We start from the raw sequence: 55,875 nt of genomic DNA on the forward strand, positions 1-55,875 counted from the left end.
GAGCGGTTGTTGCAAGACCTTGTCGTATAGGAAAACCAGCGAATTGAGTGCCAGATTCTGGGTGGCGGCAGCCACCTGACGCTCAACTGCCAACCAAGTGAGAAAAGCATTGACCTCGGTAGGGCACTGCTAAAAACGTAGGCGAGGCAGTCAGCACAAGGCAAAAATAGGCGAAAAAGCGGAGTTTACGTGCTGTAAATGAGCATTTTGAGCCTGTTTTTAACGCAGTGATGGCAACGCAGGTAGTTTTTAGAGGTGTCCTACAGCGCCAAGCTCCATTGGATGGCGCAGCTTATGGAAACGGATGAAATAGCGAATCCAGTACCAGTAGGTTTTTTCGGCGCGGATGCTGTAATGATGCTAGCGCATCACCGCCCTGAACTGCTCCTGCAGGCGAGGTTTGCTGGAGGTTTCCATGGCCGACTCCTTGGCTGTGTTTTTGTACAGTGGTAATGGTAGAGCAAAAAGAGGAAGTCAAGCGAATACATCCAGACATCAGGAGCTGGCTGGTAATGCCATGATTTTAAAAAGAATTTCCCAGGGTAACCATGCTAATGGTGCGGAGTTAGATGGAAGGTTCTAATATCGCGTTAGTACCGCCTTCCGTCTAATCACTGTTATATGCCAGCAAAGGATCGCACATGAATAAACAAATTCTAAACGTTGCCTTCGAAGATGATATCGATACTGACGCGATCCTAAGCATGAAGGAGGCTTTGGCAGCCTTTGGCGAAGAAGTATCGTTTCACGAGCTTCCGAAACGTGGGCCCCAGGCGTCAATTTTGCTTCTTACCATGAGCTCTATAGTCTTGGTTTTTGGAGTTTCCTTCGCTAAAAAAATTGGAGAGAAATCTGCAGAAGCCACCTGGCAGCTCGTCGAGAAAGGCTTGTCAAAGCTCTATAAAAAATACTTTGGCGAAACTCCAGGGCATGTGATTTATTACGTTTCCGGCAGCGAAAAGAAACTCCCTAATACAAAGTACTCCCTTACGCTCTCTCTCCTCTGCACTGGTAGCAAAGGAGAAAACATAAAATTCATTTACGAAACAAAATTGTCGCAAGCCCAATTCAATAAGGCAACAAGAGCTTACCTTCGTGCAATGCCTGAATTCACATCCAGCAGCACGGGTGTAATACAGAATCTAATCGAAAAAAACCCAACCCGAGTCAGCCCCTTCCTTATTGCATGGGATGCAGTTTCAGAAGAGCTTATTTTCGTAAACGTTATGCCTGCTGCAGCTGACATATAACAACTGGTTCAAACCGTTCGCTTCGCTCACTGGGACGGGCTAAAGCCCGCCCCTTAACCAAACTTTATAAGTATGAAGTAAGTGAATAATAAGTTCATGATGAAGTGCCTTTTAGTTATAGTCACCCTAATACTATCCGGATGCGGCTCTAGTCCAATTAAATACAAAACAACAGAGATGGAAATAAATTCCGCAATTAATTTGGCAGAAGAAATAACTTGGTCACAACATGAAAATTGGAGGCCGGATGGATTTGTAGTAAACGAAAAATACATTTCATGGGGGTTCGGCGTTATATCAAGAAGTAGCTCTTGGGCCACAAATGTAGGAAATACAGGTTTAGCTGTGGGCGGTGGTACTTCAATTCACCGAAATGCAGGAAGTAGAATGTACTATCGCTACATTGATAGAGTGCAACTTTACTCATGGAAAAGAAAATTCAGGCAGTGGTATGCAGTGGCTATCATTGACAAAAGTGGTGCCCAAAAATTTATTCTACGTACAAGAAGCCTTGAGGATGCAGAGCTATTTACAAGCGCCATGACGTCAATCGTCGATTTCTACAAAGTTAAAAATTAGGCGTCAACTTATAACCATTACAGCATTCAAACCGTTCGCTTCGCTCACTGGGACGGGCTAAAGCCCAGCCCTTAACCAATACGCTATCGAGCCTCTAAATGATCCCTCTGCCATCATCTTGGGCCAGTGCCTGGTCAGACCTTGGCCTACAGCCTCCGTCAGGTCTGTTCGAGCTGCTCGTTCGTGCCTATGAGGAGCCGCAGCGGCACTATCACTCGCTGCAGCATCTGCGCGAATGCCTGATGCATTTCGAGCAGGCGCGGCATCTGGCGCAGCAGCCGGGGGAGGTGGCCATCGCGCTCTGGTTCCATGACGCCATCTACGATGTGCGCGGCAAGGATAACGAGCGCCTGAGCGCAGATTGGGCCATCCGGGTGCTTGCGAGCTGTCACGCCAGCCAGGTGACGTTGGCGCGGGTCAAGCAACTGATCATGGTCACCCGGCATGATGCGACGCCGAGCGAGCCGGATGAGCAGTTGTTGGTGGATATCGACCTGGCCATTCTCGGCGCCACGCCGGAGCGTTTCGCCGAATACGACGCTCAGGTGCGCGCCGAGTACGCCTGGGTGCCGGGCTTCGCCTACCGCATGAAGCGGCGCAGCGTTCTTCAGTCATTTCTGGCGCGCCCAACCATCTACAGTACGGATCATTTCAGGGCGCGCCATGAGGCGCAGGCGCGGAACAATCTGGCCGGCGTGGTTTGAACGCGACTCAATAGCGGGGCCCACATCGCATTCTGCGCAACAAGCGTTCTATGCTGTGAATGGTGGCGTTTCGACAGGGGAGCGAAAGTGCCGTTGTTCAATGCCTTGCTGCGTGCGCTTGACCCTTTGCATGGAGTGCCAGAGGCGACTCGGCAGGCGTTCGCCTGCTGGTACCTGCAGGCGAAGATTCCGCAGATCCGCTACGTGGCGTTCCTTACCACCGGGCTGTATCTGATCTATGCCGCCATCGAGCAGAACGTCGAGACCGATCAGTCCGTCGCGCGGCTGATCTGTCATGCGTTGTTGGTGCCAGCGGCGTTGCTGAGCATCGGCTTGCTGAGTTTCCAACCCAAGCGACAGCCCTTGATGTTGGGGTTACTGACAGCCGCTCCAATTTTCTCGGTACTGGCCAACCTCTACTTCAACTTCGGTTCGCCGCGCTTTGCTTTCTACGCACCGGAGATTTACCTCAACCTGATGTGGACCTTCGCCATCTCCGGTCTCACGCTGAAGCGCGCGATGCTCACGTCGTTGGTTTCGCTGGCGGCGATCCTGCTGGTCACGCTGGAGCACTCGCTGACGCCCGGCATGCAGCGCCTGCACCTGATCTGGATTCTGGCGTCGTTCTCCTTCGGTCTGCTCAGTGCTTTTCTGCTGGAGAAGGCGCACAAACGTATGTTCCTGCATCAGGACAGTCTGGCCCTGAGCGCCAGCATCGACAGCCTGACCGGCCTGTGGAATCGCGCGCGCACTCTGCATTTTCTGATCGAGGAGGTGGCACGGGCCAATCGCTACGGCACGCCGTTCTCGGTGGTACTAATCGACATCGACCACTTCAAGAGCGTCAACGACACCCATGGCCATGCCGTGGGCGACAGCGTGCTGCGGCAGTTTGCCGGGTTGTTGCGCGACGGCGTGCGAGTCATGGACAAGGTCGGCCGGCTCGGCGGCGAGGAGTTTCTGATCATCCTGCCGGAGAACGATGCGGCGCACGCCGAGCGCGCCATGCAGGCTCTGCAGAAGCGCATCAACGGTTTCGCCTTCGACCGTGTGCAACGCAAGAGCGCCAGTTTCGGCATTGCCGAGTATCGCCCAGGCGAGAGCCTGGACAGCCTGATGGAGCGTGCGGACCAGGCGATGTACCTCGCCAAGGCCAATGGCCGCGACCGTATCGAGATACTGTGAACTCGAGCCTGAACCGCGCATCAGCGGTCGGGGTCGAAATCGCTACACCCTTCCAGTGGAGAGCGTCATGCAAAGAGCGGCACATTTTCTTCTCGCGGCTGCGGCCATTCCCCTGTTGTTGGCCGGCTGCGCGACATCTTCCAGCGAGCAGGATGCCAAGGTGACCGAGCAGTGGTTGGGGCGCTGGACCGGGCCAGAGGGTACTTACCTGGATATCAGCGGCACGCCGGCTGACTACCGCCTGACCATCGCCAACCTCGACGGCCCGCGACGGTTTGTCGGCCGTGCGCAGGGCGCGAAGATCGTCTTCGTGCGCGATGGCGTGGTGGAGAGCGTCAGCGCCACCGACGGCGAAGCCACCGGCATGAAATGGCTGCTGGACAAGCAGAACTGCCTGACTGTGCGCAGCGGTGAGGGTTATTGCCGCGACTGAATCGCTACCGGGATATGCCAGAATGACGGCCTTCAACGGCTTATGACCTGTGCATGAAAATCCTCAGCCTGCGCCTCAAGAACCTCAACTCCCTCAAGGGTGAATGGAAGATCGACTTCGCTGCCGAGCCTTTCGCCGGTAGCGGTCTGTTCGCCATCACCGGGCCAACCGGGGCGGGCAAGACCACTTTGCTCGACGCCATCTGCCTGGCGCTGTACCACCGCACACCGCGTATGAGCACGCTGTCGGCCAGCGGTAATGAGCTGATGACGCGGCACACCGCCGATTGCCTGGCCGAAGTCGAGTTCGAGGTTAAAGGGCAGGGCTACCGCGCCTTCTGGAGCCAGCGCCGCGCGCGGGACAAGGTCGACGGTGCGCTGCAGGCGCCCAAGGTGGAGCTGGCGCGTATCGCCGATGGCGAAATTCTCACCGACAAGATTCGCGAGAAGGAAAGCCTGACCGCTGAACTGACCGGCCTGGATTTCGAGCGTTTCACCAAGTCCATGTTGCTCGCTCAGGGCGGCTTCGCGGCGTTTCTCGAGGCCAATGCGAACCAGCGAGCCGAGCTGCTGGAGGAGCTGACCGGCACCGAGGTCTATGGGCAGATATCCCAGCAGGTTTACGAACGCACCAAGGCCGCCGAACAGGCACTGGGCCTGCTGAAAAGCCGCGCCCAGGGCATGGAGCTGCTGGATGAGGCGCAGCGTGCCGAATTGCAGGCCGAAGCCGAGCGCCTGGCGCAGGAACAGGCCCCGTTGCAGGCTGAGCAACAAACGCTGCTGGCTGGGCAGCGCTGGCGTGAGGCGCTACAGCGAGCCGAGCAACAAGCCGGCGAGGCAGCGCAAGGGCTGGAGCAGGCCCAGCAACGTCAGGCTGCTGCGGCCGATGACTTACAGCGTCTGGCCGCCAGCGAGCCGGCAGCGCGTTTACAACCGCTGCACCAGGCCTGGCAGCAAGCGCAGCACGACAGTCAGCAGGCCGAGCACGGTCTGTTCGCACTGCGTGAGCAGATGCAAATGTGTGCCGAGCGTGAACGTCAGGCGCTGTGGCAGGCCAGCCATCATGCGGGGCACTGGCGTGAGCAGCGGCACGTCGCGTTGACGCAAGCGCAGCACCAGCACGCCGAGGTGCAAGCCTGGCTGAACGAGCGCAGTTCGCATGCGCGCCTGGGCGAGTTGCTCAGTGGTTGGGACGAGCGCTTCACGCAACGGGCCAAGGCTGAGCAGGCGCTGCAGACAGCGCAAACGCGCCAGAGCGAATCCGCGGTACAACTGACGACGTTGCAGCGCCAGCGTGACGAGCAGGGTGTGCGTCTGACCACGCTACAACTGCAGGTGCAGCAGGCGCGTGACGCCGAGGGGCAGCAGCAGGGCGCCTTGCAGGCTCTGCTGGGGGATGCCGGTGAGGCAGGCTTGCGCCAGGACTGGCAGCGCCTGCAAGCGCGCAGTCGGGTGTTCGACCGCCTGCAGCAATTGGCGCAGAGCCGCGAGGCCTTGGCCGTACAACTGGCCGAGCTGCCACCGCGCCTGGCTGAGCTGCAGCGCCGACAGGCGCACAAGAACACCGAGATCAACGCCCTGCGCGAGCGTTACAAGGCACTCAAGCAGCAGGTCGCCGACAAGGAAAAATTGCTGGAGCAGGAAAAACGCATTCAGGATCTGGAGGCCTATCGCGCCCGCCTGCAACCGGGCGACGCTTGCCCGCTGTGCGGCTCGCACGAGCATCCGGCGATCAGTCAGTACCAGGCGCTGAACGTCTCGGCCACTGAGCAGGCGCTGGTGCAGTGCCGCAGTGAGTTGGCTGAGCTGGAGAGCCAGGGCGCCAACCTGCGTGATGAGCTGACCCGTCTCGCCGCGCAGATCGAGCAGGTGCAGCAACAACAGGCTCAGGCCGAGGCGCAATTGCTGCCGTTGGATCAGCAGTGGCAGCAGCAACTGAGCGAACATGACATCCGCCTGCAGGACGTCGCTGAGCTGACAGGTGTGCAGCAGCAGCACGAGCAGGAATTGGCTGCGCTCCAGGCGCGCCTGGAAGCGGCGCAAGCACAGCAAACCGAGCTGCAGCGCCTGCGCGAGTTGCGCGAAAGCGCTGAGCGCGAGCAGGCCGAGGCAAAGCGGCAGCAGGCAGTACTCAGTCGTGATCTGGACAACACCCAGGCGCGCCTGGCCGAGCAACTGGCGCATCTGAACGCGCTGCAGACTGAATTAGCGCAACAGGCCCAAGAACTGCTTGCCAGCCTGCAGGGCTTCGCCAGCGAGCTGCCGGCCGACGGCTCAGGCTGGTTGATGCAGCAGAAAGCCGCCTGGCACGCCTGGCAACAGACGCAGGCGCGTGAGCAGCAGTTGCTCGAACTCACGCGCGAGGCGCAACGACAACTGGACGAAGCTCAGACGCAGGCCGAGCACTGGCAGCAGCGTTGGCAGGACGCAGGTGCGCCGGGTCTGGCGACCCCGGAACCGCCAGCCGATCCGCAGCAGGCCCTGCGTGAATCCGCCGAGCGGTTGGCCGCGACCCTGCGTGAACGTGATGGCCTCGCTGGCAGCCAGCAAGCCCAGGAAGCCTTGCTGGCGCGTGAGCAGCAACGTCTGCAAAGCTGTCAGCAGGCTTGGCAACAGGCGCTGCTGAGCAGCCCCTTCGCCGATCAGGCGGCGTTCGAAGCGGCGCTGTTGAGTGAGGATGAACGCCAGCGTTTGGTGCAACTCAAGGTGGATCTCGAGCGTGCGCACACCCAGGCCGCGACCCTGCTGGCGGCGGCTCAGGCCGAGGTGCAGCGCCTCTCGGCAGAAGCGCAAACCGCCTTGAGCCCGGAGCAGTTGGCCGAGCAGCTCCAGACATTGCAGAAACGCTTGCGCGCCCTGAGCGAGCGTCAAGGTGAGCTGCGCGCGCAGTTGCAGGCCGACGAGGCGCGGCGCAGCAGCCAGCAGGCACTGTTCGCCGAAATCAGTGCGCAGGAGAGTGAGCAGGGCCTGTGGCAACAGCTCAACGGCCTGATCGGCTCGGCCGACGGTGCCAAGTTCCGCAAGTTTGCCCAGGGCCTGACCCTCGATCACCTGATCCACCTGGCCAACCGCCAACTGACGCGCTTGCATGGACGCTATCAATTGGCGCGCAAGGGCAGCGGCGAACTCGAGCTGGAGGTGCGCGACACCTGGCAGGCCGATGTGGCGCGCGATTGCCGCACGCTGTCCGGCGGCGAGAGTTTCCTGGTCAGCCTGGCGCTGGCGTTGGCGCTGTCCGATCTGGTCAGCCACAAGACCAGTATCGACTCGTTGTTCCTCGATGAAGGTTTCGGCACGCTCGATGGGGAAACCCTGGAGGTGGCGCTCGATGCCTTGGACAACCTCAACGCCAGCGGCAAGACCATCGGCGTGATCAGTCACGTCGAGGCGATGAAGGAGCGTATTCCCGTGCAGTTGCGGGTGCACAAGGGCGTCGGTCTCGGTTACAGCCGGCTCGATGCGCGTTTTGCGGTGAAGGAAGGAGCGTAGTGATGCTGATGCGAGCGAAGGATTCCACCCTGCTGGTGATCGATCTGCAGGAGCGGCTGCTGCCAGCCATTGACGGTGGCGCGGCAGTGGTCGAGCAAGCCACCTGGCTGGTGCAAGTGGCGCAGCGCCTGCGCGTTCCGGTGATCGCCACCGAGCAGTATCCGAAGGGGCTGGGTTATACCGAGCCGGGCCTGCATGAGTTGCTGCCGGGCGATGGGTTGCGGGAGAAGATTCATTTTTCGGCAACCGCCGGGGCCGGGCTGTTCGACTTGCCCGGTGGCGAGCGCAGGCAGTTCGTCGTCTGCGGCACGGAAACCCATGTCTGCGTGCTGCAGACGGTAATGGGCCTGCTGGCGGCCGGGCGTGAAGTGTTCGTGGTCGACGAGGCGGTGGGATCGCGCCGGCCACGCGACAAGGCCTTGGGGCTGGCGCGCATGGAACGTGCCGGCGCGGTGATCGTCTCGCGTGAGATGGTCGCCTTCGAGTGGCTGGAACAGGCTGGCACCGAGCTGTTTCGCGAGGTCAGCAAGGGCTTTATTCGCTGATCATTGACTGCTCATTTTTTGGTCCCCGCCTTCGCGGGGATGACGACTGTCTGGAGTTCTCGTCATTCCCGCGCAGGCGGGAATCCAGACACCGAGTTTTTCGGTTATGGCGCGGCATCTTCCGGCACGGGTTGGTAGTGGCCAGCCTGCAGGTCGTCGAAGTACTTCTGGTAACGGCCGTCGTCGCGGAATTGTTGCAGGCGAGCGTTGAAACGTTCGCGTAGCGCTTCGCTCTGCGCCAGGCGCTTGGGCAGCATCAGGTAACTGAGGTTGACCAGCAGCGGCTTGGGATGGTGGGTGATGCGCTCGGCATCGGCGCTGGAGAACTCGTTACGCAGCGCGGCGTAGCCGACGTTGAGCTCCTGCGGGTAGAGCACCACGCGCTCTTTGAGCAGCTTCTCGAAGTTCTGCCGGTCGCTGGACACTCGTTCGATGCGCACATTGCCTTCGGCGAGAAAGGCATCGAACGCCGGCCCGTAGCTGTATTCCAGGCCGCCGCCGAGGGTCATGCCGCTGAGGTCGTCGAAGCGCTGCCAGTCGAACGGCTGGGTTTTCAGGTGGAAGAACACGAACTGTTCGTTGAGCAGTGGGGCGCTGAAGAGAAAGTCGGCCTCACGCTCGGTCTTGTGCATCCATACCGCGGTGGCGTCGAACCGGCCTGCGGCGGCTTCGGCGTAAGCGCGGGGCCAGGGCAGGAACGTGAATTCGACACGGTAGCCTTCCTCGGCCAGCAGGTCGCGCAGCAGATGGGCCACTGGCCCCTGGTGTTCGAGTCTGGCTGACAGATAGGGAGGCCATTCGCCGGCGCTGATCCGCAGCAAAGGTGCCTCTGCAGCCCCAAGCGGGCTGCAGCAGAACAGGCTAAACAGCACAATCAACAGGCCGTGACGCATCTGTAGTCCTCGACGGCTCGGGCAACAGGATGATGGCACTTTAAAGGTTTTGTCCTGTTGATCCTAGTCATGCCGCTGGCTGCCAGGCAGTGCAATGATCGAAGTCTGGCGTCTGACCTGGTGAGCGCAAACGTGCACCAAATTGCTGCAGACGACTCAGGGCGAATATGCCTATGCTTGGAGCAGGACAAGAAGTCGGTGACAAACCGCGGATCGAACGCCTGCTCTCAGGCGTTCCGGTGATGGAGTCTGGTTTTTGCACAAAGCGCTGCATTACTGCCTGCTCTGGCTATTGGCCGGCACCTGCTACGGTGCCCAGCCAACCTTGACGTTCTGTCATGAGGATCAGAACGCCTACCCTTGGGTGATGACCGATGGCACAGGCCTCAACCTGGAGCTGCTCAATCTGGTGCAGCAGGCGCTGGCATTGCAGGTGGTGTATGTAGCAGTGCCGTGGAAGCGCTGTCTGTCGGGCATGCAGCAGGGCCTCTATGACGGTGCTTTCGCTGCCAGCGTCAAATCCGAGCGGCTGCAGATGGGCCATTACCCCACCAATGCCGATGGCCGCCCGGATGCCGCCAGGCGTTTGCACACCTCGCGTTATACCCTGTACCGCCGTATCGGCAGCGCGGTGTCCTGGGACGGCCAGCGTTTCAGCCAGGTGAATGGCCGGGTCGGCTCGCTCAGTGGCTTCTCCATTCGCGATCTGCTGCTGGCGCACGGGCTGGAGGTGGATGAATCGAGTCGCGATCCACTGGCGCTGTTGCAGATGCTGGTGCACGGTCGGGTCGAGGCCGTTGCCTTGCAGACCATGCGTGGCGATTTCGTCTTGCAGGCCAATCCGCAGTTGGCTCAGCGGGTGGAGAAACTACCGCAACTGCTCGAGGAAAAGCCCTATTACCTGATGCTGTCCAACGCGCTGCTGGCGCGTGACCCCGAGTTGGCCGAACGAATCTGGGCCGAGGTGCAGCGTCAGCGCGAGTCGCCGGCCTATCTGGGGCGGGTGGCGACTTACATGTCGCGGCCCTGAAACGCGCAAAAAACCATGCCGTAGCTATTCCCGCGCGGCACTGGCATGGCTAGAGTCCGCTGCTTCCAACCTGCATCCATTTGGGTGAATCGCGCATGACCTTCGCTGCCTGGCTGACCCTCGGCCTTTTCGTTCTCACCTACCTGGGCATGGCCGCTGGCGGCGTTCGCGGCCTGCGTATCGACCGCAGCTGGATCGCCTGCTGCGCGGCAGTGCTGTTGCTGGTCAGCGGTGCGCTGAGCATGGAGGATGCGGCCCATCATCTCGACCCCGGCGCGTTGTTGCTGCTGTTGGCGTTGATGCTGATCTCGGCGCAGTTCGATTTTTCCGGGGTGTATGCCTGGCTCAACCTCTACCTGACCGAGCATGCCGAGCGCCCGGCTGTGCTGCTGATGGGCGTGGTGCTGCTGGGTGGCTTGCTCTCGGCGGTGCTGGTCAACGACATCGTCGCTTTCGCCCTGACTCCGCTGCTGTGTCGCAGCCTGCATCTGCGCGGGCTGGAGCCGCGGCCGTTTCTGCTGGCGCTGGCGTTATCGTGCAATGCCGGCTCGGCAGCGAGCCTGATCGGCAACCCGCAGAACATTCTCATTGGCCAGGCCGGTGGTCTGGATTTCTGGGGGTATGTGGCCGTGGCTGGGCCACCGGCAGTGATCGCGATGGCCATCGTTTATGCGGTGATCTGGCTACAGTGGCGTCATCGCTGGGGTGAGGCCAGGCCGCTGACCGCGGACGATACGCCGGTCGAGCATATCTACGGCGCGCACAGCTATCTCAAGCCGCTGCTGGCCAGCCTGGCGCTGCTGGCGCTGTTCGCCACGGCGCTGCCGCGCGAGCTATCGGCGCTGTTGATGGCGGTGTTGGTGATGGTGTCGCGGCGGGTGGACAGCCGCGACTACGTGAACAAGGTGGACTGGAACCTGCTGTTGCTGTTCGTGGGCTTGTTCCTGGTCAGCGGCGCCGCGCTGCAGTTGCCGCAAATGACGCAGGGAGCCACCTGGCTGGCCGAGCACGGGTTGTTGCCGCAGGGCGTGATTTCGCTGGCGACCTCGTCGCTGCTGGCGAGCAACCTGATCGGCAACGTGCCCTTCGTGGTGTTGCTGCTGGGGCTGATGCCGGAACTGTCGCATTCGGTGCTGATCGGCCTGGCGCTGATGTCGACCCTGGCCGGCAACCTGCTATTGATCGGCAGCGTGGTCAACCTGATCGTCGCTGAAGGGGCGAAGCGTCAGGGCGTCAGGCTTGGTTTCGTCGATTATGCGCGCAGCGGCGTACCGGTGACGCTGCTGAGCATGACGGTGGCCGGGTTGTGGCTGGTGTTGGGTGGCTGGTTGCCCTGGTAACGGCGTGTAGCGGCGTAGGGCGGACTCAGGAGCCTAAGCGAACAGTCCGCCATAGTGGCCGGTCAGAGGATTGTGGTGTGTACTGCTTCGCACCCTATTTAGCTACGGATAGCGCCTAGGGTGCGTCGTGCGCACCAGCAGGTCTCAGCGCCAGCGACTCTTGCTCCAAGCGCTGCGCTCTTCGGCATTCTTGAACGTCCAGGCCACCAGGCGGCTCTGCTTCTGCCCCTGCGACATTCCGAGAATACGCACCTCAAGCGCGCCTGACTTGGCCAGCCAGCCCTGTAGCAATTCCACATGGCTGCCTTTGGAGACCAGGCTGCTGAACCACAATACCTGCTCAGCCACTTGCGCGCTTTCGTTGGCCATGCGCTTGAGAAAGGCGGCTTCGCCACCGGGGCACCATAGCTCGGCCGCCTGGCCGCCGAAGTTGAGCACCGGTAGCTTGCGTTTCGGGTCGAGCTTGCCCAGGTTGCGCCACTTGCGCGTGCTGCCACGGGTGGCTTCATCGGCGCTGGCGTGGAAGGGCGGGTTGCACAGGGTCAGGTCGACTGCCTCGTTCGATTGCAGCAGACCGAGAAATACGTGCTCGGTATTGGCCTGCTGGCGCAATTCGATGCCACCCGCCAACTGCGGATTGGCCCTGATGATGGCGCGCGCAGAGGCCAGCGCCGCGTCTGCGATATCGGCCCCGAGAAACTGCCAGCCGTACTCGCAATGACCGATCAGTGGGTAGATGCAGTTTGCGCCGACGCCGATATCCAGGGCTTGCACCTTTGCGCCGCGGGGAATCTGCCCGTCGTTGTCAGTCGCCAGCAGGTCGGCCAGGTTGTGCAGGTAGTCGGCGCGACCGGGAATCGGCGGGCACAGGTAGCCATCGGGAATGTCCCAGTGGCGGATGCCGTAGTACTGCGTCAGCAGCGCGCGGTTGAACACCTTGACCGCTGCCGGGTTGGCGAAGTCGATGCTTGCATTGCCGTAAGGATTGTTGATGACGAAGTCGCCCAGCTCGGGGCTGGCCTTGATCAGCGCGGGGAAGTCGTAACGCCCCTGGTGGCGGTTGCGCGGGTGCAGCTCACCCTTGGCCGGCGCGGTTTTCACAGCGGCGGGAGTGGGCTTGCGGGGACGTTTCGGCGGCTGGGGCATGAACAGGCTTCGGCGATTCGGGGGCGGGATTTTCCCATAGTCGGGCAGGGCTTTGTAGGAGCGAGCTCTGCTCGCGAATTCGTTGGCCTTCAGCGAACCTGGCCAGCGGCAAAAAGCTTCGCGAGCAGAGCTCGCTCCTACGCTTGGTTATCCCCCGCATTACAGCGGAAAGATCAGCGGCACCAGCAGCACGCTGACGATCATCACCAGCAGGGTGAAGGGCACGCCGATGCGCACGAAGTCGCCGAAGCGGTATTGGCCAGGGCCGAGCACCAGAGTGTTCACCGGCGAGGAGATCGGCGTCATGAACGCGGCCGAGGCAGCCAGTGCGACGGTCATGGCGAAAGGGAGCGGCGAGGCGCCCAGCGCCTGCGCGGTGGCGATGGCCACCGGCGCCATCAGCACCGCCGTGGCGGTGTTGGAGATGAACAGGCCAATCACTGCGGTCAGGACGAACAGGCTGGCCAGGATCAGATGTGGCCCGGCATCACCCAGACCGCCGACCAGGCCCTGTACCGCCAGTTCGACGCCTCCGGTCTGCTGCAGCGCCTGGGCGAAAGGCAGCATGCCGACGATGAGGATCAGCGTCGGCCAGTGGATGGCGCGGTAGGCGCTGTCCAGGTCGATGCAGCGAAACGCGCCCATCAGCAGGCAGGCGATCAGTGCGGCCTGCACGTTGGGCAGCAGGCCGCTGACCATCAGCAGCACCATCACCGCCAGGCTGAGCAATGCATAGGGCGCCTTGCGTGCGGCAGGTGCCACCTCGGCCACTTCCGCCGGCAGGCTGAGCACCAGGAAATCGCGGCTCAGCCCCTGCAGGCGGTGTATATCACGCCAGGCGCCGGCTACCAGCAGGGTGTCTGAAGCCTTGAGTTTCTCGTCCACCAGCACGCCTTCCAGCGCTTGTCCCTGACGACGCAGGCCAACCACGTTGAGCTTGTGCCGCGAACGAAAGCCCAGTTCCTGAATGCTCTTGCCCGGCAGTTGCGACTCCGGCGGCAGCGCCACTTCGGCCAGGCCCAGTTCATGGGCGTGCAGGCTGAAATACGAATGCGGCAGCGGCATGGGTTCCAGGCCCAGCGCCTGGTAGCTGCCGAGCAGGCCGATGGTGGGGCTGGCGATATCCACCAGCAGTACGTCGCCCGGTTCCAGCAGGGTATTGCCACTGGCCATCAGCAGCAGGGTGCGCAGGCGCTGGCGGCGTTCGATGGCGATGACGTTGATGCCATGATCACGGCGCAACTGCAGCTCGTTGAGCACCTGATTGGCCAGGGGCGAGTCGGCGCGCACCTGCAGGCGCCGCTCGCGCTCGCTGAGGCGATAGCGCTCGGCCAGGTCGGCCAGGGTCAGACGTGGTGGCTCGGCATTGCCACCTGCTTCGCTGCGTACCAGCCAGCGTCGGGCGATCAGCATGTAACCGATGCCGAGCACCAGCACTGCCAGGCCGATGGGCGTGAGATCGAAAAAGCCAAAACCATCCAGCCCAGCACGGCGCAGTTCGGCATGCACCACCAGGTTCGGCGGTGTAGCGACCAGCGTCAGCAGGCCGCTGATCAGCCCGGCAAACGCCAGTGGCATCATCAGTCGTGCCGGGGCTATGCGCAGGCGCGCGGCGACACCGAGCACCACGGGGATGAAGATTGCCACCACGCCGGTGGAACTCATCACCGAACCCAGGCCGGCCACGGCCAGCATCAGCAGGATCAGCAGACGCGTTTCGCTGCTGCCCGCTTTGGCCACCAGCCAGTCACCCAGGCGGTAGGCGATGCCGGTGCGCACCAGACCGTCGCCGATGATGAACAGCGCGGCGATGAGGATGACGTTGGCGTCGCTGAAACCGGCCAGTGTCTGTTGCAGGTTGAGTACGCCAGTCAGCGGTAGGGCGACCAGTACCAGCAGGGCGACCACGTCCATGCGTGGCTTACCGATGACGAAAAGAGTGACGGCGCCGGCCAGCAGGCCTAGCACCCAGAACAGATCCGGATTCATCGTAATTCCCAGGAGATATGGGACGAATTATCTCAGGGATAACCGAGCGTGGTTTTGATCTGCTGCAGGTTAGCGGCGATCCAACGCTTGTCGATCGGCCCCCAGTCGCGAATCTGGTAGTGACCGGCGTTGTTGCGTTCGCCCTCGTTCTGCTCGAACTGGCAGTCGATATCCAGCTCGGCGAGGGCGGTGAGGGTGTCCTGTGCGGTGCGCCGGGGCATGCCGGTGGCGTCCATCAGTGCCGGCACGCTGACAGCCTGGCCGCTGTCGATCAGCCAGGCCACGTAGAGGCGGCGGTAGAAGCTGGTGCGGGTCTTGCTCGTCTGCATGGCAACTTCCTTCTCTGAGCCGAGGGCCGCCGCGTGTCAGGCGGCGAACATCAGCATATAGGTGACGGCACCGGCCAGGTAGCCGATGAAGGCCAGGCCGCTGATCTTCTTCAGGTACCAGATGAAGTTGATCTTCTCCATGCCCATGGCCGCCACGCCAGCAGCCGAGCCGATGATCAGGCAACTGCCGCCGGTACCGGCGCAGTAGGCGAGCATTTCCCAGAAGTTGCCGTTGACCACGAAGTTGCGCAGCCATGGCAGCTCGCTTGCTGCGGCGGCCGCCAGGTTTTCAGGGCTGACAAGTGGATACATCTTCATGGCGCCGGCAACCATCGGCACGTTGTCCACCACGGCCGAGAGCATGCCGATGGAGATGGCGATGCTGTAGATATTGCCCAGGCTGTCCTTGAGCAGGGTCGCCACCTGGATCAGGTGGCCGGCGCTGGACAGCGCGGAAACCGCTAGCAGGATGCCGAGGAAGAACAGCACGCTGGTGATGTCGATACGGCGCAATACGCCCACTACCGACAGCGGGTCCTTCTCTTCGCTGTTCTTGCTGCGGTGGATGATCTCGGTAGTGATCCACAGCAGGCTGAGGCCGAAGAGGATGCCCATGTATGGCGGCAGATGGGTGATGGTCTTGAACACCGGCACGAAGATCAACGCACCGAGGCCTAGGCAGAAGACCAGGTTACGCTCGAAGGGCGTGGTCGGGTCGCGACGGCTCTCGGCGCTTTCCTTGATGCGCGGTTCAGCCACTTCACCCTTGAGGCGGAAGCTCATGATCAGCAGCGGCACCAGCAGGCAGATCAGGCTGGGCAGAAACAGCTTGGTGATGATGCCGGTGGCGGTGACCTGATTGCCAATCCACAGCATGGTGGTGGTCACGTCACCAATTGGCGACCAGGCGCCGCCGGCGTTGGCGGCGATGACCACGATGCCGGCGTAGAACCAGCGCTCGTGGCGGTCGGCGATCAGCTTGCGCAGCAGCGAGATCATCACGATGGTGGTGGCCAGGTTGTCCAGTGCAGCGGACAGGAAGAAGGTGATCAACCCCACCAGCCACAGCAGGTGCACGCGCTTGTGGGTGCGGATGCGATCGGTGATGACCTTGAAGCCCTCGTGGGCGTCGATCAGTTCGACGATGGTCATGGCGCCCATGAGGAAGAACAGGATCTCGGAGATCTCGCCGAGGTGGTGGCGCAGTTCTTCGACCACATGATGGGTGTTGGTGCTGGAGCCGGCGGTGCCGGTGCCAAGCAGTGGCAGGATGCTGTCGGCGCCAAGAACCAGCAGGGTCCAGGCGATCACGGCGGTGAGCAGGGCGGAGGCTGCCTTGTCGATCTTTAACGGGTGCTCGAGGGCGATGCACAGGTAGCCGAGGACGAAGACGAGTGCCATCAACGCATACATGTTCGGAGTTCCGCTCTGATTTTTATTAGTGGGGACGTGCCGGAGGGCTGCTGCCAGGCGGGTGAAGATGCCTGAAACAATTGGAAAAAGGGAAGGTTTTTATAGCGAAAGGAGCAAAGAGATGAGCGTTTTGCTGCTTAATGAGGCGTTCGGGCCGCTGCGCTGACCGGCCCGAACGGCTGTGAAATCAAACGGCAGTCTGCGGTTTGGGCGGCAGCAGGTAGGCGAGGGCGATGGCCAGCACCGGCATGATCAGGTTGAAGAAGCAGTACGGCAGGTAGCTCAACGTCGCCACGCCTAGCGTCGCGGCCATGTAGGCGCCGCAGGTATTCCAGGGCACCAGTACCGAGGTCAGGGTGCCGCCGTCTTCCAGAGCGCGTGACAGGTTGGTTGGCGCCAGGCCGCGTTTTTCGTATTCAGCGCGATACATGCGCCCTGGCAGCACCAGGGCGATGTACTGATCGGCGGTGATGACGTTGGTGCCGATGGTGGTGGTGATGGTGCTGGCGACCAGGCCGCTGTCGCTGCGCACCAGGCGCAGGGCACTCTGCAACAGGCGCTGCAGCAGACCGAGGCGCTCCAGCACGCCGCCGAAGCACATGGCGCAGATGATCAGCCACACAGTGGTGAGCATGCTGGCCATGCCGCCCTTGGACAGCAGGCCATCGAGCTCGGCGTTGCCGCTGGCCGATTCATAACCGGCAAACAGCGCAGTCCATACCGTTTTCAGCGGCGCCAGGGCGCCCGCTTGTGGGTCAGCCAGGCGCGCCATCACCTCCGGCTGGAACACCACTGCGAATACCGCACCGAGCAGGGCGGCGAGAAACACCGCCGGGAATGCGGCCCACTGGCGCACCGCGAGCAGCAGCAGGAAGGCCACCGGCAGCAGCAGGTGCCAGCCGAGATTGAACTGTGCCTCCAGCGCGCTCAGCACCTCGGCGATACGGCTGGTGTCATGTTCGGCGCTGGCCTGCTGGCCAAGGGTGAAGAAGATCGCCAGGGCGATCAGCAACGCCGGCACCGTGGTGCGCAACATGTTGCGGATATGCGCGAACAGGTCGGCGCCGGCTGCCGCTGGCGCCAGGTTGGTGGTGTCCGATAGTGGCGACAGCTTGTCGCCGAAGTAGGCGCCGGAAATGATCGCGCCGGCGGTGATCGCCGGGTCCAGCCCCAGGCCTGCTGCCACGCCCATCAGACCGATGCCGAGGGTGCCGGCCACCGTCCACGAGCTGCCGATGGACAGCGCGGTGAGCGCGCAGATCAGGCAACTGGTGAGGTAGAAGTACTCGGCGCTGATCAGCTTCAGGCCCAGCCAGATCATGGTCGGCACCGTGCCGGCGAGAATCCAGGTGCCGATCAGCGCGCCGACCGCCAGAAGAATCAGGTTGGCTTTCATCGCCATATGGATGCCAGCGAGTATGCCTTCTTCGATCTCGGCCCAGCGCAGACCATTCTTCAGGCCGACCAGGCCGGCGACGAAGGCGGCGCTCATCAGCGCGATCTGGTTCGGGCCGCTGGAGGAGGCGTCACCGAACAGGTAAACGGAGAGGCTGAGCAGCACGACGAGTACGCCAATGGGCAGCAAGGCATCGAGCAGGGAAGGGGAGCGAACAGTCATGGGTGTTCCGGGAAATCAAACTAACCGTGGGAGGGGCTTCAGCCGCGACTTTGCCGTTAAAGCTCGCAGCTGAAGCCCCTCCCACAAAAAACAAACCCGCGCCGGTTGGGGCGCGGGTCTGTGGGTGTCGCGCGGTGATCAGAGTGCGGCGATCTTGCCGCGCTGCTCGACCATCTTGGCCAGGGCTTGTTCAGCCTCGGCCAGTTTGGCGCGTTCCTTCTCCAGCACTTCTGCCGGCGCCTTGGCGACGAAGCCCTGGTTGCTCAGCTTGCCGCCGACGCGCTGCACTTCGCCTTCCAGACGACCGATTTCCTTGTCCAGGCGCGCCAGTTCGGCGTCCTTGTCGATCAGCCCGGCCATCGGTACCAGCACTTCCATCTCGCCGACCAGAGTGGTGGCGGACATCGGCGCTTCTTCACCGGCAGCCAGCACGCGCACTGACTCGAGCTTGGCCAATTTGCTCAGCAGCGGCTCGAAGTCGGCCAGGCGGCGCAGGTCTTCGGCACTGGCGTTGGCAACGATGATATCGATGCGCTTGGCCATGGAGATTTTCATCTCACCACGGATCTGGCGCACGCCAAGCATCAGTTGCTTGACCCACTCAATGTCGCCTTCGGCGGCGGCGTCGATGCGGCTCTCGTTGGCCACCGGCCAGGGTTGCAGCATCAGGGTATCGCCCTGCACGCCGGCCTGGGCCTTGATGCGCTGCCAGATTTCTTCAGTGATGAACGGCATGAACGGGTGGGCCAGGCGCAGGATCACTTCCAGTACGCGTACCAGGGTGCGGCGGGTGCCGCGCTGGCGCTCGATGGGCGCGTTCTCGTCCCACAGTACCGGCTTGACCAGCTCCAGGTACCAGGCGCAGTACTCGTCCCAGATGAACTCGTACAGGGTTTGCGCCGCCAGGTCGAAGCGGAAGGCGTCGAGGTGGCGGGTCACGTCTGCCTCGGTGCGCTGCAGCGCGGAGATGATCCAGCGATCGACCGGCGACAGTTCGACTGCCTCGCCACCTACGCCAGTGTCCTTGTCATCGGTGTTCTCGATGACGAAGTTGGCGGCGTTCCACAGCTTGTTGCAGAAGTTGCGGTAACCCTCGACGCGGCCCATGTCGAACTTGATGTCGCGGCCGGTGGAGGCCAGCGCCAGGTTGGTGAAGCGCAGCGCGTCGGTGCCGTAGGCGGCGATGCCGTCGGGGAATTCGGCGCGGGTCTGCTTGGCGATCTTCTCGGCCAGCTTGGGCTGCATCATGCCGCTGGTGCGCTTGGCCACCAGGGCTTCGAGGTCGATGCCGTCGACGATGTCCAGCGGGTCGAGCACGTTGCCCTTGGACTTGGACATCTTCTGGCCCTGGCCGTCGCGTACCAGGCCGTGCACATAGACGGTCTTGAACGGAATCTGCCCGGTCAGGTGGGTCGACAGCATGATCATCCGGGCGACCCAGAAGAAGATGATGTCGAAGCCGGTGACCAGCACGTCGGTAGGGTGGAAGGTCTTGAGGAAGTCGGTCTGCTGCGGCCAGCCGAGGGTGGAGAAAGTCCACAGACCGGAGCTGAACCAGGTGTCGAGCACGTCTTCGTCCTGGCGCAGGGCGATGTCACCGAGGTTGTGCTTGGCGCGTACTTCCGCCTCGTCACGGCCGACGTAGACGTTGCCGGCATCGTCGTACCAGGCCGGAATGCGGTGGCCCCACCACAGCTGACGGCTGATGCACCAGTCCTGAATGTCACGCATCCAGCTGAAGTACATGTTCTCGTACTGCTTGGGCACGAACTGGATTTCGCCACTCTCGACCACGGCGATGGCTTTCTCGGCCAGCGGCTTGGTGGAGACGTACCACTGGTCGGTCAGCCACGGCTCGATGACGGTGCCGGAGCGGTCGCCCTTCGGCACTTTCAGGGCGTGGTCTTCGATCTTTTCCAGCAGGCCGGCGGCGTCGAAGGCGGCGACGATCTGCTTGCGCGCTTCGAAGCGATCCAGACCGGCGAACTGCGCCGGAATGTTCGCTTCGATCTGCTCGTTGACGCTACCGTCGAGGTTGAACACCTGGGCCTGAGCCAGCACGGCGGCGTTCTTGTCGAAGATGTTGATCAGCGGCAGGTTGTGGCGCTTGCCCACTTCGTAGTCGTTGAAGTCATGCGCCGGGGTGATCTTCACGCAGCCGGTGCCGAACTCGGGGTCGCAGTAGTCGTCGGCGATGATCGGGATGCGGCGGCCCAGCAGCGGCAGTTCGACGAAGCTGCCGATCAGCGCCTTGTAGCGCTCGTCTTCCGGGTGCACGGCCACGGCGCTGTCGCCGAGCATGGTTTCCGGGCGGGTGGTGGCGACGATCAGGTAATCATTGCCTTCAGCTGTTTTCTTGCCGTCGGCCAGCGGGTAGCGCAGGTTCCACAGCGAGCCTTTCTCGTCGTGGTTTTCCACTTCGAGGTCGGAGATGGCGGTGTGGAACTTGGTGTCCCAGTTGACCAGGCGCTTGCCGCGATAGATCAGGCCGTCTTCATGCAGGCGTACGAAGGCTTCTTTCACGGCTTCGGACAGGCCGTCGTCCATGGTGAAGCGCTCGCGCGACCAGTCCACCGAGCTGCCCAGGCGGCGAATCTGACGGGTGATGGTGCCACCGGACTGTTCCTTCCATTCCCAGACCTTCTCCAGGAATTTCTCGCGGCCCAAGTCGTGGCGGCCAATACCGTCGGCGGCCAGCTGACGCTCGACCACCATCTGCGTGGCGATGCCCGCGTGATCAGTGCCCGGCTGCCACAGGGTGTTGCGGCCCTGCATGCGGCGGAAGCGGATCAGCGCATCCATGATCGAGTTGTTGAAGCCGTGGCCCATGTGCAGGCTGCCGGTGACGTTTGGCGGCGGGATCATGATGGTGTACGGCTCGCCCGAGCCTTGCGGGGCGAAGTAGCCCTTGGCTTCCCAGTTCTGGTACAGGGCGGTTTCAATGGCGTGCGGCTGGTAGGTCTTGTCCATGCGCGGCGGGACCCTTTGACGGCTGATCGGAAAAGCCGACAAGTATACCGCTTCTGAGCGCCAAGCCATAAGCCTTGAGCTGTAGGGCGGGTGCAACCCGCCATCCGTGGTGTGGCGGGTTGCACCCGCCCTACGGGAAATGGCAGACCGCGTCCAGTTTTTGTAGGAGCCCCCGCCCCGGGGCGAAGCTTTTGCTCTTTGCTGTCAAGCATTCGTCCCGAGGCGAGGCTCCTGCGAGGCAGGGGATTACTTGCGTGGCGGTAGCAGGCGTGGCAGGCGGGCTTCGAGGCGGCGCTTGAGTTCGGCCTCGATCTGCGGCACGAAATCGTCGATCACGTCCTGCAGGATCAACTGGGCGGCGGCGCGCAACTCGCCATTCAAATGCTGCAGATCGCGGGCGCTGTCATGCAGGCGCGGTTCGATGCGCTCGCGCAGCGGGCTTGGCGCTGGCGCAGGCTGCGGGGCTGGTGTCGGTTTGGGCGTCGGCGTTGCATGAAAAGGCGGCGGCGGGCCAGGCGGCGCGCTGACGATATCGGACAGTACCGGAATGCTGTCCGGGTCCAGCGAGTCGATCAGCAGCGGTGGTTCACTGCCGTTATCGCCCAGCAGCTCGCGAATCGACTCCAGGTCGTGCAGCAGTTGAGCAGGTTTTTGCGGAGGCTTGGGGGTGTCCATGATCATCGGTGCAGCGAGAAAAAGGGCTGGAGTGACTTGTGTTGTGAGCGTGCACGGACACTAAAGTTCGACGCGTTGCGGATCATACCCGCGCTGGCGATAGGTACGGAAATTCTCGCGACAGGCGTTGAGCAGTTCAGGCTGCTGATTGACGATCTCGATGATGCGAGAAAAGCGCTCGACATGCGGCGACAAGCTGCTGCCGAGGTTGATCAGCACGCCCTGCTCGGCACTGGGCACTTCGTCGATGCCCAGCACCACGGGCGACAGCGGAGCATCGCGATGCAGATCATGAGGCACGAAACGTTCGGCTTTGAACGTCCACAGCAGTTCGTCGAGTTCACCGCACTGCGCCTCGTCGCTGCCGCGAACGAATACCGGCAGGCCGGCGCTCCAGGCCTTGAGCGCCAGTTGGCAGGCCGCGCGCAGGCGTCCTGTGGCATCGCTGGAGGAGAGGACGTAGAACTCGATTCTGGGCATCAGGAAATTTTCGACATTGAAGAGCGGCCGTAGGAGCGAGCTCTGCTCGCGAATCTTGGAAATACAAAAGCTTCGCGAGCAGAGCTCGCTCCTACGATATCCATCGTAGCCCGGACTGTGTCCGGGCTACAGGCGCATCAGACCTTGGCGCGATCCAGCAGGTACTGGGTCAGCATCGGCACCGGACGGCCAGTGCCGCCTTTGTCCTTACCGCCGCTGATCCAGGCGGTGCCGGCGATATCCAGGTGCGCCCAATGGAAGTTCTTGGCAAAGCGCGACAGGAAGCAGCCGGCGGTAATGGTGCCCGCCTTCGGCCCACCGATGTTGGCGATGTCGGCGAAGGGGCTATCAAGCTGCTCCTGGTACTCGTCGTACAGCGGCAGTTGCCAGGCGCGGTCGTCAGCGCTTTCGCCCGCCTTGAGGATCTGCCTGATCAGCGCGTCGTTGTTGCCCATCAGGCCGGAGACGTTGCTGCCCAGGGCGACGATGCAGGCACCGGTGAGGGTGGCAATGTCGATCACCGCCTGCGGCTTGAAGCGCTCGGCGTAAGTCAGGGTATCGCACAGCACCAGACGGCCTTCGGCGTCGGTATTGAGGATCTCCACGGTCTGCCCGCTCATGGTGGTGACGATGTCGCCGGGGCGGGTGGCGCGGCCGCTGGGCATGTTCTCGGCGCAGGCCAGCAGGCACACCAGGTTGATCGGCAGTTGCAGCTCCAGCACGACCTTGAGGGTGCCGAACACGCTGGCGGCGCCGCACATGTCGTACTTCATCTCGTCCATGCCGGCTGCCGGCTTGATGCTGATGCCGCCGGTGTCGAAGGTGATGCCCTTGCCGACCAGGGCGAAGGGTTTTTCATCCTTCTTGCCGCCTTGGTAGTGCATGACGATCATCCGCGGCGGCTGCTCGCTGCCCTGGGCTACGGCGAGGAAGGCGCCGGCGCCGAGCTCTTTGAGTTTCTTCTCGTCGAGGATTTCGACCTTGAGGTTCTTGTGCGCCTTGCCCAGCGCCTTGGCTTCTTCAGCCAGGTAGCTGGGGTGGCAGAGGTTCGGTGGCAGGTTGCCCAGATCCTTGGTGAAAGCGACGCCGCTGGCGATGGCGCGGGCATGCTGCAGGCCGCGTTCGGCTTCGGTCAGTTCGGCCTTGTCGACAACCAGAGTGATTTTCTTCAGGGCACGTGGGTCAGCTTTCTGGCTCTTGAACTGCTCGAACAGGTAGGTGCCATCAGCCAGGGTTTCGATGATCAGACGAGTCTTGCCGTAGGTGTCGCGGCCCTTGACCTTGAGTTCACCGAGGGCGAGCAGGGCATCGCTGCCGCCCAGGCCCTTGAGTACGCCATGCACGCTGGCAACCAATTTACGCAGTTGACGGTCGGATAGATCACCCTTGCCGCAGCCCACCAGCAGTACGCGCTCGGCTTTCAACCCCGGCAGGCTGTGCAGCAGCAGGGTCTGGCCGGGCTTGCCGGCGATGTCACCGCGCTTGAGCACAGCGCTGAGCGCGCCATTGCTGGCCAGGTCGACCGCCTTGGCGGTGTCGCCGAGCTTGCGGCCTTCACCGATGGCGACGACCAGGGTGGCGGTTTTCAGGGTTTCTGCACGGGTGCTTTTGACGAGGAATTCCATAGTGAGCTGTCCCCAAGACAAAGAGTCGGGTTTGACGGATAATGGCCGCCATTTTTCGAGGGTCCACCCTGCGGTGGGCCGGCAAGTAGGTGCGGCTAGTGTGAGCGCTCGCGCCTGAGCCTGACAACCCTGGAGCGTCCGGTTTGATCGTCTTCCGTTATCTGTCCCGTGAAGTGCTGGTGACCCTCAGTGCGGTGAGTGCCGTGCTGCTGGTGATCATCATGAGCGGTCGTTTCATCAAATATCTGGGCCAGGCCGCACAGGGTGTACTCGATCCTGGTGTGCTGTTTCTGATCATGGGGTACCGGATTCCCGGCTTCCTGCAACTGATCCTGCCGCTCGGCCTGTTCCTCGGTTTCCTGTTGGCCTACGGGCGCCTGTACCTGGACAGCGAGATGACCGTGTTGTCGGCCACTGGCGTTAGTCAGCAGCGACTCACCGTCTACAGCATGGCGCCGGCGCTGATCGTCGCGCTGTTGGTGGGCTGGCTAAGCATGGGCCTGGCGCCGCAAGGTGTGGCCAGCGTAGCGCGCATCCTCAACGAGCAGGATGCCCTGACCGAACTCGATACTCTGGTGCCGGGGCGCTTCCAGTCGTTGCGCGATGGATCGCGGGTGACCTACTCGCAGGAGCTGTCGCCTGATCGCAGCGAGCTGCGCGGCGTGTTCATGTCGGAGAAACGCTTCTCCACCGATGGCACCTCGGAGCGTGGCATTACCGTGCTGGTAGCCGAAAGTGGTCGTCAGGAAATTCAGGAAGATGGCAGCCGCTATCTGATTCTGGAAAACGGCTATCGCTATGACGGCGAGCCGGGCGAGGCCGATTATCGGGCCATCCAGTACGACACCTATGGTGTGTTGCTGCCCAAGCCGGAGGTCGCCATCGAAGCCAGTGAGCGTGAGGCGACGCCGACCCGTGAGCTGTTCGGCAGCGACGACCCGCGCATGCAGGCCGAGCTGCAATGGCGCCTGTCACTGCCGTTGCTGGTGTTCATCGTCACCCTGCTGGCCGTGCCGCTGTCGAAGGTCAATCCGCGTCAGGGGCGCTTCCTCAAACTGTTGCCGGCTATCTTCCTCTATATGGCTTACCTTGGCCTGCTGATCGCCGCTCGTGGTGCGCTGGACAAGGGCCGTTTGCCGGCGGCGCTGGGGTTGTGGTGGGTGCATGGCATCTTCTTCGCCATCGGCATGCTGTTGTTGTATTGGGAGCGTCTGAGTCTGTGGTGGGCCAGTCGTCGTGCGCCGGTGTCGGAGGTGGCTCATGGCTAAGTTGGATCGCTACATTGGCACCCAGGTGTTCTTCGCCATTCTGGCGGTGCTGGGCATCATTCTCGGCCTGGCACTGCTGTTCGCTTTCATCGACGAGTTGGGCGACCTGAACAAGGGCGATTACGGTCTTGGTCAGGCGCTCTGGTACGTCTTGCTGACCGCGCCGCGTCGCGCCTACGAGATGCTGCCGATGGCGGCGCTGATCGGTTGCCTGATCGGTCTCGGCACGCTCGCCAGCAACAGCGAGCTGACCATCATGCGTGCGGCCGGTGTTTCCATCGGGCGCATCGTTTGGGCGGTAATGAAGCCCATGCTGGTGCTGATGCTGGCCGGCATTCTGATCGGTGAATACGTTGCGCCGCTGACCGAAAACCAGGCGCAGGCGGATCGCGCCCTGGCTCAGGGGGGCGGTGCGGCGCAGAGCTCCAAGCGCGGTATGTGGCACCGTCAGGGGCAGGAATACGTGCACATCAACGCCGTGCAGCCCAGTGGCGTCCTGCTCGGGGTGACGCGTTATCGCTTCGATGACGAGCGTCGTCTGCTTTCCTCCAGTTTCGCCCGTCGCGCCGAATACCGTGATAACCACTGGATGCTGCGCAACGTGCAGACCACGCTGCTGCATGAGGACCGTTCCGAGGTGATCAACCAGCCGGAAGATCGCTGGGAGATCGAGCTCAATCCGGAGCTGCTCGGTACCGTGGTGATGGAGCCTGAGGCGCTGTCGGTCACCGGGCTGTGGCAGTACATCCATTACCTGGGTGAGCAGGGTCTGAACAACGCACGCTACTGGCTGGCATTTTGGACCAAGGTGCTGCAGCCACTGGTAACCGGCGCGCTGGTCTTGATGGCGATTTCCTTCATCTTCGGCCCGCTGCGCTCGGTGACCCTGGGGCAACGCGTATTCACCGGTGTGCTGGTGGGCTTCATCTTCCGTATCGCCCAGGACCTGCTGGGCCCATCGAGCCTGGTATTCGGTTTCTCGCCGCTGCTGGCGGTGTTGGTGCCGGCCGGTATCTGTGCGCTGGCCGGGGTTTGGCTGTTGCGCCGAGCTGGATGAGTCGTTTGCACGCATGAAAAAGCCGGTTCATTGAACCGGCTTTTTTGCATCTGCTCTGGGCTATTTTTTGTGAATGTTCTTCGGCAACTGCACCATGCGGCTGTCGGAGTAGATGTCGTGCCAGGTGCGGCCCTGCTTGTCCCACAGTAGCCAGAGGAATCCCAGGCCAGCGAACAGCCACGAGCCGATGGCGACCACGAAACGCAGCAGTGCCTGCCACAGGTCGATGGCGCTGCCATCGGCATTCTGGATGCGTAGCCCCCAGGCCTGCATGCCCAGTGTCTGGCCATTGTGCGTCCAGAACTTGGCGAAGAAGGCGAACAGCGACAGCAGCACCAGGCTGGCGAGAATCGGATCATGATCCAGGGCGCCGGCCTCGGCCATGGCCATCAGTGCATCGCCGCCGTGAATCAGGCGCAGGATGCCCTGTTGATAGATCAGGGTGACCACCATGATCAGTGCCACGCAGAGCAGGAAGTCGTAGAAGAGGGCCGCCAGGCGACGAATCAGCCCGGCAGTGGGGAAGTCTCCCTGCGGACGTAATTGGTGTTTCGGCATGATGGGCTCGCTGAGACGAAAGTGCGCGCCATTCTAACAGCCTGCTAACCGCGACTTTGCGATCGATATAAAGATGTGCTTGGGCTATCTGTAACCTGGCGCTGCGAAAGGTGGGTTAAAGAAATGACAGGCAAAAAAAACCCCTGACGGAAATCAGGGGTTCTTCAAAGCAGCGGCGATTAGCCCAGGACTTGAACCTGGTCAGCCTGCATGCCTTTTTGACCTTGCACAGCTACGAAGCTGACTTTCTGGCCTTCTTTCAGGCTCTTGAAGCCGTTACCTTCGATCGCGCGGAAGTGCACGAACAGATCCGGACCGCTTTCGGGAGTGATAAAACCAAAACCTTTCTCGTCGTTAAACCACTTGACGGTACCGTTCTGACGATTCGACATGTCTTTTTCCTTGAAACTAGAGTTGATGACAGCCTCCGAGTATAGAGGGCTGAGACTGGTTGCAAGGAGTTATAGAAGTCGAGCGGGATGTAGCGGATCTAGATGATCTGCTGCACCAGAGTCACGATTCACAGCGACCCATGCAAACAGTTGGCTCACTCTACGCTAACTTTTGCGCAATTGCCAACCCCCGCCAGCAAGGTCGCCGGCCAGGTTTTGCGGGGCTTGCCGGGGTGTCGGAAAAGTTTTTCGGCAACATGCTTGCAACAATTGCCCAAGTTGTTCGTGCAGATACGAAAAAGCCCGCAAGACAATGTCTTGCGGGCTTCGAATCGTGGTGCCCCGGGGGAGACTCGAACTCCCACTCCTTTCGAAAACGGATTTTGAATCCGCCGCGTCTACCGATTCCGCCACCGGGGCACAATGGCGGCGCAGTATAGGGATGCGCCTGGCGTCGGTCAATCGGCGTTAGTGCAGTGGTTGGTTGATCTACTAACGGCCGATGGCGCAGCTAGTGGCATCCGGCTTTGATTGCGTCGTTGCTGCTAGAATCGTCAGCTGTCATCAAGGGCGCTGGGTGTGGCGTATATAAAGGTGTCGGGGCAGTCCAATGTTGGGAGGGGGAGTGATCAACGTCTTGCGCGGTGCACTTGTTGCCGGTCTGCTATTTGCCTCTGTTGCGCAGGCCGGAACGCTGACCTATGTCGTGAACGATGAAAGCTGGATGCCGTACTGGATTGTCGAGGATCAGCAGGTCAGCGGCATCTTCCATGAGTTAATGCTCGCGCTGGATGAGCGTTTGCCTGAACAACTGCAAGCCAGTCATCCGCAGCCGTCTTTGCGTACGCAGAAGCTGTTCCGTGAGGGGTATCTGCAGATCGAGTGCTGTGTGAGCAAGAGTTGGCGCAGCGACGCTGATCAGGCCGAAGTCTCACTGTGGACAGTGCCGGTTCTGCAGGCCGAGGAAATGCTGATCTTCGCGCCTGGCAGGCGCTTTGCCTATGAGCGTCTGCAGGACCTGCAGGGGCGTTAGATTGCCACGGTGCGTGGTTATGGTTACGTCGGTAGCGAGTATTTCCAGCGCAACGATGGGGCCGATGTGCGGGCGCTGATCTATCTGGTGGCGCAGGGGCGCAGTGAAGCCGGGATTCTGGATCGCCTGGAGTGGCGTTATCTTCAGCATGAAGACGCGCAACTGCAGGCGTCACGCTGGCAGGTCGAGAAGGGGCCGACGGTCAATCGCTCTCAGCTGCGCTTGCGTTTGCATCGGGATTTTGCGGGCCGGCTCGATGCATTCAATGCTGCCATCCTGTCCTTGCAGGCCGATGGCACGCTGGCTCGTATCGTCGCCAGGTATGCGCCGCAGGCTCACGTGGCCGGCCAAGTGGAAATCCGGTAAGCTCTGCCACCCTGCAAAATTACCCCTCCGAATCATGCGTGTTGCCGATTTCCACTTCGACCTTCCCGAGTCGCTGATCGCTCGTCATCCCCTGGCCGAGCGTCGTGCCAGCCGTCTACTGCAGCTCGATGGCCCTAGCGGCACGCTGCGCCACGGCCAGTTCACCGATGTGCTGGAGCAGCTTCTTCCGGGTGATCTCATGGTGTTCAACAACACCCGAGTGATTCCTGCGCGCCTGTTCGGTCAGAAGGCCTCTGGCGGCAAGCTCGAAGTGCTAGTGGAGCGCGTGCTGGATCAGTACCGCGTGCTGGCCCACGTGCGTTCGAGCAAATCGCCCAAGCCCGGTTCGCAGATTCTCATCGACGGTGGTGGTGAGGCCGAGATGGTCGCGCGTCACGACGCGCTTTTCGAGCTGCGTTTTGCCGAGCCGGTGCTGCCGCTGCTGGAGCGCGTCGGCCATATGCCGCTGCCTCCTTATATAGATCGGCCGGATGACGAGGCGGATCGCGAGCGCTATCAGACCGTCTATGCGCAGAAGGCGGGGGCCGTGGCTGCGCCGACTGCGGGTCTGCACTTCGATGACGAACTGCTGGCGGCTATCCGCGCCAAGGGTGTGGAAACCGCGTTCGTGACGCTTCACGTTGGCGCCGGTACCTTCCAGCCGGTTCGGGTTGAGCGGATTGAAGATCACCACATGCACAGTGAGTGGTTGGAGGTCGGCCAGGATGTGGTCGACGCCGTGGCAGCCTGTCGCGCCCGCGGCGGTCGCGTGGTCGCGGTGGGCACTACCAGCGTGCGCTCGCTGGAAACTGCCGCGCGAGACGGTGAGTTGAAGCCCTTCAGTGGCGATACCGACATCTTTATCTATCCAGGCCGTCCATTCCATGTGGTCGATGCCCTGGTAACCAATTTCCACCTGCCCGAGTCGACTCTGCTGATGCTGGTGTCGGCCTTTGCCGGTTATCCCGAGACCATGGCCGCTTACCGCGAGGCCGTGGCGCAGGGCTATCGCTTCTTCAGTTACGGTGATGCCATGTTCATCACCCGCAATCCCGCCGCGCGCGGGCCCGAGGTTTGAGTATGTCGCGCACCTGTCGCATGTCCTTCGAGTTGCTGGCCACAGACGGCAAGGCCCGTCGTGGTCGCCTGACCTTCCCGCGTGGCGTGGTGGAAACTCCGGCCTTCATGCCGGTGGGCACCTACGGCACGGTCAAGGGCATGCTGCCGCGTGACGTCGAGGATATCGGCGCGCAGATCATTCTCGGTAATACCTTCCACCTGTGGTTGCGCCCGGGGATGGAGGTGATCAAGAAACATGGTGATCTGCACGACTTCATGCAGTGGCAGGGGCCGATCCTGACCGACTCCGGTGGTTTCCAGGTGTTCAGCCTGGGCGCGATGCGCAAGATCAAGGAAGAGGGTGTGTACTTCGCTTCGCCGGTCGATGGCGCCAAGGTGTTCATGGGGCCGGAAGAGTCGATGCAGGTGCAGCGCGACCTGGGCTCGGACATCGTGATGATCTTCGATGAATGCACGCCGTACCCGGCCGAGTTCGACGTGGCCAAGCGTTCCATGGAACTGTCGCTGCGTTGGGCCAAGCGCTCCAAGACCGCACATGGCGAAAGTACCGCTGCGCTGTTCGGCATTGTCCAGGGTGGCATGCACGAAGAACTGCGCATGCGCTCGCTCGAAGGGCTATGCGAGATCGGCTTCGACGGCCTGGCCATCGGCGGGCTGTCGGTCGGTGAGCCGAAGGAAGAGATGATCCGCGTGCTGGACTTCCTGCCGCCGCACATGCCAGCCGACAAGCCGCGCTACCTGATGGGCGTGGGCAAGCCGGAAGACCTGGTCGAGGGCGTGCGTCGTGGTGTGGACATGTTCGACTGCGTAATGCCCACCCGTAATGCGCGTAACGGCCATCTGTTCGTTGATACCGGCGTGGTGAAAATTCGCAACGCCGTGCACAAGCACGATGATTCGCCGCTGGATCCGACCTGCGACTGTTACACCTGCAAACATTTCTCGCGCGCTTATCTGCACCATCTGGACAAGTGCGGCGAAATGCTCGGTAGCATGCTCAATACCATCCATAACTTGCGGCATTATCAGCGGGTTATGGCTGGTTTGCGCGAGGCTATCCAACAGGGTACATTGGCCGCCTTCGTCGAAACCTTCTATGCCAAGCGTGGCCTGCCTGTGCCGCCGCTTGACTGATTCCTGAACGATTCAAGATCCTTTCCATTAGGAGTGTTACATGAGTTTTTTCATCCCCGCCGCTTACGCTGGCACCGCCGCTGCTGGCCCTGCCGGCAGCGGTTTCGAGTGGGTTTTCCTGATTGGCTTTCTGGTCATCTTCTATCTGATGATCTGGCGTCCGCAGGCCAAGCGCGCCAAGGAGCACAAGAACCTGCTCGGCGGCCTGCAGAAGGGCGACGAAGTGGTCACCAGCGGTGGTATCGCTGGCAAGGTATCCAAGGTTGCCGACGATTTCGTGGTTATCGAAGTGTCTGACACTGTCGAGCTGAAATTCCAGAAGCAGGCCATCGCTGCCACTCTGCCCAAGGGCACGCTGAAAGCCATCTGATTCGGTTCTTAGTTTCCATTCGACGGGGCGCTTTAGGGCACTTCTAAAAACGTAGGCGAGGCAGCCAGCGCAAGGCAAAAACAGGCGAAAAAGCGGAATTTACGTGTTGTAAATGAGCATTTTGAGCCTGTTTTTAACGCAGCGATGGCAACGCAGGTAGTTTTTAGAGGTGCACTTTAGCGCCCTGCGTCATAAAGCGGGCGGCTCGTTCATGCTCAATAAATACCCTCTGTGGAAATACCTGCTGATTTTGTCCGTTCTGGCAATCGGCCTGGTGTACTCCATTCCCAACCTTTATCCAGATGATCCTGCTGTGCAGATCAGTGGCGCCAGTTCGGCGCTGAGCATCGAGCAGACCGATGTCGACCGTGCCAGCAAAGCGCTGCAGGACGCCGGTATTGCCGTCAAGGCTGCCAGCATCGACGAGCGTGGCCGTGGCGGTCTGATTCGTCTGACCAAGCAGGATGACCAGTTGCCGGCCAAGGACATCGTCCGCCGCGCGCTGGGTGATGATTACGTCGTGGCGCTGAACCTGGCGCAAACCACCCCCGACTGGCTGCGTAGCCTGGGTGCGAGCCCGATGAAGCTCGGCCTGGACCTGTCCGGCGGTGTGCACTTCCTGCTGGAAGTCGACATGGACAAGGCGCTGGATGTGCGCCGCAAGGTCTATGAAGGAGAGATCAAGAGCCTGTTGCGCAAGGAGCGTATTCGCTACCGCAGCATGCCGGAGAGCAATAGCCGGATTCAACTCGGCTTCGCCGACAGCGATACGCTGGACCAGGCGCAGCGCCTGATTCGCAAGGATTACAGCGATTTCGAACTGACCACTGTCGAGCGTGGTGGCCAGCAGATTCTGCAGTTGGGGCTGACTCAAGCGAAAATCGCCGAGATTCGTGAATATTCCATTCGCCAGAACCTCACCACTGTACGTAACCGCGTCAATGAGCTGGGCGTAGCCGAGCCGCTGGTGCAGCGTCAGGGCGCCAACCGCATCGTGGTCGAGCTGCCGGGTGTGCAGGACACCGCAGAAGCCAAGCGTATTCTCGGCAAGACCGCCAACCTCGAGTTCCGCCTGCAGGCAGATGTCGATGCGCCGCGCGGCGCGACCGAGTCCTTCGGCTTCCGCGAGGAAGGTCGTCCGCCGGTGCAGCTCGAGCGTGAACTGATCATCACCGGTGATCAGGTCACCGACGCCCAGGCCAGTTTCGACGAGAATGGCCGTCCGCAGGTGAACATTCGCCTCGACGGTCATGGCGGCGATCTGATGAACCGCGCCACGCGTAACAACGTCGGTCGTAGCATGGCGGTGATCTTCATCGAGCAGAGGCCGGTCACTCGCTACGTGCGTCAGAACGTCGACGGCGTCGAGCAGGAAGTGGCTATCTCCTCGTTCGTCGAAGAGAAGAAGATCATCAGCCTGGCGACTATCCAGTCGGCGCTGGGCAGCCAGTTCCGCATCACCGGCCTGAACGGTCAGGGCGAGTCTTCCGAGCTTGCGCTGCTGCTGCGTGCTGGTGGTCTGGCAGCGCCGATGTACTTCGCTGAAGAGCGCACCATTGGCCCGAGCCTGGGTGCCGAAAACATTGCCAAGGGTATCGCCTCCACCGAGTGGGCGATGATCTTCGTGGCTATCTTCATCATCGCCATCTATCGCTTCTTCGGTGTGCTGGCGACCGTTGCCCTGGCGTTCAACCTGGTGCTGCTGGTCGGTCTGATGTCGGCCATTGGTGCGACCCTGACCCTGCCCGGTATCGCCGGTATCGTCTTGACTCTGGGTATGGCGGTTGACGCCAACGTGCTGATTTTCTCGCGGATACGCGAGGAATTGGCCAATGGACTACCGGTGCAGCGTGCTCTGCACGAGGGCTTCGATCGTGCCTATTCGGCGATTCTCGACAGTAACCTGACCACCTTGCTGGTGGGCGGCATCCTGTTCGCGATGGGGACCGGTCCGGTGAAAGGCTTCGCGGTGACACTGTCGCTGGGCATCATTACGTCGATGTTCACCGCCATCATGTTCACTCGTGGCCTGGTCAACCTGATCTTCGGTGGCCGTAACTTCAAGAAGCTGTGGATCTGAGGTGCAGCCATGATCAAGTCAACCATTCGTTTCATGGCGATCCGCAACATCGCCTTCTCCATTACGGTCGTGCTGACGCTGATCGGTCTCGGCGCGCTGTTTGCCAAGGGGCTGAATTTCGGCCTGGATTTCACCGGCGGTACGTTGATCGAACTGCAGTATGAGCAGCCGGCCAATCTCGATCTGATCAAGACCGAGTTGGGCCAGGCTGGCTATGCCGATGCCGTGGTGCAGAGCTTCGGTGCCAGTACCGATGTGCTGGTGCGTCTGGCTGGCGATTCTCCTGACTTGGGTAATGAGGTCGCAGCTGCGCTGCGCAAGGTCGATGAGGCGGCACGCTTCGAGGTCAAGCGCGTCGAGTTCGTCGGCCCGCAGGTGGGCGAGGAGCTGCGCGACCAGGGCGGCATTGCCATGCTCCTGGCACTGGGCGGGATCATGCTCTACCTGGCTTTCCGCTTTCAGTGGAAGTTTGGTGTCGGTGCGATCGCGTCGCTGGTGCACGACGTGGTGATCACCCTGGGTGTGCTGGCGTTCTTCCAGATTCCATTCGACTTGACGGTGCTGGCGGCGGTACTGGCGATGATCGGTTACTCGCTCAACGACACCATCATCATCTACGACCGAATTCGTGAGAACTTCCGTGTACTGCGCAAGACCTCGTTGATCGAGAACATCGACGTTTCGATCACCCAGACCCTTTTGCGTACGATCGCGACTTCGTTGTCTACTGCGCTGGCCTTGTTGGCGCTGCTGTTCTTCGGCGGTGACGTATTGGCGGCCTTTGCTCTGACCCTGCTGGTCGGTGTAGTGGTAGGCACCTACTCGTCGGTCTACATCGGCGCCACGGTGCTGGTGTGGCTGAAGCTCAGCGTGGAGGATTTGATTCCTCCTGTGGCCGAGGCTGAGGCTGACGACGGTCGTCCATGATGTTGTGATGGGCTTCATGAAAGTCAGCGAAAGCCGCGACAAGTCGAACTTGTCGCGGCTTTTTGCTGTCCTAGGCAGGGAGAAGGGCGCGAGTCGCCGAGCCTAGGAGACACAAAAAATGAATAAATCACTGTTGGTAGGTGCCGTACTGGGTGCTGTGGGTGTGACCGCTGGTGGTGCTGTTGCCACGTACAGTCTGGTTGATCGTGGTCCGGACTACGCCGAGGTGCTGGCCGTAACCCCGATCAATGAAACCGTGAAAACGCCGCGCGAAGTGTGCAAGGACGTGGCGGTTACCCGTCAGCGTCCGGTACAGGATCAGCACCAGATTGCCGGTACTGCCATCGGCGCCATCGCGGGTGGTCTGCTGGGTAACCAGATCGGCGGCGGCACTGGCAAGAAGATCGCTACAGTAGCCGGTGCAGTTGGCGGCGGTTATGCCGGCAACAAGGTTCAGGAGGGCATGCAGCAGCGTGACACCTACACCACCACTGAAACCCGCTGCAACACTGTGACCGATACCAGCGAGAAACTGGTGGGCTACGACGTGAAGTACCAGCTGGGTGAAAAGGTCGGCAACGTGCGCATGGATCGTGATCCGGGCAGCCGTATCCCGGTCAACAAACAGGGTGAGCTGGTACTGGTGCAGCAGGCCCAGTAAGAATCTGGAGCAATAAAAAACGCCCCTCGGGGCGTTTTTTATTGCTCGACGGAAGCTCAGCGCTTCATCGAGGGCGCCAGGTGTGGCTGGATCGCAGTCAGTACGGCCTTGAAGCATTTGGTGTTGCCGGCAACGATCTGGCCTTTCTCGAGGAATTCATGACCACCGGTGAAATCGCTGACCAGGCCGCCTGCTTCCTGAATCAGCAGGGCGCCAGCTGCCATGTCCCACTCGGACAGGCCGAACTCCCAGAAGGCGTCGTAGCGGCCGGCTGCGACATAAGCCAGATCCAGGCTGGCGGCACCGGCACGGCGTAAGCCGGCGGTCTGGCCGACCAGGCTACGGAACATGCCCAGGTAGTTCTCGAGGTTATCCAGCTGCTCGTTGCGGAACGGGAAGCCAGTGCCCAGCAGTGCGCCGTCCAGGCTCTTGCGGTTGCTCACGCGCAGGCGGCGGCCATTGAGGGCGGCGCCACGGCCACGGCTGGCGGTGAATTCTTCCTGGCGCACCGGGTCGAGGACGATGGCGTGCTCGAGGCGGCCGCGGTATTTGCAGGCGATGCTGATGGCGAAGTGCGGAACACCGCGGATGAAGTTGGTGGTGCCGTCCAGCGGATCGATGATCCACTGATAGTCGGCGCCATCGCCGCTACCCTCAAGCACGCCACCTTCTTCGCCCAGGAAACTGTGGGTCGGGTAGGCCTTGCGAATGGCTTGGACGATCATCAGCTCGGCGGCCTTGTCGACCTCGGTGACGTAATCCTTGGCATCCTTCTCGTCTACCGAGATGACATCCAGGCGCTCGATGGAGCGAAAGATCATTTCACCGGCGCTGCGAGCGGCGCGCAGGGCGATATTCAGCATGGGCTGCATGGGAGGTTCACCTGGGGCGTTAAAGAAAGCCGGCCATGTTAGCAGAAAACCGTTGCCGATGAAGCGCCGTCTGTACCCCGCATGGCAATCACACAAGGGCTTGGGTAAGATCGTTGCCCTAATCGTTTCTGAGAGTGTCTGCGTTGCTGGACAATATTCGCGTCGTTTTGGTGGGCACCAGTCATCCGGGCAATATCGGCGGTGCTGCGCGGGCGATGAAAAACATGGGCTTGTCGCGTCTGGTGCTGGTCGCGCCGGAGGATTTTCCCAGTGCTGACGCCGTGGCGCGCGCGTCCGGTGCGACCGATGTGCTGGATGCTGCGCAGGTCGTTGGTAGTCTTGAAGAGGCGCTGGTCGGTTGCACTCTGGTGATTGGTACCAGTGCACGTGATCGGCGTATTCCCTGGCCGCTGCTGGATCCGCGCGAGTGCGGCGTGGCCAGTTGTGAGCAGGCCGCTGCTGGTAGCGAAGTGGCGTTGGTCTTCGGTCGTGAATACGCCGGTTTGACCAACGAGGAACTGCAGCGATGTCAATACCACGTGCATATCCCGTCCAACCCTGAGTTCAGTTCGCTGAACCTGGCGGCGGCGGTGCAGGTGCTGGCCTATGAGGTGCGCATGGCCTGGTTGGCGGCTTCGAGTCTGCCGACCAAGGCGGAGAAGCTTGAGGCGACCACGATGCGCAATTCGCAGGCGGCGACGGCAGATGAGCTGGAGTCCTTCTACGGACATTTGCGTCGAGTTCTGGTGATGATCGGTTTTCTCGATCCACAGAGGCCGCGGCACCTGATGACTCGCTTGCGTCGGCTATATGGGCGCAGTGCGGTGAGCAAGTTGGAGATGAATATCCTGCGCGGCATCCTTACCGAGACAGAGAAGGCCGTGCGTGGAGAGCCTCATAAACAGGGGAAGTCTGATGTTTGAACGCATTCGAGAGGATATACAGAGCGTTTTTCACCGTGACCCGGCGGCGCGCAATGCCTTCGAGGTGGTGACCTGCTATCCGGGACTGCATGCGGTATGGCTGCATCGTGTGGCGCATGCATTGTGGCGTTCGGGCTGGAAGTGGCTGGCGCGCGTGGTGTCCAACTTCGGGCGCTGGATGACCGGTATCGAAATTCACCCGGGGGCGAAGATCGGGCGACGCTTCTTCATCGACCATGGCATGGGCATTGTCATCGGCGAGACTGCCGAGATCGGTAATGACGTCACGCTCTATCAGGGCGTGACTCTGGGTGGCACCAGTTGGAACAAGGGCAAGCGCCATCCCACTCTGGAGGATGGTGTTGTGGTTGGCGCTGGCGCCAAGGTGCTGGGGCCGTTCACGGTCGGTGCCGGGGCCAAGATCGGTTCCAATGCGGTGGTGACCAAGGCTGTGCCGGCGGGGGCGACTGCGGTCGGCATTCCCGGCAAGATCATCGTCAAGTCCGATGACGAGCAGGAAGCCAAGCGTCAGGCCATGGCCGAGAAGATCGGTTTCGATGCTTATGGTGTCGGTCAGGACATGCCCGACCCGGTAGCGCGCGCCATCGGCCAGTTGCTCGATCATCTGCATGCTGTCGACGGGCGGCTCGAGGATGTCAACAAGGCGCTGGACTCGATGGATTGCGACTACCGCGCCAAGGCGCTGCCTGCACTGCGTGACGAAGACTTCGCCGAGGTGTGCAAGGGGCAGGGCGACAAGCCTGCTGCCTGATGCGCGCAGGGGCGGCATTTGCTATGATGCCGCCTCTTTTTGCGGTCAATCCTGAGTAAATCAATCGGTCTTATAGTTGACTTAAATACTCGGGAATCGCATACTTCGTCGCAATTCAGTGATTCCGTGGTAGAGCCATGCGACTGACCACCAAAGGCCGTTACGCCGTTACCGCCATGCTAGATCTGGCGTTGCACGCACAGCACGGTCCCGTTTCCCTGGCCGATATATCCGAGCGGCAGGGCATCTCCCTGTCTTATCTCGAGCAACTGTTCGCCAAGCTGCGCCGTGGCAGTCTGGTTTCCAGTGTTCGCGGGCCGGGTGGCGGCTATCAGCTTTCGCGTGACATGCGCGGCATTCAGGTGGCTCAGGTGATCGATGCGGTCAACGAGTCGGTAGATGCCACGCGTTGCCAGGGGCAAGGTGATTGCCACTCTGGTGACACCTGTCTGACCCATCACCTGTGGTGCGATCTCAGTCAGCAGATTCATGAGTTCCTCAGTGGCATCAGCCTGGCTGATCTGGTTGCGCGCCATGAGGTTCAAGAGGTCGCGTTGCGCCAGGACCAGCGCCGCTGCAATGGCAGGACGCCGCGCCTGGATAAGATTGAAGCGTCTGCCATCGACTGAGCAGGGCGTTTGCCTGATAGGAGAAACCCAATGAAATTGCCCATTTATCTCGATTATTCCGCCACCACGCCGGTAGATCCGCGTGTTGCGCAGAAGATGAGTGAATGCCTGCTGGTCGACGGTAACTTTGGCAACCCGGCTTCGCGCTCCCACGTGTTCGGCTGGAAGGCCGAAGAGGCGGTGGAAAATTCCCGTCGCCAGGTCGCCGAACTGGTCAATGCTGATCCGCGTGAGATCGTCTGGACCAGCGGTGCTACCGAGTCCGACAACCTGGCGATCAAGGGCGTAGCGCATTTCTATGCCAGCAAGGGCAAGCACATCATTACCTCGAAGATCGAGCACAAGGCGGTACTGGATACCACTCGCCAGCTCGAGCGTGAAGGTTTCGAAGTGACCTATCTGGAGCCGGGCGAAGACGGCCTGATTACACCAGCTATGGTCGAGGCGGTGCTGCGCGATGACACCACCCTGGTGTCGCTCATGCACGTCAACAACGAAATTGGCACCATCAACGACATCGCTGCCATCGGCGAGCTGACCCGATCGCGCGGTGTGCTGCTGCACGTCGATGCCGCGCAGTCCACCGGCAAGGTCGAAATCGATCTGGAAAAGATGAAGGTCGATCTGATGTCCTTCTCCGCGCACAAGACCTACGGCCCCAAGGGCGTCGGTGCCCTTTACGTGCGCCGCAAGCCGCGTGTGCGTCTGGAAGCGCAGACTCACGGCGGCGGTCACGAGCGCGGTATGCGCTCGGGCACCCTGGCCACTCACCAGTGCGTAGGTATGGGTGAAGCATTCCGTATCGCCAAGGAAGAGATGGCGGCAGAGAACCAGCGTATCGCGGCTCTGCGTGATCGTTTCTACCGCCAGTTGGAAGATATGGAAGAGCTGTACGTAAATGGCAGTCTGACTGCTCGCGTGCCGCACAACCTTAACCTGAGTTTCAACTACGTCGAGGGTGAGTCGCTGATCATGGCGCTCAAGGATCTCGCTGTATCGTCCGGTTCGGCTTGCACCTCGGCTTCCCTGGAGCCGTCCTACGTGCTGCGCGCCCTGGGCCGCAATGATGAACTGGCACACAGCTCGATCCGCTTCACCTTCGGTCGTTTCACCACCGAAGAAGAGGTCGACTACGCCGCTGCCAAGGTCCGTGAGGCCGTGGACAAGCTGCGCGAGCTGTCGCCCCTGTGGGATATGTTCAAAGAAGGTGTCGACATTTCTTCCGTGGAATGGGCAGCACACTAAAAGCTGCCGAGGCGAATCGCTTGGTTTCAAGCGGTTCGCCGGAGAGCGGCACCTGATGAGAGAGGAAGTACAACATGGCTTACAGTGACAAGGTCATCGACCACTACGAAAATCCGCGTAACGTCGGCAAGCTTAACGCCGAAGATCCTGACGTTGGTACCGGCATGGTCGGTGCGCCGGCCTGTGGCGACGTGATGCGCCTGCAGATCAAGGTCAGCGAAAGTGGCGTTATCGAAGACGCCAAGTTCAAGACCTACGGCTGCGGCTCGGCTATCGCCTCCAGCTCCCTCGCGACCGAGTGGATGAAGGGCAAGACCCTCGATGAGGCCGAAAGCATCAAGAACACCCAGCTCGCCGAAGAACTGGCCCTGCCGCCCGTGAAAATCCACTGCTCTGTACTCGCTGAAGATGCCATCAAGGCTGCTGTGCGCGACTACAAGCAGAAGAAAGGCTTGCTCTGATACGAGGTTTGTAATGGCCATCACCATGTCTGAAGCAGCTGCCCGCCACGTGCAACGCTCTCTTGAAGGGCGCGGCAAGGGCGAGGGCATTCGCCTCGGGGTGCGCACTACCGGTTGCTCCGGCCTGGCCTACGTGCTCGAGTTCGTCGATGAGCTGGCGGCAGAGGATCAGGTATTCGAGAGCCATGGCGTCAAGGTGATCATCGATCCCAAGAGCCTGGTCTATCTCGATGGCACCGAGTTGGACTTCGTCAAGGAAGGCCTCAACGAGGGCTTCAAGTTCATCAACCCTAACGTGCGCGGCGAATGCGGTTGCGGCGAAAGCTTCAACGTTTGAGGCGCTCGCGTGGGTAATCCTTGTCATTTCGCCCTATTCGACCTGCAGCCGAGCTTTCGTCTGGATCTGGATCAACTGGCTGCTCGCTACCGCGAGCTGGCGCGCCAGGTTCATCCGGATCGTTTCGCCGATGCCGGTGAGCGTGAGCAGCGCCTGGCGCTTGAGCGCTCGGCCTGCCTCAACGAGGCGTATCAGGTTCTGAAAACGCCGTCTCAGCGTGCCCGCTACCTGCTGGCCATGCGTGGCCCCGAGTTGCCGCTGGAAGTGACGGTGCAGGATCCGGATTTTCTCCTGCAGCAGATGCAGCTGCGCGAAGAGCTGGAAGAGCTGCAGGACGACGCCGACCTGGCTGGTGTCGCGGTCTTCAAGCGTCGTCTGAAGACCGCTCAGGAGGCGCTCAATGAGTGCTTCGCGGCATGCTGGGACGACGATGCTCGTCGCGAAGAGGCTGAGCGTCTGATGCGCCGCATGCAGTTCCTCGACAAGCTCTCCCATGAAGTGCGCCAACTAGAAGAGCGCCTCGACGATTAACCTGTGGGTTGCCTCGGCAGCCTGCCTGATGATTTCAAGAAGACCATGGCCTTATTGCAGATCGCCGAGCCAGGACAGAGCCCGCAACCGCACCAGCGTCGGCTGGCAGTGGGCATTGACCTTGGCACCACCAATTCACTGGTCGCTGCTGTGCGCAGTGGTCTGGCCGAGCCTCTGGCCGATGCTGCCGGCGAGGTCATCCTGCCTTCGGCGGTGCGTTATCACGCCACCAGCATCGAGGTCGGCGAGTCGGCCAAACTGGCGGCCGCCAGCGATCCGCTCAATACCGTGCTGTCGGTCAAGCGCCTGATGGGGCGGGGTATCGCCGACGTGCATCAGCTCGGCGAACAAATGCCTTATCGCTTCGCTGCAGGCGAGTCGCACATGCCCTTCATCGAGACGGTGCAGGGGGCGAAAAGCCCGGTCGAAGTCTCGGCGGAAATTCTCAAGACCCTGCGCTTGCGCGCTGAACAGACCTTGGGCGGTGAGTTGGTCGGTGCGGTGATTACCGTTCCGGCTTATTTCGATGACGCTCAGCGTCAGGCCACCAAGGATGCTGCGCGTCTGGCTGGCCTGACCGTTCTGCGTCTGCTCAATGAGCCTACTGCCGCTGCAGTCGCCTATGGTCTGGATCAGAAAGCCGAGGGCGTGGTTGCTATTTATGACCTCGGCGGTGGCACTTTCGACATTTCCATCCTGCGCCTGACCGGAGGTGTATTCGAGGTGCTGGCTACCGGCGGCGACAGTGCGCTGGGCGGTGACGACTTCGATCATGCCGTAGCCGACTGGATCATCCAGCAGGCCGGTATTTCCAGTGATCTCGATCCGTCGACCCAGCGTAGCCTGCTGCAGACTGCCTGTGCGGCCAAAGAGGGACTGACGGACGCTGATAGCGTCGAGCTGAGCCATGGTGAGTGGCGAGGTTCGTTGTCGCGCACGCAGTTCGAGGCGCTGATCGAGCCGATGCTGGCGCGCAGTCTCAAGGCTTGTCGTCGTGCTGTGCGTGATTCCGGCGTCGAGCTGGAAGAGGTGGGTGCAGTCGTCATGGTCGGTGGCTCCACCCGTGTCCCGGGTGTGCGTGAGGCCGTCGGCGAGCTGTTCGGTCGGGCGCCGCTGACCAATATCGATCCGGATCAGGTGGTGGCTATTGGTGCTGCGATCCAGGCCGACGCCCTGGCGGGCAATCAGCGTGATGACGGCGAGGAGTTGCTCCTGCTGGACGTGATCCCCCTGTCGCTCGGCCTGGAAACCATGGGCGGGCTGATGGAGAAGGTGATCCCGCGTAATACCACCATCCCGGTGGCGCGTGCGCAGGAGTTCACCACCTACAAGGATGGCCAGACGGCCATGATGATTCACGTGCTGCAGGGTGAGCGCGAACTGATCGCTGATTGCCGCTCCCTGGCACGTTTCGAGTTGCGCGGTATTCCGCCGATGGTGGCGGGGGCTGCGAAGATCCGCGTGACCTTCCAGGTCGATGCCGACGGCCTGCTTAGTGTCGCAGCGCGTGAGCTGAGCTCTGGGATTGAGGCGAGTATTCAGGTCAAGCCGTCTTATGGCCTGACCGATGGCGAAATTGCACGCATGCTGCAGGACTCCTTCCAGAATGCTGGAGGCGACAAGGCTGCCCGCGTGCTGCGTGAGCAGCTGGTCGATGGTCAGCGCCTGGTCGAGGCCGTCGAGGCGGCGCTGCAGGCCGATGGCGAGCGTTTGCTGGATGCCGAGGAGCGCGAGGTCATCGAGCTGCAGGTGCAGGAATTACGCGATTTGCTGGCGGGCAATGATGGCCTGGCGATCGAGCGGCAGACCAAGCGGCTGTCGCAGGTCACTGATGCTTTCGCGGCTCGCCGCCTGGATTCGACGGTAAAAGCCGCGCTGGCAGGGCGCAATCTGAATGAGATCGAGGAATAATTGATGCCGCAGGTAATTTTTCTGCCTCACGAGCGATTCTGCCCGGATGGTCTGGTGGTAGAGGCTGAGCCTGGTGTTTCCATCCTCGAGCTGGCGCACGAGCACCATATCGAGATGGAAAGCGCTTGTGGCGGTGTGTGTGCCTGCACCACCTGTCACTGCATCGTGCGCGAAGGTTTCGATTCGCTGAACGAGGCGGATGAGTTGGAAGAGGATTATCTGGACAAGGCTTGGGGGCTCGAGGCTCAGTCGCGCCTGGCCTGTCAGGCTATCGTTGGTGAGGAAGATATCACCGTCGAGATTCCCAAATATTCGCTTAACCACGCAGCCGAAGCGCCGCACTGACAGGCAGCTCCCTCATCCGGCGCTTCGCGCCACCTTCTCCCAAAGGGAGAAGGGCCCAGATAAAGTTGTCGCTACGCGACTTTCACGTTAAGCAGGAAGCATGATCATGAGTCTGAAATGGGCCGATGTACTGGACATTGCCATCGAGCTGAGCGAGCAGAAGCCGGATGTCGATCCGCGCTACGTGAACTTCGTCGATCTGCACCGTTGGGTCGTGTCCTTGCCGCAGTTTTCCGATGACCCGCAACGCGGGGGGGAGAAAGTGCTGGAGGCAATACAGGCCGCCTGGATCGAAGAGCTCGATTGAAACAGGCGCTTACGGCGCCCGCCCTACGCTTTTAACTGGAACCCGCGTATAATTCGCGGGTTTAATTTTTCGCTTTAACCCTAAAGTTTCTGGAGCTTCACATGGCTGTTCAACGTACTTTCTCCATCATCAAGCCTGACGCCGTTGCCAAGAACGTCATCGGTGAGATCACCACCCGTTTCGAAAAAGCCGGCCTGCGCGTTGTCGCTTCGAAGATGGTGCAACTGTCCGAGCGCGAAGCCGCTGGTTTCTACGCTGAGCACAGCGAGCGTGGCTTCTTCAAGGATCTGGTTGCCTTCATGACTTCCGGCCCGGTCATCGTTCAGGTTCTGGAAGGCGAAAACGCCGTTGCCAAGAACCGTGAACTGATGGGTGCCACCAACCCGAAAGAAGCCGCTGCCGGCACCATCCGTGCTGACTTCGCCGTTTCCATCGACGAAAACGCTGTTCACGGTTCGGATTCCGAAGCCTCCGCAGCTCGCGAGATCGCTTACTTCTTCTCCGCTACCGAGCAGTGCGCGCGCATTCGCTGATTGGCGATTGAAGCGAGGGTGAAGCCATGACCAATACCACCGGCAAGATCAACCTGCTGGGCCTGACCCAGCCGGAAATGGAACAGTTCTTCGAGTCCATCGGCGAGAAGCGCTTCCGTGCCGGCCAGGTAATGAAGTGGATTCACCACTTTGGCGTCGATGATTTCGCCGCCATGACCAATGTCGGCAAGGCCTTGCGCGAAAAGCTCGAGGCCTCTGCCGAGATTCGCGGCCCGGAAGTGGTCAGCGAAAATATTTCTGCCGATGGCACGCGCAAGTGGGTGGTGCGTGTGGCGTCGGGTAGCTGTGTGGAAACCGTTTATATTCCGCAGAACGGTCGCGGCACGCTTTGTGTTTCGTCCCAGGCCGGTTGTGCCCTGGATTGCAGCTTCTGCTCCACCGGCAAACAAGGCTTCAATAGCGACCTGACCAGTGCCGAGATCATCGGCCAGGTGTGGATCGCCAACAAATCCTTCGGCAGCGTGCCGGCGAAGATCGATCGCGCCATCACCAACGTGGTGATGATGGGCATGGGCGAACCGCTGCTGAACTTCGACAACGTCGTTTCCGCCATGCAGATCATGATGGACGACCTCGGTTATGGCATTTCCAAGCGCAAGGTGACCCTGTCCACCTCCGGCGTGGTACCGATGATCGACAAGCTGGCCGAAGTCATCGACGTGTCCCTGGCGCTGTCGCTGCACGCGCCCAATGACGAGTTGCGCAATCAGTTGGTGCCGATCAACAAGAAGTACCCGCTGGACATGCTGCTGGCGGCCTGCAAGCGCTACGTCTCCAAGCTGGGCGAGAAACGCGTGCTGACCATCGAGTACACCCTGCTCAAAGGCGTCAACGATCAGCCTGAGCACGCTGAGCAGATGATCGCACTTCTGGCCGATGTACCTTGCAAGATCAACCTGATTCCGTTTAATCCCTTCCCCTTCTCGGGGTACGAGCGGCCGAGCAATAACGCCATTCGCCGCTTCCAGGACCTGTTGCACAAGGCTGGTCATAACGTCACGGTGCGCACGACGCGTGGTGACGATATCGATGCGGCCTGCGGCCAATTGGTTGGCCAGGTCATGGACCGTACTCGGCGCAGTGAGCGTTACATCGCAGTGCGTCAGCTGGGCAACGAGGCGCAAGAGCCTCGCACTGCCGCCAATCGAAATTGAAGAGAGGATGCCTATGACCTTGCGCCCTGCGCTGTTATTGCTCGTTGTCAGCCTGCTTGCTGGTTGTGTGACCACCGGCGATGTTGACCCTATGCGTACGGCTGAAGGACGTGAGAAGGCACGTGATGCCTACGTACAACTGGGGATTGCCTATATCCAGCAAGGTGATACCCAGCGCGCCAAGGTGCCGCTGAAGAACGCACTCGATCTGGACTCCTCCAATGCGGATGCGCATGCCGCGCTGGCCATGGCGTTCCAGCTGGAAATGGAGCCGAAGCTGGCCGATGAGCATTTTCGCAAAGCGTTGTCCCAGCGCCCGAAGGACGCCCGTCTGCTCAATAACTACGGTGGCTTTCTGTTCGAGCAGAAACGCTACGACGAGGCGATGAGCACGTATCTCAAGGCCGCTGAAGATAACCTCTACCCAGAGCGTTCGCGGGTGTTCGAGAACCTCGGGATGACTGCTTTGCAACTCGGTCAGCGCGAGCAGACCAAGGAATACCTCCAGCGTGCCTTGCGCCTGAGCAGCCGCCAGCCGCGCGCTTTGTTGGAAATGGCGGCGCTGTCCTATGAAGACAAAGAATATGTGCCAGCGCGCCGTTACTACGACAGCTACAGCGAAATAGCGCCACAGAATGCGCGTAGCCTGTTGCTTGGCGCGCGTCTAGCCGAAGTGTTTGAGGATCGTGACCGTGCTGCCAGCCTTGGCTTGCAGTTGCGTCGTCTGTATCCGGCCTCTCAGGAATATCAGCAATTTGTTTCGGGGCAACAATGAACGCGGCACATAGCGAAGTGGCTCAGCCGATGCCGACAAATCCAGGTGAAACCCTGCGCCAGGCCAGAGAAATCAAGGGCTGGAGTGTTGCCGAAGTGGCAACTCAGCTTAACCTGACGCCACAACGTCTGGCCCAGATCGAAGCCGGTGCTTTCGACAAGCTGCCGGGCACCACCTTTGCGCGTGGCTATATCCGGGCCTACGCCAAGCTGCTCGAAATGGACCAGAACCGGCTGGTAATGGAGTTCGACCAGTTCACCGGCACCGACGCCACTGGCAGCAGTGTGCATGCCCTTGGTCGTATCGAAGAGCCTGTGCGTTATTCGCAGAGCATCCTGCGCCTGGTGAGTTTCCTGTTGTTGCTGGCGTTGATCGGCGGCGGTTTTGTCTGGTGGCAGGATCAGGGGCGCCCAGGTGCCAGCCTGGCTGACCTGGGCCTGGAACATGTAGAAGTCGAGGGGGCCGACGGTACCACCCAGGTTCATTCGCTTGCCGAGCCGGAAGACCAGGCGGTAGTCGATGCTCAGGGCGGCGAGCAGGGCAGCCCTCTGCTGTTGCCAGTCGAGCCGGGTGAGGCACCGGAAGAGTCCTCGGTCGCAGAACAGCCTGCAGCTTCAGATGCTGCGCCGGAAAGCGCGCCAGAAACTCCGGCAGCCGCCGTGGCGAATGAGCCAGCAGCTGCTGCCAGTACAACAGCGCCTGCCACGGAGCCTGCCGCCCCTGTTGCCGTTCCAGCCGGGCAGGCTGCGCTGAACGTACAGTTCACTGCTGATTGCTGGACACAAGTGACCGATGCCGATGGAAAGGTCCTGGTCAGCGCGCTCAAGCGCAGTGGCGAAAGCATCGAACTGACCGGCAAAGCACCGATGGAGCTGCGCCTGGGCTTTGCCCGTGGCGCCCAGGTGACCTACAACGGCCAAAGCGTGGACGTTGCGCCGCATATGACCGGCGAAACCGCGCGCCTGAAACTGGGGTTGTAAAGCATGCATTGCGAATCGCCGATCAAGCGCCGACTGTCGCGCAAGATCTGGGTTGGCTCGGTACCGGTGGGCGGCGATGCGCCGATCACCGTGCAGAGCATGACCAATACCGACACCAACGATGTGGCCGCTACCGTGGCACAGATCCGTCGCCTGGAAGATGCCGGCGCCGATATCGTGCGCGTTTCCGTGCCGGACATGGATGCGGCCGAAGCCTTCGGCCGGATCAAGCAGCAGGTACGTGTACCGCTGGTAGCCGACATCCACTTCGATTACCAGATCGCCCTGCGCGTGGCCGAGCTGGGCGTCGATTGCCTGCGGATCAACCCGGGCAACATCGGTCGCGAGGATCGCGTCAGGGCGGTGGTTGAGGCTGCCCGTGACAAAGGCATTCCGATTCGTATCGGCGTCAATGCCGGTTCGCTGGAAAAGGATCTGCAGAAGAAATATGGCGAGCCGACCCCGGAAGCTCTGGTGGAGTCGGCGCTGCGTCATGTCGAACACCTTGACCGCCTGAACTTCCCCGACTTCAAGGTCAGTGTGAAGGCCTCCGACGTCTTCATGGCTGTAGAAGCCTACCGCCTGCTGGCCAAGCAGATCGAGCAGCCGCTGCACCTGGGTATCACCGAAGCGGGTGGCCTGCGCTCCGGCACGGTCAAGTCGGCAGTCGGTCTGGGCATGCTGCTGGCCGACGGCATTGGCGATACCATCCGTATCTCTCTGGCTGCCGATCCGGTGGAGGAGATCAAGGTTGGTTTCGATATCCTCAAATCCCTGCGTCTGCGTTCTCGCGGTATCAACTTCATCGCCTGCCCGAGCTGTTCGCGGCAGAACTTCGATGTGGTCAAGACCATGAACGAGCTGGAAACGCGTGTCGAGGACCTGCTGGTGCCGCTGGACGTGGCCGTGATCGGCTGCGTGGTCAACGGGCCCGGCGAAGCCAAGGAGGCGCATATCGGCCTCACCGGCGGTAGCCCGAACAACTTGGTCTATATCGACGGCAAGCCCGCCTCGAAGCTGACCAACGAAAACCTGGTGGACGAGCTGGAAAAGCTCATCCGCGACAAGGCGGCCGAAAAGCTCGCCGCCGATGCGGCCGTGATCGTGCGCGGCTGATCCGTGCGTAAGGAATACACTTGAGCAAGTCCCTGCAAGCCATTCGTGGCATGAACGATATCCTGCCGGAGCAGACGCCTGCCTGGCGCTACCTGGAAAGTACCCTGGTCAGCCTGCTCGATGGCTACGGCTACAAGGAAATCCGCCTGCCCATCGTCGAGTACACCGAGCTGTTCGCTCGCGGTATCGGTGAAGGCACCGACGTGGTCGACAAGGAGATGTACACCTTCCTTGATCGCAACGAAGAATCCCTGACTCTGCGTCCCGAAGGCACTGCCGGTTGCGTGCGTGCCGTGCTCGAACATGGTCTTTCCGGCGGCGGCCAGGTGCAGAAACTGTGGTACGCCGGCCCCATGTTCCGCTACGAGAAGCCGCAGAAAGGTCGCTATCGCCAGTTCCATCAGGTCGGCGTGGAAGCCTTCAACCTGCCGGGGCCGGACGTCGATGCCGAGCTGATCGTGCTCACCTGGCGTTTGTGGAAAAAGCTCGGTTTGTCTGATGCCGTGACCCTGCAGCTCAACAGCCTGGGTTCCAGCGAGGCGCGTGCGGCTTATCGCGACGCACTGGTAGCCTACTTGCAGGAGCGTTTCGATCAGCTCGATGAAGACAGCCAGCGTCGCCTGACCACCAATCCGCTGCGCATCCTCGACAGCAAGAACGAAGCGACCCAGGCCGCGCTGGTAGGCGCACCGACCTTGGGCGATTACCTCGATGAGGAATCGCGCCTGCACTTCGAGGGCGTCAAGGCGCGCCTGGATGCAGCCGGCATTCGCTACCAGATCAATCACAAACTGGTGCGCGGTCTGGATTACTACAATCGCACCGTGTTCGAGTGGGTCACCGACAAGCTCGGCTCCCAGGGCACTGTATGTGCTGGTGGCCGCTACGATGGCCTGGTTTCCATGTTGGGTGGCAAGGCTACGCCAGGCGTCGGTTTCGCCATGGGTGTCGAGCGTCTGGTGCTGCTGCTGGAGACCCTGCAGTTGCTACCGGCTGACCTCAATCGCGCCGCCGATGTTTACATCTGTGCCTTTGGCGAGGCTGCCGAGCTGGCTGCTCTGGCGCTGGTCGAGCGCCTGCGTGACGAATTGCCGGGACTGCGCCTGTTGCTCAACTCCGGTGGTGGCAGTTTCAAGAGCCAGTTCAAGAAGGCCGACAAGAGTGGCGCACGCTATGCGCTGATTCTGGGGGACGACGAATTGGCAGGGCGCGTGGTAGGTTGCAAACCGCTGCGTGACGACAGTGAACAACAAAGTGTTGCCTGGGATGCTCTGGCTGAGCATCTGGCTGCCTGCCAGCAGGCCTGAGCAGGCTCTCGATTAGGAGTACGGGGTTAGACATGCAGACCGAAGACGAACAGATCGCACAAATGAAGGACTGGTGGGATCGTAACGGCAAGCCTTTGCTGGCCGGCGGCGTATTGGCGCTGGTAGCTGTATTCGGCTGGCAGGGCTGGCAGAAGTATCAGGACAATCAGGCGCAAAGCGCCTCCGTGCTTTATCAGCAGTTGCTGGAAACGGCACTGGACCCAGCCGGTAAGCCCGATGCTGCTAAAGTCGCCGAACTGGCCGGCAAGCTCGACAGTGAGTTTGGCGGTAGCCACTACGCCCAGTACGGCAACCTGTTCGTCGCCAAGGTCGCCGTCGAAGCCGACCGTCTCGACGATGCCGCTGCCGCGCTGCAGCGCGTGCTCGACAAGCCGGCCGACGCCACGCTCGGTGAGCTGGCGCGTCAGCGTCTGGCCCGTGTTCTGGCAGCCCAGGACAAGACTGACGATGCGTTGAAACTGCTCGATGCCAAGGTCGAGGACGCTTTCCTCGCCAGCCGCGAAGAACTCAAGGGCGATCTGCTGGTACAACTGGGTCGCAGCGATGACGCGCACGCCGCCTATCAGAAGGCCAAGGATGCGCTGGCCGAAGACGCCGCTGTTGGCGGTCTGCAGATGAAGCTGGACGACCTGGCAAAAGGGGATGCGTGACGTGATGCGTTGGAAGAATGCCGCACTGCTGGCTCTGGCCGTTCTGGCCGTGGGTTGCAGCAGCAATAGCAAGAAGGAACTGCCGCCCGCCGAACTGACCAAGTTCGACGCCGAAGTCGAGCTGCGTACCGAGTGGAGCCGCTCCGTTGGTGATGGTCAGGGCGATACCTTCAACATGCTGGTGCCGGCCATCGACGGTGATGTGATATACGCCGCTGATGTCGAAGGTCTGGTCATGGCCATGGACCGCACCAGCGGCAAGGTCATCTGGCGCAAGAAGCTTGAAATCCCGGTATCCGGCGCCATCGGTGTAGGCTACGGCCAGGTATTGTTGGGTACCCTCAAGGGTGAAGTGATCGCCCTGGACTCCAGTGACGGTGAAGAACAATGGCGTTCGCGCGTGACCAGCGAAGTGCTGGCTGCGCCGGCTAGCAACGGCGATATCGTCGTGGTGCAGACCCAGGACGACCGTCTGATTGCCTTCGATGCCAGCACCGGCAGCCAGCGCTGGATCGTCGAGAACACCCCGGCCGTACTGACCCTGCGCGGCACTGGCGCTCCGCTGGTGACCAACCGCCTGGTGGTCGCCGGTCTGTCCAGCGGCAAGGTGATTGCGGTCGACGCCCAGCGCGGCCTGCCGGTCTGGGAGCAGCGTATCGCCATCCCGCAGGGTCGTTCCGAACTGGAGCGTGTTGTCGACATCGACGGCGGCCTGCTGTTGTCCGGCGGCACCGTCTACGCGGTGAGCTACCAGGGCCGTGTCGCGGCCATGGATCTGGAGTCCGGTCGCGTACTCTGGCAGCGCGAGGCATCCAGCTCGGTTGGCGTCGCTCAAGGTTTCGGTAACGTCTATGTCAGCATGGCCAACGGCACCGTCGAAGGTATCGACGAGCGCAGCGCTTCGGCCCTGTGGAGCAACGATTCGATGGCGCGTCGCCAGCTGTCGGGCCCGGCAGTGTTCTCGAGTTATGTCGCCGTGGGTGACTACGAAGGCTATCTGCACCTGCTGAGCCAGGTCGATGGTCGCTTCGTCGGCCGTACCCGCATCGACAGCGACGGCCTGCGTGCCCAGCCGTTGGTGGTGGGTGACTGGTTGTACGTCTACGGTAATAGCGGCAAGTTGGTGGCACTGACCATCAAGTAACACGCTATGCTGCCGGTAACCCGACAGCATGAAACACCCTGGCCGCTGCCCTTGCAGCGGCCTTTGCATTTTCTGAATTAACCGAGTGGAGAGCCTGATGGTTCCCGTAATTGCCCTGGTGGGCCGGCCGAATGTCGGCAAGTCCACGCTCTTCAACCGCCTGACCCGCAGCCGCGACGCTATCGTCGGCGACCTGTCCGGTCTGACCCGCGACCGCCAGTATGGCGAGGCGAAGTGGCAGGGGCGCACCTATATCGTGATCGACACCGGTGGTATTTCCGGTGACGAGGAAGGCATCGACGCGAAGATGGCCGAGCAGTCGCTGCAGGCCATCGAAGAGGCCGATGCCGTGCTGTTCCTGGTGGACGCGCGCGCTGGCATGACCGCCTCCGACCAGATGATCGGCGAGCACCTGCGCCGTCGTAACAAGCAGAGCTTCCTCGTGGTGAACAAGGTCGACAACCTCGATGTCGACCTGGCTCGCGCCGAATTCAGCCCCATGGGCCTGGGTGAACCACTGGCGATTGCCGGTGCTCACGGCCGCGGTATCACCCAGATGCTGGAAGTGGTTCTCGGCGCGTTCCCCAAGGACGCCGGCGAGCCGGAGGAGGGTGCCGAAGACGAGGAGGTGCTGGAAGGCCAGGAGGCCAAGCGCATTCCCGGCCCGAGCGAGAAGGACGGCATCAAGCTGGCCATCATCGGTCGCCCCAACGTCGGCAAGTCCACCCTGGTCAACCGCATGCTCGGTGAAGAGCGGGTCATCGTCTATGACCAGGCGGGAACCACGCGCGACAGCATCTACATTCCGTTCGAGCGCGACGACGAGAAGTACACGCTGATCGACACTGCCGGCGTGCGCCGTCGCGGCAAGATCTTCGAGGCTGTGGAGAAATTCTCCGTGGTCAAGACGCTGCAGGCCATTCAGGACTCCAACGTCGTGGTGTTCGTCATGGACGCCCGCGAAGGTGTGGTCGACCACGACCTCAACCTGCTCGGCTTCGTGCTGGAAAGCGGCCGCGCTCTGGTCATTGCCCTGAACAAATGGGACGGCATGGACCAGGGGCAGAAGGATTATGTGAAGACCGAGCTGGAGCGCCGGCTGTTCTTCGTCGACTTCGCCGATATCCACTTCATTTCCGCCCTGCACGGCACTGGCGTGGGCCATCTGTACAAGTCGGTGCAGGCCTCGTTCAAGTCGGCGATCACCCGTTGGCCGACCAGCCGCCTGACGCAGATTCTCGAAGATGCCGTCAGCGACCACGCGCCGCCTCTGGTCAACGGTCGCCGCATCAAGCTGCGCTATGCCCACCTGGGCGGTGCCAACCCGCCGCTGATCGTAATCCACGGTAACCAGGTCGACGCCGTGCCGCGCGCCTACACCCGTTACCTGGAAAACACCTTCCGCCGTGTGCTGAAGCTGGTCGGTACGCCGATTCGCATCGAGTACAAGGGCGGTGAAAACCCCTACGAGGGCAACAAGAACAAGCTCACCGACCGTCAGGTGAACAAGAAGCGCCGCCTGATGAGCCACCACAAGAAGGCCGAGAAAAAGCGCAAGGACAAGCGCAAGTAATCGCCTTTGGCCCCTGCACGCCGGGTATCGCCCGGCGTGTACGGCATAAGCTTCCAACGCTTTTTCATAAGCAGCGCAGGTGCCGCCTGCTGCGCCCTTCGGCTATCCTCGCGGCTTGCCTTGTTCTTCGTAGGAAGTCGCGATGCTCGCCAGTAAACTGCCCAACGTCGGCACCACCATCTTCACGCGCATGTCCCAGCTCGCTGCCGATGTTGGCGCGATCAACCTGTCTCAGGGCTTTCCCGACTTCGATGGGCCGCAGGCACTGCGTGAGGCCGTGGCGCGGCACGTCATGGAAGGGCGCAACCAGTATTCGCCAATGACCGGCTTGCCCGCGCTACGTCAGCAGGTGGCGGCCAAGCTCGCCCGCAGCTATGGCGTGCAGCGCGATGCCGATAGCGAGATCACCATCACGCCTGGGGCCACCGAGGCGATCTTCTGCGCGGTGCAGGCGCTGATTCACCCGGGGGATGAAGCCATCGTGCTCGACCCTTGCTACGACAGTTACGAGCCGTCGGTGGAGCTGGCCGGTGGGCGTTGTGTGCATGTGCCGTTGGCATTGCCGGACTTCGCTGTCGATTGGCAGCGTCTGGCCGATGTGATCACTCCGCGCACCCGACTGATCTTCCTCAACTCCCCGCATAATCCCAGCGGTGCGCTGCTGACCCGCGCTGACCTGGATAAGCTGGCCGAGCTGATTCGTGGGCGCAATATCCATGTGATCAGCGACGAGGTCTACGAGCACCTGATCTATGACGGCCAGCGGCATGCCAGCGTGCTGGCCCACGACGAGCTGTATCAGCGCGCCTTCGTGGTCAGCTCCTTCGGCAAGACCTATCACGTCACCGGCTGGAAGACCGGCTACGTGGTGGCGCCACCGGCACTGACCGCCGAGCTGCGCAAGATCCACCAATACGTCAACTTTTGCGGGGTGACGCCGCTGCAGTTCGCGCTGGCTGACTTCATGGCCGCGCACCCCGAGCATGTCGAAGAACTGCCGGCCTTTTACCAGGCCAAGCGCGACCTGTTCTGCGACCTGCTGGCTGGCTCGCGCTTCACCTTCACCCGCGCGCCGGGCACCTATTTCCAACTGGCCGACTATTCGGCGATTCGCCCTGATCTGGATGACGTGGCCATGGCCGAGTGGCTGACCCGCGAGCATGGTGTGGCGGCTATTCCGGTGTCGGTGTTCTATCAGTCGGCACCTCAGGGTATGCGCCTGGTGCGTTTCTGCTTCGCCAAGCGTGAGGAAACCCTGCGCCAGGCGGCAGAGAAGCTCAGCGCGGTATGAGGGGTAGGGCGGGTGTAACCCGCCTCTGAGGTGTTGGCGGGTTTCACCCGCCCTACGGTGAGCGAGGCCTACAAATGAGCAACAAACCCGATCTCGAACTGGCGCTGATCCAGACCACGTTGGCCTGGCACGATCCGGCCGCCAACCGCGAGCACTTCCAGACCTTGCTGGAACAGGCCCGTGGCGCTGACCTGGTGATCCTGCCGGAGATGTTCACCACCGGTTTTTCCATGGAGTCGGCCGAATTGGCTGAGCCTGGGGATGGACCCAGCAGCATCTGGCTAAGCGAGCAGGCGCAGCGTATCGGCGCGGTGATCTGCGGCAGTCTGATCATTCAGGCCGCTGACGGCAGCTACCGTAATCGCCTGCTTTGGGCGCGCCCGGATGGCTCTTTCGCGTATTACGACAAACGCCACCTGTTCCGCATGGCCGGTGAGCACAAGCATTACAGCGCTGGCAATCAGCAGGTGGTGTTCGACCTCAAGGGCTGGCGCGTGCGCCCGTTGATCTGCTACGACCTGCGCTTCCCCGTCTGGAGCCGTGACGCCGGCGGTACCGATCTGCTGCTGTATACCGCCAACTGGCCGGGCGCGCGTCGTCAACACTGGAACCGCCTGCTGCCGGCGCGAGCCATCGAGAACCTGTGCTATGTCGCGGCTGTGAACCGCGTCGGCGAGGACGGCAAGGGTCACGGTTATACTGGCGATTCTCAGGTGCTGGATTTCCAGGGCGAGGCGCTGCTGACGGCAGGCGAGGGCGATGGCGTGTTCCGCACTCGGCTGTCGCATGACGCTCTGAGTACCTATCGCGAGCGCTTCCCGGCGCACCTGGACGCGGACGCTTTCACATTCAACTGAACAAGGAGCTACATGACATGGACGTGCAACAGAGCAATCCCTTCCAGACGCCGCAGGCCGATCTGCAGCCGAGCACCACCACTCAGTTGCCGCTCTACAGCATCGCAGGCGTTGGCCTGGCTACCTTCATTGGTACGCCGCTGGCCGGTGCATGGCTGCTGGCGCATAACCTGCAATTGCTCGGCAAGGCAGATCGAGTAGCGATGGTCTGGGGCATTTCCGTCGTGCTTCTGATCGTCACCTTGGTCTTGGCTTTCGTGTTGCCCGAGGAGGTACCCGCCCTGCCTTTCGCCATCGCGCAACTGATGGCGATGATCATGTTGGCCAAGAACCTGCTCGAGGCCGATCTCAAGCAGCATGCCGAGGCGGGTGGTGCGTACCTCTCCAATTGGCGGGCGGCGGGTATTGGCCTGATGTTCACCATTGGCCTGGCCGCACTGATGTTCGCGGTGCTGATGATTTTCGATATTTGAGTGTCAAGTTCCCGGATTTCATCCGGGTTACGCATACAAAAACGCCGGGCAATGCCCGGCGTTTTTGTGAGTGGCGCTGAAGGCTCAGGCCGCTTGCGACTCGGCCTGGCTCAGGGCGCGGTTCAAGGCGCTGAACAGGGCGCGGAAGCTTGCGGTGGTCAGGTTCTCGTCGATGCCGATGCCGTGCAGGGCACGACCGCCATTGACGCGCAGTTCGATGTAGGCAGCCGCCTTGGCGTTGGTGCCGGCACCGATGGCGTGCTCGCTGTAGTCCATGACTTCAACGGCGACCGGCAGCGCGGCAGCCAGCGCTTCCAGTGGACCTTTACCGATGCCACGCCAATGGTGGTTCTCACTCCCTTCGATGACTTCCACATCCACCGCGCTGGTGCCGTTTTCTTCCTGCAGGCGATGGCCTTTCAGGGCGTAGGGGCTGCGCGCTTGCAGGTACTCGGTCTCGAGCAATTGGTAGATCTGTGTGGCAGTCATTTCCAGGCCGAGGCGGTCGGTTTCACGCTGCACCACCTGGCTGAACTCGATCTGCATGCGACGCGGCAGGCTGATGCCGTATTCCTGCTCGAGCAGGAAGGTGATGCCGCCTTTGCCGGACTGGCTGTTCACACGAATCACCGCCTCGTAGTCACGGCCGATGTCGGCCGGATCGATAGGCAGGTACGGCACTTCCCACAGGGCATCGTCCTTCTGCTGGGCGAAGCCCTTGCGGATGGCGTCCTGGTGCGAGCCGGAGAAGGCGGTGTGCACCAGGTCGCCGACGTACGGGTGGCGCGGGTGCACCGGAATCTGGTTGCAGTCCTCGACCACCTTGCGCACGGCGTCGATGTCGGAGAAGTCCAGCTCCGGGTCGACGCCCTGGGTGTAGAGGTTCAGCGCCAGGGTCACCAGGCAGACGTTGCCGGTGCGCTCGCCATTGCCGAACAGGCAACCTTCGACGCGGTCGGCGCCGGCCATGACGGCCAGCTCGGAAGCGGCGACGCCGGTGCCACGGTCATTGTGGGTGTGTACGCTGAT

The 55,875-nt window shown here is 61.4% G+C and carries 56 protein-coding genes, 1 tRNA gene and 1 pseudogene (2 of these 58 only partly in view); 42 read left to right on the forward strand and 16 right to left on the reverse strand.

Going from position 1 to position 55,875, the window contains the following annotated elements; all coding sequences use genetic code 11:
* Positions 1 to 348, reverse strand: a pseudogene (locus AAEQ75_RS13605) (integron integrase) (it extends 690 nt beyond the left edge of the window).
* Between the two features lie 67 nt (positions 349 to 415).
* Here AAEQ75_RS13605 and AAEQ75_RS13610 point away from each other — a divergent pair.
* From AAEQ75_RS13610 to AAEQ75_RS13645, 8 genes are all read left to right on the forward strand, one after another.
* On the forward strand, positions 416 to 583 hold the full coding sequence (locus tag AAEQ75_RS13610; RefSeq protein WP_343349303.1) for a hypothetical protein: 168 nt from the start codon (positions 416 to 418) through the stop codon (positions 581 to 583).
* Between the two features lie 58 nt (positions 584 to 641).
* Complete coding sequence (locus tag AAEQ75_RS13615; RefSeq protein ID WP_343349304.1) at positions 642 to 1,250, forward strand: hypothetical protein; 609 nt, start codon at positions 642 to 644, stop codon at positions 1,248 to 1,250.
* An 81-nt stretch (positions 1,251 to 1,331) separates the two neighbouring features.
* Positions 1,332 to 1,829 carry a hypothetical protein gene (locus AAEQ75_RS13620; protein WP_343349305.1) on the forward strand — a complete coding sequence of 166 codons (498 nt, stop codon included), beginning with the start codon at positions 1,332 to 1,334 and terminating at the stop codon, positions 1,827 to 1,829.
* Positions 1,830 to 1,927: 98 nt separating this feature from the next.
* Entirely contained in the window at positions 1,928 to 2,533 is a 606-nt protein-coding gene (locus AAEQ75_RS13625) for an HD domain-containing protein (protein ID WP_343349306.1), read from the forward strand.
* An 87-nt stretch (positions 2,534 to 2,620) separates the two neighbouring features.
* The gene (locus AAEQ75_RS13630; protein ID WP_343349307.1) at positions 2,621 to 3,718 is read left to right on the forward strand and encodes a GGDEF domain-containing protein; all 1,098 of its coding nucleotides are present in this window, start codon (positions 2,621 to 2,623) and stop codon (positions 3,716 to 3,718) included.
* A gap of 67 nt (positions 3,719 to 3,785) precedes the next feature.
* Positions 3,786 to 4,151, forward strand: coding sequence for a hypothetical protein (locus tag AAEQ75_RS13635; RefSeq protein ID WP_343349308.1), 366 nt, complete (start codon positions 3,786 to 3,788; stop codon positions 4,149 to 4,151).
* Positions 4,152 to 4,204: 53 nt separating this feature from the next.
* Entirely contained in the window at positions 4,205 to 7,639 is a 3,435-nt protein-coding gene (locus tag AAEQ75_RS13640) for an AAA family ATPase (protein WP_343349309.1), read from the forward strand.
* A 2-nt stretch (positions 7,640 to 7,641) separates the two neighbouring features.
* Positions 7,642 to 8,184: a hydrolase gene (locus AAEQ75_RS13645; RefSeq protein WP_179574346.1), complete on the forward strand. Its 543-nt coding sequence runs from the start codon at positions 7,642 to 7,644 to the stop codon at positions 8,182 to 8,184.
* A 104-nt stretch (positions 8,185 to 8,288) separates the two neighbouring features.
* On the opposite strand, the gene AAEQ75_RS13650 is transcribed toward AAEQ75_RS13645, so the two are convergent.
* Complete coding sequence (locus AAEQ75_RS13650) at positions 8,289 to 8,939, reverse strand: substrate-binding periplasmic protein (protein ID WP_343349310.1); 651 nt, start codon at positions 8,937 to 8,939, stop codon at positions 8,289 to 8,291.
* A gap of 394 nt (positions 8,940 to 9,333) precedes the next feature.
* Here AAEQ75_RS13650 and AAEQ75_RS13655 point away from each other — a divergent pair, with 394 nt between their 5' ends.
* Together AAEQ75_RS13655 and AAEQ75_RS13660 are read left to right on the forward strand one after the other, a co-directional pair.
* Positions 9,334 to 10,107, forward strand: coding sequence for a substrate-binding periplasmic protein (locus AAEQ75_RS13655; protein WP_343349311.1), 774 nt, complete (start codon positions 9,334 to 9,336; stop codon positions 10,105 to 10,107).
* A gap of 95 nt (positions 10,108 to 10,202) precedes the next feature.
* The gene (locus AAEQ75_RS13660) at positions 10,203 to 11,447 is read left to right on the forward strand and encodes an SLC13 family permease (protein ID WP_343349312.1); all 1,245 of its coding nucleotides are present in this window, start codon (positions 10,203 to 10,205) and stop codon (positions 11,445 to 11,447) included.
* A 144-nt stretch (positions 11,448 to 11,591) separates the two neighbouring features.
* Here the strand turns inward: AAEQ75_RS13660 and rlmF are convergent, their stop codons facing one another.
* From rlmF to AAEQ75_RS13705, 9 genes are all read right to left on the reverse strand, one after another.
* Positions 11,592 to 12,593 carry a 23S rRNA (adenine(1618)-N(6))-methyltransferase RlmF gene (rlmF, locus tag AAEQ75_RS13665; protein WP_343349313.1) on the reverse strand — a complete coding sequence of 334 codons (1,002 nt, stop codon included), beginning with the start codon at positions 12,591 to 12,593 and terminating at the stop codon, positions 11,592 to 11,594.
* 159 nt (positions 12,594 to 12,752) lie between these two features.
* The gene (locus AAEQ75_RS13670) at positions 12,753 to 14,582 is read right to left on the reverse strand and encodes an SLC13 family permease (RefSeq protein ID WP_343349314.1); all 1,830 of its coding nucleotides are present in this window, start codon (positions 14,580 to 14,582) and stop codon (positions 12,753 to 12,755) included.
* 32 nt (positions 14,583 to 14,614) lie between these two features.
* On the reverse strand, positions 14,615 to 14,911 hold the full coding sequence (locus tag AAEQ75_RS13675; RefSeq protein WP_099526583.1) for a winged helix-turn-helix domain-containing protein: 297 nt from the start codon (positions 14,909 to 14,911) through the stop codon (positions 14,615 to 14,617).
* Positions 14,912 to 14,947: 36 nt separating this feature from the next.
* Positions 14,948 to 16,324, reverse strand: a complete 1,377-nt coding sequence (gene nhaD, locus AAEQ75_RS13680) for a sodium:proton antiporter NhaD (RefSeq protein WP_179544172.1) — start codon at positions 16,322 to 16,324, stop codon at positions 14,948 to 14,950.
* Between the two features lie 187 nt (positions 16,325 to 16,511).
* Positions 16,512 to 17,942 (reverse strand): Na+/H+ antiporter NhaC, encoded by a 1,431-nt coding sequence (gene nhaC / locus AAEQ75_RS13685; RefSeq protein ID WP_343349315.1) that lies wholly within the window; start codon positions 17,940 to 17,942, stop codon positions 16,512 to 16,514.
* Between the two features lie 138 nt (positions 17,943 to 18,080).
* Positions 18,081 to 20,912 (reverse strand): valine--tRNA ligase, encoded by a 2,832-nt coding sequence (locus AAEQ75_RS13690; protein WP_343349316.1) that lies wholly within the window; start codon positions 20,910 to 20,912, stop codon positions 18,081 to 18,083.
* 246 nt (positions 20,913 to 21,158) lie between these two features.
* A complete protein-coding gene (locus AAEQ75_RS13695) occupies positions 21,159 to 21,587 on the reverse strand; it encodes a DNA polymerase III subunit chi (protein WP_099526579.1) in 429 nt (142 codons plus the stop codon).
* A gap of 60 nt (positions 21,588 to 21,647) precedes the next feature.
* Entirely contained in the window at positions 21,648 to 22,067 is a 420-nt protein-coding gene (locus AAEQ75_RS13700) for a DNA polymerase III subunit chi (RefSeq protein ID WP_343349317.1), read from the reverse strand.
* A gap of 137 nt (positions 22,068 to 22,204) precedes the next feature.
* A complete protein-coding gene (locus tag AAEQ75_RS13705) occupies positions 22,205 to 23,692 on the reverse strand; it encodes a leucyl aminopeptidase (protein WP_343349318.1) in 1,488 nt (495 codons plus the stop codon).
* A 143-nt stretch (positions 23,693 to 23,835) separates the two neighbouring features.
* On the opposite strand from AAEQ75_RS13705, the gene lptF reads away from it, so the two are divergent.
* Complete coding sequence (gene lptF / locus AAEQ75_RS13710) at positions 23,836 to 24,960, forward strand: LPS export ABC transporter permease LptF (RefSeq protein ID WP_343349319.1); 1,125 nt, start codon at positions 23,836 to 23,838, stop codon at positions 24,958 to 24,960.
* Positions 24,953 to 26,017, forward strand: a complete 1,065-nt coding sequence (gene lptG, locus AAEQ75_RS13715; protein WP_343349320.1) for an LPS export ABC transporter permease LptG — start codon at positions 24,953 to 24,955, stop codon at positions 26,015 to 26,017. The genes lptF and lptG overlap by 8 nt, the downstream gene beginning before the upstream one ends.
* Positions 26,018 to 26,077: 60 nt before the next feature.
* Here lptG and AAEQ75_RS13720 read toward each other — a convergent pair whose 3' ends face one another.
* The 3 genes from AAEQ75_RS13720 to AAEQ75_RS13730 form a co-directional block, all read right to left on the reverse strand.
* The gene (locus AAEQ75_RS13720; RefSeq protein WP_106734595.1) at positions 26,078 to 26,575 is read right to left on the reverse strand and encodes an RDD family protein; all 498 of its coding nucleotides are present in this window, start codon (positions 26,573 to 26,575) and stop codon (positions 26,078 to 26,080) included.
* A 179-nt stretch (positions 26,576 to 26,754) separates the two neighbouring features.
* Positions 26,755 to 26,967 (reverse strand): cold-shock protein, encoded by a 213-nt coding sequence (locus AAEQ75_RS13725; protein ID WP_003459665.1) that lies wholly within the window; start codon positions 26,965 to 26,967, stop codon positions 26,755 to 26,757.
* Positions 26,968 to 27,302: 335 nt separating this feature from the next.
* Positions 27,303 to 27,387 (reverse strand) — tRNA-Leu (locus tag AAEQ75_RS13730).
* Positions 27,388 to 27,592: 205 nt separating this feature from the next.
* Here AAEQ75_RS13730 and AAEQ75_RS13735 point away from each other — a divergent pair.
* The 8 genes from AAEQ75_RS13735 to AAEQ75_RS13770 all read left to right on the forward strand — a co-directional run bounded on the left by AAEQ75_RS13735 (position 27,593) and on the right by AAEQ75_RS13770 (position 34,618).
* Positions 27,593 to 28,000 (forward strand): hypothetical protein, encoded by a 408-nt coding sequence (locus AAEQ75_RS13735; RefSeq protein ID WP_343349321.1) that lies wholly within the window; start codon positions 27,593 to 27,595, stop codon positions 27,998 to 28,000.
* Positions 28,001 to 28,009: 9 nt separating this feature from the next.
* Positions 28,010 to 28,366, forward strand: a complete 357-nt coding sequence (locus AAEQ75_RS13740; protein WP_343349322.1) for a hypothetical protein — start codon at positions 28,010 to 28,012, stop codon at positions 28,364 to 28,366.
* A 34-nt stretch (positions 28,367 to 28,400) separates the two neighbouring features.
* The gene (queA, locus tag AAEQ75_RS13745; protein WP_179574331.1) at positions 28,401 to 29,444 is read left to right on the forward strand and encodes a tRNA preQ1(34) S-adenosylmethionine ribosyltransferase-isomerase QueA; all 1,044 of its coding nucleotides are present in this window, start codon (positions 28,401 to 28,403) and stop codon (positions 29,442 to 29,444) included.
* 20 nt (positions 29,445 to 29,464) lie between these two features.
* On the forward strand, positions 29,465 to 30,580 hold the full coding sequence (gene tgt / locus AAEQ75_RS13750) for a tRNA guanosine(34) transglycosylase Tgt (protein WP_099526641.1): 1,116 nt from the start codon (positions 29,465 to 29,467) through the stop codon (positions 30,578 to 30,580).
* A 40-nt stretch (positions 30,581 to 30,620) separates the two neighbouring features.
* Complete coding sequence (gene yajC, locus AAEQ75_RS13755) at positions 30,621 to 30,950, forward strand: preprotein translocase subunit YajC (RefSeq protein ID WP_343349323.1); 330 nt, start codon at positions 30,621 to 30,623, stop codon at positions 30,948 to 30,950.
* A 211-nt stretch (positions 30,951 to 31,161) separates the two neighbouring features.
* The gene (gene secD / locus AAEQ75_RS13760) at positions 31,162 to 33,030 is read left to right on the forward strand and encodes a protein translocase subunit SecD (protein ID WP_343349324.1); all 1,869 of its coding nucleotides are present in this window, start codon (positions 31,162 to 31,164) and stop codon (positions 33,028 to 33,030) included.
* A gap of 9 nt (positions 33,031 to 33,039) precedes the next feature.
* The gene (secF, locus tag AAEQ75_RS13765; protein WP_143507533.1) at positions 33,040 to 33,957 is read left to right on the forward strand and encodes a protein translocase subunit SecF; all 918 of its coding nucleotides are present in this window, start codon (positions 33,040 to 33,042) and stop codon (positions 33,955 to 33,957) included.
* Positions 33,958 to 34,075: 118 nt separating this feature from the next.
* The gene (locus AAEQ75_RS13770; RefSeq protein WP_037001940.1) at positions 34,076 to 34,618 is read left to right on the forward strand and encodes a glycine zipper 2TM domain-containing protein; all 543 of its coding nucleotides are present in this window, start codon (positions 34,076 to 34,078) and stop codon (positions 34,616 to 34,618) included.
* 56 nt (positions 34,619 to 34,674) lie between these two features.
* Here the strand turns inward: AAEQ75_RS13770 and suhB are convergent, their stop codons facing one another.
* Entirely contained in the window at positions 34,675 to 35,490 is an 816-nt protein-coding gene (suhB, locus tag AAEQ75_RS13775) for a type III secretion system regulator SuhB (RefSeq protein ID WP_143507534.1), read from the reverse strand.
* Between the two features lie 143 nt (positions 35,491 to 35,633).
* Here suhB and trmJ point away from each other — a divergent pair, with 143 nt between their 5' ends.
* From trmJ to AAEQ75_RS13885, 22 genes are all read left to right on the forward strand, one after another.
* On the forward strand, positions 35,634 to 36,413 hold the full coding sequence (gene trmJ, locus AAEQ75_RS13780) for a tRNA (cytosine(32)/uridine(32)-2'-O)-methyltransferase TrmJ (protein ID WP_256836811.1): 780 nt from the start codon (positions 35,634 to 35,636) through the stop codon (positions 36,411 to 36,413).
* Positions 36,406 to 37,185 carry a serine O-acetyltransferase gene (gene cysE / locus AAEQ75_RS13785; protein WP_143507535.1) on the forward strand — a complete coding sequence of 260 codons (780 nt, stop codon included), beginning with the start codon at positions 36,406 to 36,408 and terminating at the stop codon, positions 37,183 to 37,185. The genes trmJ and cysE overlap by 8 nt, the downstream gene beginning before the upstream one ends.
* Positions 37,186 to 37,322: 137 nt before the next feature.
* Positions 37,323 to 37,814, forward strand: coding sequence for a Fe-S cluster assembly transcriptional regulator IscR (iscR, locus tag AAEQ75_RS13790; protein ID WP_143507536.1), 492 nt, complete (start codon positions 37,323 to 37,325; stop codon positions 37,812 to 37,814).
* A 30-nt stretch (positions 37,815 to 37,844) separates the two neighbouring features.
* The gene (locus tag AAEQ75_RS13795) at positions 37,845 to 39,059 is read left to right on the forward strand and encodes an IscS subfamily cysteine desulfurase (protein ID WP_099526567.1); all 1,215 of its coding nucleotides are present in this window, start codon (positions 37,845 to 37,847) and stop codon (positions 39,057 to 39,059) included.
* A gap of 74 nt (positions 39,060 to 39,133) precedes the next feature.
* Positions 39,134 to 39,520 carry a Fe-S cluster assembly scaffold IscU gene (gene iscU / locus AAEQ75_RS13800; protein ID WP_017362576.1) on the forward strand — a complete coding sequence of 129 codons (387 nt, stop codon included), beginning with the start codon at positions 39,134 to 39,136 and terminating at the stop codon, positions 39,518 to 39,520.
* A gap of 13 nt (positions 39,521 to 39,533) precedes the next feature.
* Positions 39,534 to 39,857: an iron-sulfur cluster assembly protein IscA gene (gene iscA, locus AAEQ75_RS13805; RefSeq protein WP_017675181.1), complete on the forward strand. Its 324-nt coding sequence runs from the start codon at positions 39,534 to 39,536 to the stop codon at positions 39,855 to 39,857.
* A gap of 9 nt (positions 39,858 to 39,866) precedes the next feature.
* The gene (hscB, locus tag AAEQ75_RS13810) at positions 39,867 to 40,388 is read left to right on the forward strand and encodes a co-chaperone HscB (protein WP_343349325.1); all 522 of its coding nucleotides are present in this window, start codon (positions 39,867 to 39,869) and stop codon (positions 40,386 to 40,388) included.
* A gap of 45 nt (positions 40,389 to 40,433) precedes the next feature.
* Positions 40,434 to 42,299: a Fe-S protein assembly chaperone HscA gene (hscA, locus tag AAEQ75_RS13815; protein WP_343349326.1), complete on the forward strand. Its 1,866-nt coding sequence runs from the start codon at positions 40,434 to 40,436 to the stop codon at positions 42,297 to 42,299.
* A 3-nt stretch (positions 42,300 to 42,302) separates the two neighbouring features.
* Positions 42,303 to 42,644: an ISC system 2Fe-2S type ferredoxin gene (fdx, locus tag AAEQ75_RS13820; RefSeq protein WP_090336096.1), complete on the forward strand. Its 342-nt coding sequence runs from the start codon at positions 42,303 to 42,305 to the stop codon at positions 42,642 to 42,644.
* 106 nt (positions 42,645 to 42,750) lie between these two features.
* A complete protein-coding gene (iscX, locus tag AAEQ75_RS13825) occupies positions 42,751 to 42,951 on the forward strand; it encodes a Fe-S cluster assembly protein IscX (protein WP_037001993.1) in 201 nt (66 codons plus the stop codon).
* Between the two features lie 101 nt (positions 42,952 to 43,052).
* A complete protein-coding gene (ndk, locus tag AAEQ75_RS13830; protein WP_003459696.1) occupies positions 43,053 to 43,484 on the forward strand; it encodes a nucleoside-diphosphate kinase in 432 nt (143 codons plus the stop codon).
* Positions 43,485 to 43,510: 26 nt separating this feature from the next.
* On the forward strand, positions 43,511 to 44,659 hold the full coding sequence (gene rlmN, locus AAEQ75_RS13835; protein ID WP_179574323.1) for a 23S rRNA (adenine(2503)-C(2))-methyltransferase RlmN: 1,149 nt from the start codon (positions 43,511 to 43,513) through the stop codon (positions 44,657 to 44,659).
* Between the two features lie 13 nt (positions 44,660 to 44,672).
* Positions 44,673 to 45,434, forward strand: a complete 762-nt coding sequence (gene pilW / locus AAEQ75_RS13840) for a type IV pilus biogenesis/stability protein PilW (protein WP_343349327.1) — start codon at positions 44,673 to 44,675, stop codon at positions 45,432 to 45,434.
* On the forward strand, positions 45,431 to 46,414 hold the full coding sequence (locus AAEQ75_RS13845; RefSeq protein ID WP_343349328.1) for a RodZ family helix-turn-helix domain-containing protein: 984 nt from the start codon (positions 45,431 to 45,433) through the stop codon (positions 46,412 to 46,414). The genes pilW and AAEQ75_RS13845 overlap by 4 nt, the downstream gene beginning before the upstream one ends.
* A 3-nt stretch (positions 46,415 to 46,417) precedes the next feature.
* The gene (gene ispG, locus AAEQ75_RS13850) at positions 46,418 to 47,530 is read left to right on the forward strand and encodes a flavodoxin-dependent (E)-4-hydroxy-3-methylbut-2-enyl-diphosphate synthase (RefSeq protein WP_343349329.1); all 1,113 of its coding nucleotides are present in this window, start codon (positions 46,418 to 46,420) and stop codon (positions 47,528 to 47,530) included.
* A gap of 20 nt (positions 47,531 to 47,550) precedes the next feature.
* Positions 47,551 to 48,837 (forward strand): histidine--tRNA ligase, encoded by a 1,287-nt coding sequence (gene hisS, locus AAEQ75_RS13855; protein WP_343349330.1) that lies wholly within the window; start codon positions 47,551 to 47,553, stop codon positions 48,835 to 48,837.
* 32 nt (positions 48,838 to 48,869) lie between these two features.
* Positions 48,870 to 49,508, forward strand: coding sequence for a tetratricopeptide repeat protein (locus AAEQ75_RS13860; protein ID WP_343349331.1), 639 nt, complete (start codon positions 48,870 to 48,872; stop codon positions 49,506 to 49,508).
* Positions 49,501 to 50,652: an outer membrane protein assembly factor BamB gene (gene bamB, locus AAEQ75_RS13865; RefSeq protein WP_343349332.1), complete on the forward strand. Its 1,152-nt coding sequence runs from the start codon at positions 49,501 to 49,503 to the stop codon at positions 50,650 to 50,652. The genes AAEQ75_RS13860 and bamB overlap by 8 nt, the downstream gene beginning before the upstream one ends.
* Before the next feature lie 97 nt (positions 50,653 to 50,749).
* The gene (der, locus tag AAEQ75_RS13870) at positions 50,750 to 52,225 is read left to right on the forward strand and encodes a ribosome biogenesis GTPase Der (RefSeq protein WP_343349333.1); all 1,476 of its coding nucleotides are present in this window, start codon (positions 50,750 to 50,752) and stop codon (positions 52,223 to 52,225) included.
* A gap of 142 nt (positions 52,226 to 52,367) precedes the next feature.
* Positions 52,368 to 53,516: a pyridoxal phosphate-dependent aminotransferase gene (locus tag AAEQ75_RS13875; RefSeq protein ID WP_343349334.1), complete on the forward strand. Its 1,149-nt coding sequence runs from the start codon at positions 52,368 to 52,370 to the stop codon at positions 53,514 to 53,516.
* Positions 53,517 to 53,590: 74 nt separating this feature from the next.
* Entirely contained in the window at positions 53,591 to 54,373 is a 783-nt protein-coding gene (locus AAEQ75_RS13880; RefSeq protein ID WP_343349335.1) for an amidohydrolase, read from the forward strand.
* Between the two features lie 17 nt (positions 54,374 to 54,390).
* Positions 54,391 to 54,846, forward strand: coding sequence for a hypothetical protein (locus AAEQ75_RS13885; protein WP_343349336.1), 456 nt, complete (start codon positions 54,391 to 54,393; stop codon positions 54,844 to 54,846).
* Positions 54,847 to 54,930: 84 nt separating this feature from the next.
* Here AAEQ75_RS13885 and leuA read toward each other — a convergent pair whose 3' ends face one another.
* Positions 54,931 to 55,875 carry the 3' portion of a 2-isopropylmalate synthase gene (leuA, locus tag AAEQ75_RS13890; RefSeq protein ID WP_343349337.1) on the reverse strand. 726 nt of this gene lie beyond the right edge of the window, so 945 of the gene's 1,671 nt are visible here — the last part of the coding sequence; its start codon lies off the right edge, out of view; its stop codon occupies positions 54,931 to 54,933.

This window comes from Pseudomonas sediminis, from assembly GCF_039555755.1.
Lineage (GTDB): Bacteria > Pseudomonadota > Gammaproteobacteria > Pseudomonadales > Pseudomonadaceae > Aquipseudomonas > Aquipseudomonas mendocina_D.

Bases quoted from the DNA above. Each gene is read 5' to 3' on its own strand.
- AAEQ75_RS13720 (WP_106734595.1), bottom strand. From the start codon at position 26,575: ATGCCGAAACACCAATTACGTCCGCAGGGAGACTTCCCCACTGCCGGG.
- AAEQ75_RS13695 (WP_099526579.1), bottom strand. From the start codon at position 21,587: ATGGACACCCCCAAGCCTCCGCAAAAACCTGCTCAACTGCTGCACGAC.
- ispG (WP_343349329.1), top strand. From the start codon at position 46,418: ATGCATTGCGAATCGCCGATCAAGCGCCGACTGTCGCGCAAGATCTGG.
- AAEQ75_RS13610 (WP_343349303.1), top strand. From the start codon at position 416: ATGGCCGACTCCTTGGCTGTGTTTTTGTACAGTGGTAATGGTAGAGCA.
- AAEQ75_RS13885 (WP_343349336.1), top strand. From the start codon at position 54,391: ATGGACGTGCAACAGAGCAATCCCTTCCAGACGCCGCAGGCCGATCTG.
- secD (WP_343349324.1), top strand. From the start codon at position 31,162: ATGCTCAATAAATACCCTCTGTGGAAATACCTGCTGATTTTGTCCGTT.
- AAEQ75_RS13640 (WP_343349309.1), top strand. From the start codon at position 4,205: ATGAAAATCCTCAGCCTGCGCCTCAAGAACCTCAACTCCCTCAAGGGT.
- AAEQ75_RS13690 (WP_343349316.1), bottom strand. From the start codon at position 20,912: ATGGACAAGACCTACCAGCCGCACGCCATTGAAACCGCCCTGTACCAG.
- AAEQ75_RS13770 (WP_037001940.1), top strand. From the start codon at position 34,076: ATGAATAAATCACTGTTGGTAGGTGCCGTACTGGGTGCTGTGGGTGTG.
- queA (WP_179574331.1), top strand. From the start codon at position 28,401: ATGCGTGTTGCCGATTTCCACTTCGACCTTCCCGAGTCGCTGATCGCT.
- hscA (WP_343349326.1), top strand. From the start codon at position 40,434: ATGGCCTTATTGCAGATCGCCGAGCCAGGACAGAGCCCGCAACCGCAC.
- AAEQ75_RS13660 (WP_343349312.1), top strand. From the start codon at position 10,203: ATGACCTTCGCTGCCTGGCTGACCCTCGGCCTTTTCGTTCTCACCTAC.
- tgt (WP_099526641.1), top strand. From the start codon at position 29,465: ATGTCCTTCGAGTTGCTGGCCACAGACGGCAAGGCCCGTCGTGGTCGC.
- iscR (WP_143507536.1), top strand. From the start codon at position 37,323: ATGCGACTGACCACCAAAGGCCGTTACGCCGTTACCGCCATGCTAGAT.
- AAEQ75_RS13875 (WP_343349334.1), top strand. From the start codon at position 52,368: ATGCTCGCCAGTAAACTGCCCAACGTCGGCACCACCATCTTCACGCGC.
- suhB (WP_143507534.1), bottom strand. From the start codon at position 35,490: ATGCAGCCCATGCTGAATATCGCCCTGCGCGCCGCTCGCAGCGCCGGT.
- AAEQ75_RS13645 (WP_179574346.1), top strand. From the start codon at position 7,642: ATGCTGATGCGAGCGAAGGATTCCACCCTGCTGGTGATCGATCTGCAG.
- AAEQ75_RS13880 (WP_343349335.1), top strand. From the start codon at position 53,591: ATGAGCAACAAACCCGATCTCGAACTGGCGCTGATCCAGACCACGTTG.
- nhaD (WP_179544172.1), bottom strand. From the start codon at position 16,324: ATGTATGCGTTGATGGCACTCGTCTTCGTCCTCGGCTACCTGTGCATC.
- yajC (WP_343349323.1), top strand. From the start codon at position 30,621: ATGAGTTTTTTCATCCCCGCCGCTTACGCTGGCACCGCCGCTGCTGGC.
- AAEQ75_RS13845 (WP_343349328.1), top strand. From the start codon at position 45,431: ATGAACGCGGCACATAGCGAAGTGGCTCAGCCGATGCCGACAAATCCA.
- AAEQ75_RS13615 (WP_343349304.1), top strand. From the start codon at position 642: ATGAATAAACAAATTCTAAACGTTGCCTTCGAAGATGATATCGATACT.
- AAEQ75_RS13670 (WP_343349314.1), bottom strand. From the start codon at position 14,582: ATGAATCCGGATCTGTTCTGGGTGCTAGGCCTGCTGGCCGGCGCCGTC.
- AAEQ75_RS13860 (WP_343349331.1), top strand. From the start codon at position 48,870: ATGCAGACCGAAGACGAACAGATCGCACAAATGAAGGACTGGTGGGAT.
- rlmN (WP_179574323.1), top strand. From the start codon at position 43,511: ATGACCAATACCACCGGCAAGATCAACCTGCTGGGCCTGACCCAGCCG.
- iscA (WP_017675181.1), top strand. From the start codon at position 39,534: ATGGCCATCACCATGTCTGAAGCAGCTGCCCGCCACGTGCAACGCTCT.
- AAEQ75_RS13705 (WP_343349318.1), bottom strand. From the start codon at position 23,692: ATGGAATTCCTCGTCAAAAGCACCCGTGCAGAAACCCTGAAAACCGCC.
- bamB (WP_343349332.1), top strand. From the start codon at position 49,501: ATGCGTGACGTGATGCGTTGGAAGAATGCCGCACTGCTGGCTCTGGCC.
- AAEQ75_RS13625 (WP_343349306.1), top strand. From the start codon at position 1,928: ATGATCCCTCTGCCATCATCTTGGGCCAGTGCCTGGTCAGACCTTGGC.
- ndk (WP_003459696.1), top strand. From the start codon at position 43,053: ATGGCTGTTCAACGTACTTTCTCCATCATCAAGCCTGACGCCGTTGCC.
- iscU (WP_017362576.1), top strand. From the start codon at position 39,134: ATGGCTTACAGTGACAAGGTCATCGACCACTACGAAAATCCGCGTAAC.
- der (WP_343349333.1), top strand. From the start codon at position 50,750: ATGGTTCCCGTAATTGCCCTGGTGGGCCGGCCGAATGTCGGCAAGTCC.
- rlmF (WP_343349313.1), bottom strand. From the start codon at position 12,593: ATGCCCCAGCCGCCGAAACGTCCCCGCAAGCCCACTCCCGCCGCTGTG.
- AAEQ75_RS13700 (WP_343349317.1), bottom strand. From the start codon at position 22,067: ATGCCCAGAATCGAGTTCTACGTCCTCTCCTCCAGCGATGCCACAGGA.
- AAEQ75_RS13795 (WP_099526567.1), top strand. From the start codon at position 37,845: ATGAAATTGCCCATTTATCTCGATTATTCCGCCACCACGCCGGTAGAT.
- cysE (WP_143507535.1), top strand. From the start codon at position 36,406: ATGTTTGAACGCATTCGAGAGGATATACAGAGCGTTTTTCACCGTGAC.
- fdx (WP_090336096.1), top strand. From the start codon at position 42,303: ATGCCGCAGGTAATTTTTCTGCCTCACGAGCGATTCTGCCCGGATGGT.
- AAEQ75_RS13725 (WP_003459665.1), bottom strand. From the start codon at position 26,967: ATGTCGAATCGTCAGAACGGTACCGTCAAGTGGTTTAACGACGAGAAA.
- lptG (WP_343349320.1), top strand. From the start codon at position 24,953: ATGGCTAAGTTGGATCGCTACATTGGCACCCAGGTGTTCTTCGCCATT.
- AAEQ75_RS13635 (WP_343349308.1), top strand. From the start codon at position 3,786: ATGCAAAGAGCGGCACATTTTCTTCTCGCGGCTGCGGCCATTCCCCTG.
- secF (WP_143507533.1), top strand. From the start codon at position 33,040: ATGATCAAGTCAACCATTCGTTTCATGGCGATCCGCAACATCGCCTTC.
- nhaC (WP_343349315.1), bottom strand. From the start codon at position 17,942: ATGACTGTTCGCTCCCCTTCCCTGCTCGATGCCTTGCTGCCCATTGGC.
- iscX (WP_037001993.1), top strand. From the start codon at position 42,751: ATGAGTCTGAAATGGGCCGATGTACTGGACATTGCCATCGAGCTGAGC.
- AAEQ75_RS13675 (WP_099526583.1), bottom strand. From the start codon at position 14,911: ATGCAGACGAGCAAGACCCGCACCAGCTTCTACCGCCGCCTCTACGTG.
- pilW (WP_343349327.1), top strand. From the start codon at position 44,673: ATGACCTTGCGCCCTGCGCTGTTATTGCTCGTTGTCAGCCTGCTTGCT.